Genomic DNA, 53891 nt, shown 5'->3' with positions numbered 1-53891 from the left:
GTTAGGTTTTGTTCTGAATGTTCTCATTCATGGTCTAAACCAAAGACCATTTTTATAAGAATTTTCAGGGTTTTACATACTGTTCAGTTTTCAAGGAACTTTGTTTCGTTGTCGCTTTCGTTCTCAGCGGCAACTCGTTTATTCTATCATACCGTTTCCAGTTTGTCAAGAACTTTTTAAAACTTTTTTTGAGAGATTAAGAAGTTTTCTTAATGACTCTTAATAAGTTTTGCCCTGTCGCTCAAGGCGAGTATTATAATATCAAATCCCCGGACAAAAGTCAACCGTTTTTTTCATTTTTTTAATTTTGGATCATTCCGGCATCATATCAACGTAACCTTCCTGATCTGTCTGCCTCATAAAGTAATCCTTATCATTATAACGTCCTGCACCGCTGCCCCTATTTTTTGGGGGGCATCCTCACCCATGCTTGCACATCCAAATTCGGGACTATCTTCCACTCGTCAGATCGGCATCGGCGTCTGTGCCAAAATTGAAATAATCGCAACTGCTGCCAAAATACCTGCGATGACTGCCATCGCAATGATGATTTTTTTTCATAGATGTTCTTTTCCTCACTTTCCACCCCTTATACATGCTCTTTGCAATCGTAGCGAAACGCATCTGCCATCACTTTATGCCCGCCAGTGCCAGAAACTTTTTATCTGACTGAATGCCCTGGGTCAAAAACTTTCCATCCCGGAACAGGGCATAGGTGGTGACCGGTGCAGGTACATTCTGTGCGGCTTCTTTGTTAATAATGTGAAATGCCTGAAATGGAATGCTGTGTTCCTTTGCCGCTTCCAGTACCTTCGGCACCCAATAATAGGTGAAAGGACACTGGTCGGTGTAGTAGAGGACAAAACCCGTTTCACTGACTTTTGGATGTCTGGCACAATCTTTGAATCTCGGCTGATCCGCATTCTCTGCAAAGAGCAGGTACATGAGGTTGATCCCACAGTCAGATATATCCGCGACTTTGAAGCCTTTATACTTCAGAAATTTCGGATCAGCTAAAAATTCCCGTTTCCGTCCCTCGGCGCACAGAATGCAAATACCTTTCTTTCCCTGTTCTTTCGCGTCCCGGATACACTCGGAAAGCAATTCTGAGGAATAGCCGTGTCCCTTCATGGAGCCGGAAACCCAAAGGCAGTTGATATAAAGCCAGCCTCCTGCTTCAATGGGCACCCATGCGTTTTCCGCTGGAATATATTCGATAAAGCACTTTCCACGCTCCTCACTTCGATAAAAGACAAGTCCCTCATCAAAGCGCTGCTTCAGCCACTCCTTTTTTGCAAGAGCCTGCTTGCCGGACATGGCGCAGCAGATATGCTCCCTGTCGATGTTTTCTTTTGTTATATGGATATATTTCATCTATCATCACCTGACTTTCTCCATGTTTATTGCATAATTTTAGTGCTTCCGCAAAGCCGTCCGGTTCCGTTTCCGGCATTTCATATTCCGCGGCACGCTCATAGTCCATCCTGTTCATCTGTTCCACAATCTTCTCAAGAATTTCCTGTTTACTGGAATGGTACTTATACAGGGCCGCTTTTGTAAATCCCAACTGCCCCACAATATCATTCATAGATGTCCCTAAGTAACCGTTCTGTGCAAAAACCTCCAGAGCAATTCTCAAAATCCGTTCCTTCAGTCATAATGTTCTCCTCAGCAAAGTAACCGTTCGGTTACTCCAACATAGTTATCGATCGATTACTTATCAAGAGCCAATGTAGACATTGTACTTTTCGATCACGGTTGGGCAAAAGAAAACTGGAAACAAATTGAACCCGAAACAGTGTTTTATTATTTTTACACTGATAAGATACAAAAAACAAAATAGTTCCCAAAAATCCTATTCCATGTATCAATAAAAAGCGCATTTACATTATTCCCCCTCACAATCTGATTCCCAATTCATTACATATTCCGTTTCGCCGGTGAATTCATCCATCCTTTCCGACTGGATCGTAAATCCTTCTCTTTGGTAGAAAGACATTGCCCTGACATTCTTCTGATATACGTTTAACTGCAATCTGACTTTTTTATCCTTGATATAATCCAGCAAACTTTTGCCTATACCATGTGACTGCATTTTATCCGAAACAAAAATACCTTCAATAGTATTCATCCCTTACGCCTAAAAATCCATGAATCATTTTATCATCTTCATACATGTATACTTCTGCCTGTGGCAGCATTTCTTTCACTCGTTCATAATTACTTGTCCAGTATTGTTCTGAAATAAAAGAATGTGCTTTCAGATTGGTCTTTAACCATATGTCAGCGACTCTATTTATATCTGTCTTCCGTAACTTTCTAATCATAGCAATCCTTCATTTCCTACATATTCAAAAATCTTGAGGTATCTTCGGTTACACCCGTGATCTTTATACTGTCAGCTTCCACATGGCAACTGTAACAGACGATCTGAACACCTGCCTTTGCAGCCTCCACAAGCGCCTTCTTAAACTCCGGCTGTGCCGCCTCATTCGGCAGCACCCGATGAATTCCATTCATCTGAATTACGAAGGCGATTGCTGTATGGCAGCCTTCCTTTGCAGCCTTTGTCAGCTCGTGTAAATGTTTTACCCCCCGCTCCGTTGGTGCGTCCGGAAACAATCCGATGCCCGGATGCAGATCATCCGCCAGCGTACAGCCCTTCACTTCCGTCAGAAATTTTTCTCCATTTTTTTCCATGTAAAAATCAATTCTGGAGTCTCCGTAAGTATATTCTGCCTTCACAAGATCATAATTCAGGCTCATGTACAGCTGCTTCATCAGAGCATTCGGTGCCAGACTGTCAATATTCACCCATTTTAGCTTTGGCTTGTATACAGAAATCAGATCGTATGCCGTTTTTCGGTTCATATTCAATGACTTCTGCAGCGTCACCTTCGCTTTCGGCACCAGAAGCTCCCGCAAACGCCCCGTATTTTTCACATGAACCAGCTCTGTCTCCCCATCGATCAAAACCTCCGCTGTGAAACGGTTGATCCTGCGGACGAAGCTGCCTGCAACGGTATTCTCATAAATGCAAGAAAGCGGCAATGCTTTCTGAACTGTCCTCATTTTCCATACTGTTCGTTCCAACCTTTTCAATGTTCTGCATTATCTGATTCGTTCAAAAAACACCCCCGTTAATTTTCCAACAAAGCATGTGATCGTTGCAGATCGACAAATCATTGTTTAATTATATCTTCATCATACTTAGTTAAACTGACTTCGTCAACGCTTTGGAAGCACACTGCCATTTGGATAAAATGTCCTGCTGCTTGGGAAATATAGCCTTTATCGGCACATTCCAGTGCCTTGATAAGGGCAACCGGAACACTTTCCGCGATTTTCTTTTGTCACTAAGAATGAACTGCCGGGAGACTGTTTCCTCCATGGTGTAAGAAGTCAGGATAAGAAAACTTCTGAATAGGTATACATTGCATTCATAAAAAAAGGTTCTGACATTGAAGCACAGCTCCATGTCAGAACCCATTTATTTCACAAATTATTTTTTGGGGTTGCGTCGCCCGGTGTTTTCCGAGCCACGCACTTCCTCATGGTAAAAGTAATCCACAATGACCGGGTGCCCAGGCTCTGCTCGTCCGTAGGGCAGCTCGTTGTCCACGAAGGGACAGCTGTTTTCTTTCGCCAGCCGTTCCGCTTGATCCTCCAAACCACGGAAGTAGCTTCTGTCTCTCTTGTTGTAGATAGCGTCGTACAGCGGAACCAAGTCAGGATATTTTTTACGTATATAGTCAAGGATGTCTTTTTTGAATCCGCCTCGCAGGTTTAGATTTTCCAGCCATACCAGGTCGCACTGATTTCTGACCTGATGGAAGATAGCCTCAAAATCCGTGATACCGGGAAAACCGGAGCAATAAAGCATACGGTGCGGATACCTGCGTCATAAACCTGCTTCATGGCATCCAGCCGTCGCTTAATGCTGACGGCATTGTCCATATCGTTTTTGAAATCCTCGTCCAGCGTATTGATCGACCAGGAAACCGTGACCTTTCCCAGTTCTTTCAGGAGGTCGATGTCACGGATTACCAAGTCTGACTTGGTACAGATGAGAATTTCTGCCTCGCTGCCCCGGAGCTGCTCAAGAAGTTTTCGGGTGTTCTGAAACTGAGCCTCCTGGGGCAGATAGCCATCGGTCACTGAACCGATGACTACGCGCTGCCCTTTGTACTTTTGCGGATTTTTGATTGCCGGCCAATGTTTCACATCCAGGAATGTACCCCACGGTTCGGTGTGCCCGGTAAATCGCTTCATAAACGAGGCGTAGCAGTATTTGCAGCCATGGGTACAGCCCACATAAGGATTGACGGAATAGCCTCCCACCGGCAGGGTGGATTTTGTCATAATATTTTTGGTTTCTACATCCTGAATCAGAATACTGCTCTCTCTCACTTCTGCCATGTCTTCTGTTCCTCCAATACCCGGTAAAAAGCCGGGGGAAATTCTTGTACCATCTGTGCCTCTCCCATGATAGGAAGCAGATCTTCCTTCATGAATACAAGGATGCAGTCTTTAATACAAACAGCCACCGCTGACGCCTCCTTACCGTTTTAAAATTTAGCCTTCTACCGCAGGCGCAACTTTCCCGAAGCCGTTCCAGGCATACAGCCCCTTCTTGTCCTCATCGCCCAGGAACTTGTCCACCTGACAGATGTGCAGGATATGGTCGCCAACTTCCACCGACTGCTGCAGGGTGGCCACCATCGCCAGACGGGTATCCACCGGAATCTGGATGTCACTGCCCTCCACAGCCATCATCTCGATGTTGTTGTCGGCCACCTTGTCGGTCTCGGCACCGGTAGATGCTCCGCAGGCCATTACTGCGCCTGCCAGACTCTCACCGGGAACAGTGACAATGACTTTGCCGGTCTCACGCACACGCTTGCCGGTGTGGGACTGTTTGCCAGTGGCGAAGCCCACCATAGGCGGATTGAAGGAGAGGTAAGACACAAAGCAAATGGGAGCCAGGTTCGTAGAACCATCCTCCTTTTTAGAGCAGATCAGTGTCAGCGGATTGGGGGAGGTCAGAACAGTAGTCTCCATAATGTTCAGTTCTTTCATAAAATTCAGACCTTTCTAAGAAATTTCAGTCGTTGACTGCATGGTCAACCAGTGATATATTTATTATATCTGATAGCAATTTTTGTTCAAGTACGCAAATTATTTATACCTGGTATCAAAAAATATACTGCAAAAGACGAGGAAAGATCCAATTATGACTTATGAAGAATTCAAAGAAAAGGTTGGCAGTGTCATTCTAACCGGAGAGGGAAACTGCCCGGTCACGCCGGTGGTTCAAATGCTGCAGGGCAAATGGAAACTCCAAATTCTTTATGAACTGTGCATCAAGTGCCCCATGCGGTTTGGGGAACTAAAAAAAGTTCTCAAACCCATTACCAACACAGCTCTGACCAACGCCCTGAAGGAGCTGGATGCGGACGAATTGGTTCAGCGTATCCAATATAATGAAATGCCTCTGCGAGTGGAGTACTCCCTCACCGAGAAAGGACGGGATCTCCTGCCTGTTTTTTATGCTATCTCTCAGTGGGGTATGAAGTATATCCCTTGAATAAATTATCCTTGAGGATTCCATCCAAATATAAGAGTTGCCGGAATGGTTTGATGATCTGTCAAATAATTCCGGCTTTTTTTAAGAAACCGTACTCAAATCTATCTTATCGGCTTCCTTAACAGGTCTTAATGGGCGGCAAGGTGTTCCCGCGGCAACACCCCCCGATTAGGAATTGCATACTGTTCTGCCAGTTCCTGATAGTATTCCGTCCGCAGCACGGTGATTTTAACCTTTTTATGCATTCGTATAGTCATTTTGAACCTGCTCCGAAATCGTCATGCCTCGCACGCCTCCCGGAGAGCAGGCAGCAGCTCATCCAGCCGCCCGTCCAGTCCGAAGGACTTCTCTTTGATATTGTCCGCAATGTAGATCTCACCCAGATTGATGGTCACATAAGTGGCGTTTGGCTCGCTGGCCACCAGGCGCATCATCGGAGCCTTGATCAGCTGATTGCGCCAGCCAATGCCCAGCTCCAGAACCACCAGTTTCTTCCCGTGGCAGATTTTCAGAAAGTTTTGGAACCGTGCCTGGGCTGCGGTATCCGGAATCATTCTCTGACCCGCGCCCATGTGGATGTCCATGGGACCGCCGCACTTGGGACAGCGCGGCACCAACTCTGTAGGCACATGGCCGCCCTGTTCGGCAGCCGATAATTTTTCGACCACCTCTAAACTTGAATAGAGGGTGTCGTGGCAGGGGCGGGCACACTGCATCGTAAACCAGTTGCCCTCGATCTCATAGATTTTCGTCGGATCGAAGCCACACAGTTCAAAGTGACCTTCTCCGTTTGATGTGACAACAAAGTAATCTTTCTCTCCCACAATGGCCTTCAAATCGTTCATCACCGGCGTAGGCTGGTACTGCCCGCAGTAATGATGGATGAGCCGGGCCCAGAAGGCCCATTTTTCCTCCTCGCTGGGCCATCCTGCCATCATGCCCTGCAAAATATACCCAAGGCCGTATTTCCGTTTAAAATCCCCAAACAGTCTTTCAAAGGCCGCATTGTCCGCAAACAAATGCAGTCCTTCGGTGATGGACAGGCCGTTACTGGCTCCGATCAGGATAGCGTCCGCTTCTCTGAATTTTTTTGCAATAGGGTTCCAATCAATCATGTTCGTTCGCTCCTTTCTATTTTATGGTTGCTGCGATGGATCGCGTCTGCCGGAGGGCAGATAGAGTTTCCGTGCATCCCGTAGCACTTGAGCAATGTCGGCCACAATGGTCATGCCCTTGTCCTCCAACTGCTTGGGCAGGAAGTCATACTTGTCGTTGACGCCGATATATCGGGCATGGGGAAAGCTGAGTGTCAGGTTCCAGAAAGGCTCCTGGATAAACATGGGAGTCATTCGGCCAACGCCCAGCTCCAGGAACAGAATTTTGCTGTCTTTGTGTTCCAGTACGTAGCGAGAAATTTTTTCGTACTGTTGTTCATATTTCTTTCCTTGCAGGAAATTCCCATATCCTCGCACCCATGGGAATGCCTCACCGCCGCAGTGGGGGCACCGGGGAATGAGATCCGTAGGAATCTTCGTGCCATCCCCCATAGCGGCTACCATATCAGCCACAGGCTTTACCGCATCCCAGGTGTCATCGGTACAGCAGGCGGCACACTGGAAGAAGCGGTGATCCCCCTGGATTTCCGCCACCTTCTCCTCCGGGTAGAGTTTGACAAACTGGGTATCCTGGTTAGTGGTGAGGATGAAGAAGTCCTTGCCTTTCAGCAAAGCGTCTAAATCCAGATAGGGATGACGCACAGGTGCGGTCTGGGTGGTGTGAAGGAAGGTGGCGAGATACCCCCAATACTCTTCCCTTGTCTTCCAGGGGTGCATCATCCCTGCAAAAGCACCTTTGAAGTGGTACTTCTCAGCAAAAGGCCGGAAGTATTTCCGGTAGGAGTCGTTGTCCTCGTAGTAAAAATTTCCGCCACCGGCAGCGGACAGGCCGGAGGCCCCGCCCACTACCACACAGTCAGCTTCCTTTACCTCCTGTACCAACCGATCGATCTGTTCGCCATACGGAAGCGGCTTTTTGTCAGTCAACTGATAAGGCGTACTGCCGGAAGCATAGATATGATAGTGCCTGGAATAATTCATCTGGGTCTGCATGACCAAATCATCATAGAAGTTCATTGTCACCATTCCTTTCGAGTTGGTGTTATTTTTATTCTTACTTCAAACCATCTTAGCATCCTCTTGCATTACTGTCAATATGCTGTTATAATAAAAATAACATCAAAGCAAAAAAGGAGATCCGTCCATGAAATATCCCACCCGCCTTAGCGATGCTGTTCATATTCTGGCTTTTATCGCTCTGTACCCAGACTGCGACCTGACCAGTAACAAGCTGGCAGAGAGCATTCAGACGAATCCTGCCTATGTGCGTCAGCTCATGTCCGCCCTGCGGAAGGGTGGACTACTGGTCAGCGTGAAGGGACATCCCCGACCTGCTCTGGCTCGTGAGCCGGAGAAAATCACTCTGCTGGATGCCTATCGGGCCGTAGAGGGCAACAAGCCCCTACTCCATCAGGACATCCACACCAATCCTGCCTGTGGCGTGGGTGTAAATATCCAACTGGTGCTGCGGGATTTTTATTTGGACATTCAAAAAACAGCGGAACAAAGAATGCAAGAAATTACGCTGAAAGATGTGCTGGAACAATATCACATGAAACTCTTCCATTTGGGACAAAAATTCTTCTGAACGGGAAATACAGAACCTCCTTGCGGGACTATACTGAGAACCGGAGAGGCCTATACCCCGTATTTTGCAAATGATTGAAGAGGATCGCTACTGCAAGAAGCCATCCGCAATCCCATCCTGTTCCGATTTAGAGCATATTTTTGCCCCACTCTTTTCTGCTCCTGTGTCCGTTCGAATCCCCCTCTTGAAATTGAAGGTGCTGGAAATTTTGATTTATTTGAGCAACATGAAATCGGAGCATAAAGAACTGACTCAATACTTCTCCCAGCAAACCGAATTGATAAAAGAAATTCATCAACAGTTGACAGAGCACTTGGATCAACGATTTACGATTGCAGAACTTTCCAAACAGTATTTGATAAACACCTCTACTCTAAAGGAGATATTCAAGGCAGTCTACGGCCAGCCTATCGCCACCTATATGAAGGAATTTCGGGTGCATCAGGCTATGAAATTATTACGGGAAACAAATGCCACTATTGCGGATATTGCTTCCCAGGCAGGCTACCAAACCCAGGGAAAGTTTTCAAGCGCTTTTCAGTCTATAGTCAAAATGTCACCCAGAGAATACAGGAAAATCCAGAGTATGGCTCCATCTGATTCCTTTAGCAAAACACTGTAATGAGAAATTCTGGTAGACTACTGCCAGCAAAGCCTAACACAAACATAAAAAGCAGAACATTGCAGCATTAGCAATGCTCTGCCTTTTTATGTTCCCTTTTTCTTGATGTTGGCTGCCCTAATGGTCTCAATTCCTTCTGCTGTACCACTGGACAGTATCTCCCGATTCAGCAGTTTACCTTCCTGTATGATGATTTCCGTTCCACCGCGCCGAATAATAAAGGTATCCTTCAATTGAGTCTTTTATTTGACTCAGTTTTTCATAGATTATTTGACACTACCATCACACACGCTCAAATGATAGATATCTCGTCCCCTGAAAAGTAAGTTTTCCAATGTCTCCTTCTGCCAGCATTCCATATTCCCTACCGGAAACCTGCAATTCCATCCGATCACCGCTCTCCACCTGAAATGTTACATAGTAACTGGTACTCGAGATCGTATGATACCCATGCGCACCAGATGGATCACCTCCATTTGGGTGGCTGTGATGCGATACGTTTTCTCGCTTTGCAACTACAGTTGCGCTCACCGACAAACGCGGTGACTGATTGTTTTTATGCCATGTTCCGATTCCTGTCACAAACTGGAAGATGATCATGCCGAAAACCATTACGAAGATAATTGGAAACATAAACTCAAACAGCATAAACATATGACTCACCCCTTCTTCATCTTTCGCTTTATGATTACTTTAAGCGCGAAACATACGATGATCACCGCAAAAGAAGCGGCGCAATACAGTAACGCTTCCGTATACCACGGTGCAGAATTCGGTTCGTATAGTTTCGGAAAGCGCTTATACTCATAGAAATCCATACCCGTTTTAATCACAATCACGTAGAAACTCGCATAGATAATATATTTTAATAAATCGTAGAATTTATTCATGCCATCGCCTCCGCGATATACTGTTTTGTCCTTTTGGCATCGACAAATCGGAATTTGTGGAGAGATTTCCTGAACTTTCATTATTTTACAGGTTTTTCAGCCAATTAGATAGTGAAATGATATGTATTTTCCCTTATTTTTGCCCTTGTGAGGAATCCGCAAGGGAAATAAGGGGATTTTTTATTAAGCGTTGCTCGCTACTTTATCAAGAAGTCTTGCGGAATCCCGCTTTGCTTTTCTTGTTGAGTGAGCGTAAATGTTCATTGTGGTACTGACATCGGAATGTCCTAACAGTTCCTGTACATCTTTTGGAGCTGCCCCGTTTGAGAGCAGGTTGCTGGTGTAGGTGTGCCATAACTGGTGAAAGTGAAAATCTTCAAATCTTTCCAGCTTCTTTGACACTGACCTACATACAATGCCGAGTGTACTCGGCAGTTCCAGACTGTCATCCGGTCTGAGGCAGACAAAGGATATTTCTTTATAATCTGCTGGGACTTCCTGCGTTCCGTCAAGGTGATAGTATTCATAATACACCCTGTTTTTTACATGAACTTCTTTGTAGTAGTTGCGGTGGTAAAGTTCTCCGTACTGCATCCGGCTTTTCAGTTGTTCCCGTCTGGCTGTTTTCAATATTTCAGTCAGCGTATCTCCAAAATCAACAATCCTTACTTTTTTTCGCTTGGTTGTTCCAATCACATTTTTATGCTTTGCACCGTCGTAACGGATACTGCGTTTTATGGTCAGACATTGTTCTTCAAGGTTGATGTCCTGCCATGTAAGACCACAGGTTTCCCCGATACGAAGTCCTGCATAGTATGCAATCTGGATTGGAAGGATCGCAGGTGGATTTTTCTTTTCCAGGTACTTGATAAGCCGTTCATAATCTTCGTGTGAGATCGGCTGTGTGCCTTCTTCGACTTCATCATCGGAAAAGAGATCAACTTCCTCTGCCTGCCTTTTCAGCTTAATATACTGCATCGGATTGAAACTGATTAACTGTTTTGGAAGGCCTCCTATGATTTATATTTTACCATAGAAGACCTTGCTGTTATTAGCTATTTACAGAAAAAGTTCTACTCAAATAACAAATTATTCTATTTTTCTCATTTAGCAAATCTGTTTTAATAGCGTTGACAAATGTGTAAAATGGAACGCTACATTGAATACTGTGCAAAAGTCACCTCGAAAATCGTTCCCCCTGTCTTGCCTGATTTGATACAAATACTGCCATCATGTACTCTAACGATTTCACGGACAAAAGCAAGACCTAGCCCTACGCCACCCAGCTCCCGGCTTCTGGATTTATCCACACGGAAGAATGGCTCGAACACTCTCTCCCTAAGCTCCTTTGGTATTCCGCTTCCCGTATCTTCTACAGACAGATAAACATGCTTGTTTCTCTGATATGCGGTTACTGTAACCTGTCCGAGCGGATGATTATATTTGATGGCATTCTCAACCAGATTGTATACAAGCCTGTAAATAAGGATATCACTGCCTATCATAGTGGCATCCTCACATTTTCCAATCAGCTTTATATTCTTTTCCACGGCAAGAGGCTCAAGGTCTGCCAAAACCTCTTCAACAATAGCATCCAATATAATTTTATCATCCCTCCCCACCGTCTGAAGCTCACTCATGTCAAGAAGAGTCTTTACCATCCTGTTTAATTTATCAGTTTGTTCCGTAACCATTTTTATGGTCTGCAAAGTGTCTGCATCATTTCCCGGGTGAGAGGCAGAATTATATAAATCAAGCTGTACCTGCATTAACGCTAATGGAGTACGCAGCTCATGTGCTGCATTTGCAGTAAACTGTCTCTGTATCTCAAATGCTTCCGACAGACGCTCAAGCATCTTATTATAAGAAATACCCAGCTGGTTCAGTTCCTTAACATTGTTTTCCTCTATTCTTGAATCAGACAGATTCTGAGCCTGTACCTCTTCAATTTTATCTGAAAACTCCCTGATTGGTCTGAGTGCATGCCCGCTTATAAAATAAGTGACGACACCTCCCAAAAGCGCCAGCAAAACCGTGATTATCAGACTGTTTCTTTTATAGTCGGCCTTATTATTGTACACCTGAACCGAAAATTTATCCGCAAACTCATCCCACTTATCGTCCGGTATGCTGATATATATTTCATCTGATTTGTTTCCTTTTTCATCCCCCTGTGACTCTACCGCATCCTGCAGAGAATCGATGTAATGCACACCATTTTTATAGACAAACATAGTCAGGCAGCCACATATAATAGCAATACACAATGTAGTAATGCACGTAAGTCTCCACTGTAGCGACATTCTTTTCATCTATCAGACTTCTCCCGTATTTTATAGCCTTCACCTACCTTGTTCTGAATGGGATCATATCCCAGCTTCGCCTTAAGCTTTTTTCTAAGTGAAGACATATGTACCCTGATTGCTCCGCTAAAGCTGTCTGCCGCGGCATCCCACACATGCTCTATCAGCTCCTCCTGACTCACCGGTCTGCCTATATTGATAAGTAAATATTCCAAAATACCATTCTCTTTTCTTGTCAGTGGAACCGGCTCTTCCTTTGCATATGCCTCGCGTTTAATCGTATCAAACTTTATTTCTCCGCATTTAAGACATATATCATTCTGTACAAATTTCCTTCTTGTCAGGCTTCTGATACGTGCCTCAAGCTCCTGCAGATGGAATGGTTTTTCCATGTAATCATTTGCTCCTGCATCCAGTCCCTCTACCTTATCAGCAATTTGACCTCTTGCAGATAATATCAAAACCTTAGTTTCATCATTGTATTTTCTAAGCTCCTTAAGAAGCTCCATGCCATCCATCCCCGGCAGATTCAAATCCAAAACTATCAGATCATAATTCTCCGACAGTATACATTCAAGAGCCTCTTTCCCATCATAACAGGTATCCACCTCATAACCGGCAGCATACAGACTCTTTGCAACCATATCACATATTTGTTTCTCATCCTCAACAATTAATAATCTCAAAATGTTCTCCTGCTTCTTAACAATAATTTTACAACCTATATTGTATAATACCAAAGTCAGCTGGTCAACAATACAACAAAAAGGAGCAACATTATGTTGAAATACCAAAAAACATGTCAAATCATTCTGCTTATCCTTGGTGTATCCATGATAAGCTATGGTGCAGTCAGAGGTGAGGCGGCTACAGTGCTTGGTAAAGCAATAAAACTATGTCTGGAGTGTGTCGGAATTGGATAAGGAAAAGAAATTACTATCAAGAAAACTGGCAAAAATACGTGGCTGGATACAGGCCGCAGCAACGCTGCTGACCAATATTCATATTCCAAATTTATTTAAGGGTAAAATATATCAGGGCAATGCAAAAACAGTATGCGTACCCGGATTAAACTGCTACTCCTGCCCTGCCGCGACAGGAGCCTGTCCAATAGGGGCATTTCAGGCAGTTGTCGGATCATCAAAATTTAAGTTTTCATACTACATAACCGGATTTTTTATTTTACTCGGTGTAACTCTCGGCAGATTTATATGTGGTTTTTTGTGCCCATTTGGATGGTTTCAGGATTTACTTCATAAAATCCCCGGAAAGAAATTATCCACAGCCAAACTAAAGCCTCTTAGGTACCTAAAATATGTCATTCTTATTGTTTTCGTTATACTTCTTCCGATGCTTGTAACGAACTCTATAGGAATGGGAGACCCGTTCTTCTGCAAATATATCTGTCCTCAGGGTGTTTTAGAGGGTGCTATACCGTTATCTATTGGAAATGCTGCTATCCGTTCTGCGCTGGGAAAGCTTTTTTCTTTCAAGTGTATGATTTTAATTGCAGTGATTGTACTAAGTATCTTATTTTACAGGCCCTTCTGTAAATGGATTTGTCCGCTTGGAGCAATCTACTCATTATTTAATAAGGTCAGCCTGCTCAAAATCACCGTTGATAGCAGCAAATGTGTCGGATGCGGTCAATGCTCAAAGGCATGTAAGATGGATGTGGATGTGTGTAAGACACCGGATCACCCCGAGTGCATACGCTGCGGTGCCTGCATAAAGGCCTGTCCGAAGGACGCCATCTGCTACTGGTTTATGGGAAAATCATGTCAAAAAAATGACAACAGATAGCTATTAAACATTTTACGTAACTATTCAGTACCTTCATAGTTACGAGCAAAAATCCATTCCAGATCAGCTTCGCTGATGGGATTTTTGCTTCCTAGCCTATGTGTTCTTACGGTCAGCGCAGCATGTGCGCAGACCTACTGAAAAGTTACCATTTTACTATTATTTTAAAGGAGAAATTACTCATGAAAAACAAATTATCATTTATTTCTATTTTTACACTCTGCATAGCATTATCACTTACAGCATGTGGCATAAAGCAAGCTTCCACAACAGATTCTAAGAACACTCAGACTGAAGCCGGCTCAGAAGCATCTGGCAAATCAGATTCCAGGCTTGATGATTTATATCAGCAGGAAAATCAACTTTTTGCAGATCACGCTGATGTGTGGAACAAGGCATTTGGCATGATGAACAAAAGTGACGCCGATCCAAACGGAAATTATGCTGATTATCTTGTCGGTACCGTAGAATCAAACAAGAATTCATTCACAGACGATGAGCTTAAAACACTTAATGAGGATATTGAAACCATACGAAAAATCGAGGAACAGATAGCAGAGCTTGAAAACAAAAATACATCATCAGACGATAACAAGAAGGACAGCTCTAAAGCCTCATCTGTATTCAGTGATTTTTCCGGTGAGGATTTTGATGGCAATAAGGTTGATGACAGCCTGTTTTCCGGTAATGCAGTAACAGTCGTCAATTTCTGGTTTACCGGCTGCAAACCATGTGTCGCTGAATTATCCAAGCTTAACGAATTAAATGATGCTATCAAATCAATGGGCGGAGAAGTTGTTGGCATCAACACTGAGACCTTCGATGGCAATAAAACAGCTATCAAAGAGGCTGCCTCTGTTCTTGAAAGCCAGGGTGTCAAATATCGTAATCTGTCAATTGACTCCTCTAGTGCTGCCGGTAAATATGCCTCAGAAATCATGGCCTTTCCAACAACTATACTTGTTGACAGAAATGGCAATATTGTAGGCGAACCAATGCTCGGCGGAATTGATAACAAGGACAACTATGATGCCCTTATGAAGCAGATTCAGTCTGTAATTGATGCAGACAGCACAAATAAATAGAGGTCTACATATAAAAAGCTCCTGTGCATTGCACAGAGAGCTTTTTCTGAACATTACTATAATGTCAAGGAATCTTCTGCATCTACCCACATCTGTAAATTCCCATCAAGATACAGTCTCGCATATTCTAGTGGTTCATCAATGGCAAGTGTGTTTAATGCACAATCTGATCCGGGTGTGGTTCTCAAATTCTTTTATTTGCTACAAAAATCAGAAGCATTTCAATCAGTTCACCATGTCACTTTTATTTTGTGTTATACTGTTTTATATAATTTTTTTGGTCTCCGCTGCCGCTTCGGTCGGCACAGAGCAGAGGTCCACCGGACCTCTTGTGCCCTTGTATTTTCCCTTATCAGAGTTCGTAAACACTGGTGGGACGATATAACGCAAGGGAAACAATAAGGGAAAGCTCACCTGCGACAAATCCAGTGTTTTCAATGGTTTGCGGAGAATTTAATAACAAAATATAACAGTTATTAAATTTCTTAAAACAGGTGAAATCTCAATCGGAATTTGTCTCACATCAACAGTTTGTCTAGTTCGCAAAGAAGCTTACTTTTCAGTTCTTCAAGTTCCTCAGCGCTAGGTCTGTTATCATCAGCGTACATCTTATCCCTCGGGTACCACCAAACAGGTCCTCTGCCGTTGTTTCCATAGTTCTCTATATCGCCGGTCATCCTCGGAAATAAATGCCAGTGAATATGTGCTCCGCCATCCCCGTTTCCCAAACATTCATAATTCATTTTTTGTGCTCCGAAAGCTTTTTTTACGGCTTCAGAAACAAGTGTCATTTCATATAAATGCTTTGCTCTCACTTCTGCATCAAGATCAAATAATTCAACAACATGGGTCTTATATAGAAACAAAGTATACCCTTTAAAATGCTGATAATCCCCAATCACCACATATCCTGTTTCAAGTTCCTTTACAAAAAATGGGTTGTTGCCAACTCTAGTTTCTTTAATCCTGTCACATACAAAACACATAAATATTCTCCTCCACAAATTCCGAATTGTCGTTCCCAGTATGCCATGCCTTCTCCCCGCAGAAAAGCATGGCGAAAAACAAAAATGTCCCCGGAGAGCTTGTGCGTATGTTTTTTCAGCGTTTTCGATCTGAATTTCTCAGAACAGAATATCCTCCGGCTTGAACTTATCTTTTTCGGTAATGGGGCGGATCACCTTGCAGGGCACCCCTGCAGCGATGACACCGGCGGGAATGTCATGGGTGACGACGCTTCCCGCCCCGATAACCGAGCCTGCCCCGATGGTAACGCCGCCGCAGACGGTGGAATTTGCACCGATCCAGACGTTTTCCTCCAGCGTAATAGGTGCTGAGGTGCCAATGCCGTGGCTGCGCTGCTCCGGGTCGATGGCATGACCGGAGCAGGCAAGGCATACACCGGGGGCAATAAAGGCACCTGCTCCGATGTTTACCGGAGAGGTATCCAGAATGACACAGTTATAGTTGATGACCGCCAAGCCGTGAGTATGGATGTTGAAGCCATAGTCACAGTGGAAGTCCGGCTGAATGCCGGTCATGGGAGAGCATGTGCCCAGCAGGGTCTGCAGGATGCTGCGCCGCTTTTCCTGTTCGTTGGGAGCGGTGCGGTTGTACTCCCAGCACAGTTGCTTTGCACGGTTCTGTTCCTCCGTGGGGGTGTTTTCATAGCCGCTGACGTAGGCGGCAGGGCGTTTCATAATATCCAGAGCGTTCATCGTGTTTGTCCTTTCCATACAGTGTTTTCTCAAGGATTATACCACATTCTCTGTCGGTGTGTAATAGGCTGCTCTTCCCGCCCTCATTTGTTTGTCCGCTTGCAGGACTACCTACTGTTCGTTTTGGTTTTTTCAGTGCTCTGTGCAGCCGGATTGAGGCAAAAAAATACCCCGTTGGTTTCCCAACGAGGCATCAAAGACGATTCTATTCTGTGTTCTGTAAACTGTTATCCGTTTATCTCCTGGTGACCATTTGAGTCACGGCCAATGCATCAAAGTCTTTGTGCTGTGATGCAGAGTATTTTCATGGGGTTCCATCATCTAAAAACAGTTTTTCCGTTTTTATTCTCTGATTGTTATTGGGTCAAGTCAATCGAATCCTTGCTGACATGCCCTTGTCTGTTCAAATATCTATATTAAGGTGTCTCGTACATTGCTTTTAATTCTTCCAGAATCTTTTCCTTTGTTCTGCCAACCAGCCCCAACTGTTTAATATCCACGTTTTCATTTTTCATACGCTGGACAAACTCTTGAATATCGGCATAAACTCCTTGGGGAGCCACTACCTTGGCGGTGGGATCAATCAACTCCGTCAGACGGAAAACATCATTCTTATGTTTCTTGATATTTTTGCTATCAACGTGTTCTCCTGCGGCCTTACGATCTGTCAAATCCATCCACGCTTTTGCCTTAAACGGAATCAAATATGCCGCATCCAAGACAGTCACTCCATCAACGGTGACTTTCCCCTGCTTCAAAAATTCATAGTAATCATCATCCAAAAGAATAGCAGACAGACTCGAAATATCTTCATCCATCGGTAACGGTGTTAGCACTGCATCTTCTGGAAGTTGGATGGCATCCAGCTTTCGCGTGAAAAGTTCAATCATTGCAGGATACTGATTTGTAATCGGGTGACTAAACCGATAAAACTGCGGCACACCCGAACTTTTGTTGCAATGCTCATATCCCGCCTGTTTTACATATTCCCAAAATTTCTTTCCGAAATTTGCGTCAACTGCTTCTATAATCAAAACAAGGTCAATATCCTTTGTCGCACGGAAGTCCAGTCCCTCCTCCGTCATCAGAATGTCACACGCAGTTCCACCAATGATAGCATATTGTTCTTCACTGCCCTTGAACCATTCCTTAAAGCTATCAATTCCTGTAACCATCTATCTTTCTCCACAGTTCATTCAACATTTCTTCTACTGCTTCTTCAACCCGTTCATCTGCATCTTCTCTCAATGCCAATGCCAGCGAAAGCTCATCTACAATGTTTCGCGTGGACAATTTTCGTGGATTGTATCTCCACATCTCTACGGCCACTTGCACCAACGAATTCTGCAAGCTATTGGTCATAACATCTTTCCATTGAGAGATTCTTTCTGCCGCATAACATCTGACATTCGGTGTGTTCAACATGGAATACTCTGCCAACGCCGAATATCCACTTTCCAACAGCTCTGTTCCCACCAATTCTTTCGGAATGTAAACCGTTCGTTTTATTGGATTCAGCAACATATCTCCTGCTTTTTGGAACAGTGTTTTCGGAGAATCCTCAGATTGCATGATCCTCTGCACACCGACTTTTCTGATATGCAGCAATCCCATTTCTTCAAGCTGTCTTGATGCCCTTGATATAGAAGTAGGTGTCAGTTCCAAGTCCTTCGCAGCTTGACTTGTAGATAGTTCCTGTGCGCCTCCATAAATGAAATGCAGTAGAAGCATCTGCGCCGATGGAAGCATTTCTTCCCTTGTCTTTTTTTCGGCGCTGCACCGTTCCTGCAAATACACTGCCATAAAGGGCAAATAAATTTGCTTTCCATCTACAATAAATGGAATCTTCTCACGAATCAAATATTCTTTCTGGCGAAAGCTAAGTTCTTTTAGCACCAGCACAACAGGCAAGTTCTCATTTTTCTGTATCCGAGCAATATGTTTTTTCAGTACTTCAATCTGCTCCAGTTCTGTCTTAGGATAAAGAAAAATCATTTTCTGTTCATTCATTGACACCATCTGTAAACGGTACCTTGTGGCTATAAAATTGGGCAAATGCTTAAACTCTACATCATCATAGGTAACCTTGACTCCCAGAACTTTATCGAGATATTCCATGTCATCACCTGCAATCTTAACTCTTTTTCTGTATTATAACTCTTTTTGAGTTAAAATGCAATATTTGAGTTAAGAGCAGTTAAAAATCAACATTATTAAAAATTATTTTTACAAAAAACCGATGCAACATGAGCATTACACCCACACTGCACCGGACATTCCATCATCAACTGCTCTGTCTATTTTCTTCTTCCTTCTGCACTTCCTGCTCATGCAGCTGCTCTTTTTTCTACTCGTCCCCTTTCAGGATTTCCTGCACAGTCTCCTGTGCTCCAGGCCAATCCTGCATACAGGACAGTTCGATCAGCAAATCACTCATGATCACTCTATCATGGGCACAGCCAATGATAAGTCCTATGACACAACCCATGGTAACTTAGAGGATGACACCCATCAAGATATCCACCAAGTTAGCCACCAAGATTCAACGCCATCAGCAGTTATATTGCACCCAATCCCCCATTTCCAACTCGTTCAAAAGCGAATCCTGCGGAAGCGAGGCAAACACATCATTCTCGACCGCACAGCGTAAAGAGTCTGTATTTCGTTTCAGTACATCCGATGCAGAAACAGCAGAAACCTGATATACGCCTTCCTCCAGATGTTTAAAAACACATAATATGCCGCTTTATCTCAAATACTCCGTAAAGAATGAGTTAAGCTTTTCAAACGGAATGATCTCCATCTGATCATAAAGGTCGGTGTGGTTTGCACCGGGTATGATGAGCAATTCCTTGTTATCGCCGGTCAGCTTGCTGTATGCAGTACATTCATTTGCCCTCTGGTCTAACTGGATTTCATAACTCCATGACCACCATAGAGATGGCCCAGACAGGCCGGAAGGTCTACTTGCTGCACGGAGAACTGGAACAGGCGAGGTTCCTTTCTGCCCTGCGTGCGGTCAGAAAATGCACATCCATCTCCCGTGGTGGAGAACTATTCCCTCAGCCTGTTGTTGTCCGCAAATCCGGCTATGTCCAGCGATACGAGGAACTTATCCGGCAAAACCAGCTTTTCTTTACTCTGGACATCATCAAGGACAAATTGGCAAATGCCTACAAGCAGACGGACGAGGTGGTCATGGCGGAGGAAATATCCAACATCATGGACATCTGCACCGTTAAAAGTATCGTTCATCATTTCTCCTCATTGGAACACGTTATGAGATATTTTTGCGGCGATGCCATGCCATCATCACAAGAGCAACGAGCAAAGTGGCAGTTTCGGCAACCGGAAATGCAAGCCAGATTCCGTTCAGATGGAACAATTTGTCCAGACACCATAAGGCGGGAACAAGGAAAAGCATCTGCCTGCATAATTGGATTGCCATGCTGGAACCTACTTTTTCCGTAGCCTGAAAATAGGTGGAAATCATAGTAGAGAGACCGCAAAACAGATAGCTTGCCGCCATGATTCGCATAGCGGATATTCCAAAGGAGCGCATGGCTTCCGACGCTGTAAATAATTCCAAAAGCTGCGCCGGAAAGAAGTTGACGGTCAATGTTCCCAGTATCATCATACCGGAGACCAAAGCGGTTCCGTATCGGAAAGCGGAGTGCAGCCTATCTCTGTTTCCCGCACCGTAGTTAAACCGCATAATAGGCAAACAGCCCTGAATCAAGCCGTTTACCGTCATAACGATCAACTGCTGCACCTTAAAATACGCACCGAAGAATGCAATCGCCGTATCGGAATACGCTACCAGAAACAGATTGACGAATGTCACCATAAACGAACTGAGGGCATTCATAATGAAAGATGGTAAGCCAAGGGCGAATATACGGGCAATCATCCTCTTTTGTATATGAAATTCTTTGATCTTTATCCGCACTTTTTGCTTTTTGCCCAGCAGCAAGGCAAATGCCAAAATCATGGATAACAAATAGCCCGTAACAGTAGCCACCGCAGCGCCACGGATTCCCATAGCTGGAAAAACACCAATACCAAAAATTAGGAGTGGGTCAAATACAAAATTAACGACCACTCCTGCAATCTGGAACCACATAGGAGCAACCATGTTCCCAGTAGCCTGTATCATCTTCTGGATTGCGATATGCACCATGTTGGGAATTTGCATGAAGGAGCACACACTCATATAGGCGATGCTCAGCTGATAAATTTCTTCATTATTGGTGAATGCCCGAAAATAGGGTTTCATAATCAGTAATGCCAGAAGATTGAGCAAAGCACCAATTCCAAAGGCCAGCAACAATCCATGTGTGACGGTTGTATTTGCATCATCCTGCTTTTTCTGTCCAAGATATCCTGCTATCAGCACATTCACGCCGACACCGATCCAGATAGATGTCGCATTCATCAAAGTTGTAATGGGAAACGACAGGGAAACCGCCGTCAAAGCATTTTCACTCAGCCGCGCTACAAACGCGCTGTCTATCAGATTATAGGAATATTGCAGAAACATGGAAATCAGCGGCGGTATCGACATTTGCCAGATGAGTTTTCCAACGGGCGCAACCGCCATTTTGTTATTGGTCTGCATACTTTCCCTCTTCTCCACAAATTGTCCGAACAATATAGTTTTGTTTGCGTGCTGCGGGCTGACCGGCTTCCTGAGCCGGATAAGTCCCTGCTTCCAGTACAGCGTCCAAAGCCTTGGAAGGGACAGATTCCGATTTATAGGTCCGTACACTACGGCACGTCTTGATAAGAGACAAAAAATTTTTTTCCATACAGATATAGTCCTCCATTCTGCTAATACTTCCGAGATACAGGCAACAAAAAAGCCACACAACTATCACAAGATAGCTGTGTGGCAAAAAGATGACCGAATCCGGAAAAGTCCACTAAAATTTTGCGTTTATTATTATAGCGAGCTTGAAGGAGTCTGTCAAGCATCAATCATTACGGAATTGTGGCGGCTGTCTGTTGTTTTTTGTGTTACTTTATGGCACATGAGAAATTCTGTCTGGTTTTGTACTCGTAGTGAGTGGGCATGTTCTCCCATTGGGAGGCCACCCACCAGTCCAATTCATTCAGTACGATATTAGATAGGATATTCAAGGCTCGGAATGCTTCTCGATATGGTAAAATATCCGGATCTTCCTTGACTTTTCTTCCCTCAAAACGCAGCATTGCAGCTTGGATACTTTCATCTAAAAATTGTTCAATCTCTGGGTATGCGTTATTATTATCAATGCCTTTTGCCATAACAACACCAAAACAGGCACTCGGCAGTTCTTCAAAAATTTCTTTTTTAACAACGAATCTCATTTTATGCCCTTCTTATCTGCACTTGACCGGAATACATATTTCAGTCACAAATTTTTCACTGTCATTAGTAATGCCATAGTCTATGAGCGTGATTTCTCGCGAAAAACCAACAATCTGTATCTGTTCTTTTGTGATGTAGTCAAGGAGCTTTTCATAGTGCGCTGGAGCTTCTATATGACTGCCTCGAAAACGCAGCCGTACACAAAGTGCTTTGGGAAGAGTAATGGTTTCACCTGTATAAATGTCCTCTTGATCCAGTATTAGAAAAATGCTGTCATATCGATTTACTTTTGATTGCTGCAAATGTTCCGCGGAAATGCCAAGTCCGACCTTTCCAAGAAATACAACGGCTTCGGCATCAGATTGATCCAGCTTTCTAATCGGCACTTCCATATCATGAGAGCCATCTATTTTCAGTGGAGCGTCTACCCAAACAATGCGACAGGACGGAAGCTCTATTAAGGAAACGGTATCCAAAGGCACACTTTGTGCGTCTCGCAGCCAATTTAAGCGGTGGTTAATCTTTTGTTCTATACGTTGTAATTCTTGTTGCTTTTTCAGGACTGCATGCTTTTGCTGTAACAACTTTTCCTCAATACGGCTGATATCCTTATTTTTGAGAAAGTCCTCAATCTCGGCCAAAGGCATATCCAATGCCCGCAAATACCTGATTGTGTTGAGTACTTCAAATTGTTCGGTGCCATAGTAACGATAGCCAGAATCTGAGGAAATGTATTCTGGTGTAAGCAAACCGATATGTTCATAGTGCCGCAAACTACTAACACTGATATGAAACAATTTTGACACTTCACCTATTGGGAAGATATTTTTCCGATCCATATCTTACTCCTCCACCAGAACAAGCGTTGATTTGCGCCGTATGACTCCAAAGGCGATTAGGCAGATCACGACCGATAGCAGTGAGCCTGCCGCGGTAGCCAGTCCCATCGGGAGAAGCGTTGCCGGGAATAATTTTGAGGTCACATAAACGCCAGGCACACGCATCAATACAATGGCGAGAATATTGTGTAAAAACGACAGGCCGGATTTCCTGCATGCGCAAAAAAAGCCGCTAAAACTAAAATGAATGCCAGCAAAAATACAGTCAAAAATGTAACCACGCAGATACTGGCCGCCGAAACGGACCACCGCCGCTCCGTTCGCAGTGCTGGGATCAGTGAACAGCGAAACGATGCCTTCCGCTGTAAACTGGATCGCGATAGAAGCAAGCACGCCAAAGCCTGCGGCGAGCATCACCGCATAGCGCAGCGTTTGAATGGCCCGCTCCGGTTTGCCCGCACCGATATTTTGCGCTCCCAAGGCAGAAACGGTAGACAGCATAGAGGAGGGGACCAAAAAGAGAAAACTGATCACTTTCTCCACAATCCCGACTGCCGCTGCGTCATTCAGTCCACGCTGATTGGCAATAATCGTGATAATAATAAAAGCAACTTGAATCAGGCCGTCCTGAAACGCAATCGGGATGCCGATCCCCAAAATTTTCCCCATGACCGCACGGCAAGGCTTGAAGTCGCTTTTTTTCAGAACAATGCTCCTGCGTTTCAAAATAACGGTAAGGGAAACAACTACACTGATTGCCTGAGAGAGAGTTGTACCAAGGGCTGCGCCCGCAGGCCCAAGGTGCAGCACACCCATAAAAAGATAGTCTAAAGCGATGTTGGCAGCACAGGCTGTGGCAATAAAGCACATCGGGCTTTTGCTGTCGCCCAACCCTCGAAAAATAGAACTGATGATGTTGTAGGATGTAATAAACGGAATCCCGATAAAGCAGATGGTCAAATAGGTGACCGTACCGCTCACTGCATCCGCTGGCGTAGATATGGCAACGACAATGGGATGAACAAGGGATAACAGGATGGCCGTGAGTGCAATGGAAACCACCAGAAACAATATTACCGTATTCCCGATGTTATGCGCTGCCTGTTTTCGATCTCCTGCCCCCACTGCCTGACCGACGCTGACGGTTGTTCCCATCGATAACCCTACAATCATAACCGTAAACATGTGCATCACTTGTGAGCCGATAGAAACAGCGGTAGTACTGGCTACACCCTCGAACTGTCCGATGATAAATAGGTCAGCCATGCCATAGAGCGTTTGAAGAAAATACGAGAGCAGATACGGCAATGAGAATAATACAACATTTTTGAACACACTGCCGGTAGTAAGGTTCTTTTCCATATTGCCTAATCCTTCTTTTTTGTTAAACTACCAATATTATAATATCTACAACAGATGTAGAGTCAAGCGCTTTTTCTCATTTTGTAGTACCGTTCAAATGACTTTTTGTAAGTTTATTTTTTTCACGCAAATTCTTGAGAATATCTCGTGTTGTGCACAGGACTCAGACCGTTTCGCTATCCTTCTCTGTTATGCCTTGGTCAACGACCAGCCTTGACTCTTAGTCTAGAGCTGTACCATATGGTCAAAGATGCCGCCATCATGCAGTAACTGTGCCGGCGATCCCTGTTCGGTTACCGTTCCATCTTTGAGCACCACAATCTTATCCGAACTGGAAACCGTACGCATCCGGTGAACGATAATGAGAACTGTTTTATCCTTGATAAGACGTGACAGTGCTTCCTGAATGGCAGTTTCGTTCTCCACATCCAGACGACTGGAGGTTGCTTCGTCCAGCAGGATGATAGGCGCATCCTTCAGGAAAGCGCGGGCGATGGAAATACGCTGGAGCTCACCGCCGGAAAGGGCACAGCCGTTCTCGCCGATGGTGGTGTGCAGAAAGCCGCTCCGCAGCACTCCGCGCACATAAGCGCAGATATAGTTTGCCGTGGCATCTTTCCCGGAAAAGGCAGCAGACATTCCCGTTTCCTGTCCGTAGTCATAATAGCCGAAAGCGTGGCCGATATCGTAGATTTCTTTCTCTGTTATCGACTTGACAAGCATCGTGCGCTCCTCCTATTTGTTTTTCTTCTTTTTGTATCCGCAGTCGCAGTAGGGCCCGCCGGAAGCAAGGGTGTACTGCCGCACAAAATTTGTCACACCGCCCGCTTCGCTCATGGTGTAGTCCAGATGGCACAAAGCAGGGGTCAGGTCGTACAGTCCCAGCTCCTTCATCAGCACACAGATGCCGCACTTGGTAAAGCGTCCCACGTAGCCGCTGCCATCCGGGTATTCGTAAAACTCCATGTTCCACGAGTAGGGGTTGCGGTCGGCGGCTTTCAGAGCGGCGGTGGCTTTCATTGCGGCGATATCCTTTGGGGTATACTTACTTTTTCCGCTCTTGCGGCAGAACCACTGCATGGGCGCAGTCATCATGGATCTTGCATAGTAATCCGTCAGCCTGTCCACCTCCGGGCGCTGCGGCATGGAAAGAATGAACGCCCCGATCATGGCGCAGTTGACCAGATTCATTTTGAAGCGGTCGGCCTTTTCAAATTCCGGCAGCCTGCAGATGATCTGCCGGTATTGCGGCTTTGCCTTTTTCGCGATGGCTCTTGCGGTGTCTGCATCATAGCCCAGCACCGCGATCAGCTGCTTTTGAAAGGAGCCAGCAAACAGCACCCACATCCCAAAGGGCATTCCGGCATACTTCATCGCAGATACCTCCCGGCTTCCGCTTCCAGCGCCTGCCACACTGGGTAGGCTGCACCATGCTCATCGAAAAACTTTTTGAGATCCCTGTTCAGCGCACTCATTTCGTCGATGGCGTTCATAGCATGATCGGAGGCGCAGAGTTTCCCCAGCGAGGTGGTGCACATCAGCTTGAAAAAGCGCAGGCAGGTCTTGCGGTACTTTTCCCCTTCAAAGTCTGCATCCTCCTTGGGCAGAATGGTGTGCCCGGCATCTCGGATAGCGTGGTATCCTCGATGTTGGCATCCAGCACACGGTTCAGGTACGCGGTATCTCCCCTGAGCTTTTTCAGGTCGCCGTCTGTCTTATAGCAGGCGAAGGCCGCAGGCATCACAAACGCGGCATGGCAGAGCAGATAGTCCTCCATGTTCGGCTCGTAAACAACCTTATATTTTGTGCCGTGGAAGATGCGCCCGATCAACTGTTTATTGGAGGTTGCACCCGTCAGTTGCCCGATGGTGATCTTTTTCAGGTCGATGGAGACCACCCGGTCAGCCTCCCGATGCCCGGCAGAAAGCGCAAAGGCAAACAGGACGTTCTTTTCCGGCAGTGCCGCCGCCAGCGCCCTCGCCTGCACATTGTTCCCCACAAAAACGATGTTCCTTGTCCGGTTCGCCCGCAGCGTGTCCAGAACGGAATCCAGCTGTGTATAGCGCAGGATCACAAAGATCACATCGTACATTGCATCCGGTGCAAGTTCAGTCACCACCGGAATGCGACTGACCGAGGTGTAAAGCGAAAACTTATCCATGATCCGCAGGCCGTTCTGCTTGATCTCCGCAGCCCAGTTTCCCCGCGCAAGCAGAGTGACATCCTTTCCGGCGCGCAGCAGATTTCTTGCCAGATTGCACCCCAGAACGCCTGCACCATATACCAGAATTTTCATAGCTTGCCTCCAAATCTGATCTTCACGATCTGCATTTTCATCCCGTTGTCCCCGACCTTGGCGAGAAATCGGAAAAAGCCGCTGACGGAAGGGTCTTTCAGGTCGTTGTAACCCATCATATAGCCCCTGCTGGATACTTGCAAACGGCTGTCCCATGGGGAAAGCTCGCTTTTCGCATCCGAAACCGCGAAATATGCTCCCACATCCTTGATTTTCGCCGTCCTGAGCCACGTTTTGGCGATCATCTTCACCGCCGTACGGTTGGCAGCATCAAAGACCAGCACTCCGCCGGGGAAAGCGTCCGCCATCCCCTGCACCAGTTCCCGAACCTGCTCCGTCAAGAAGTAATAGAACACCCCGGAGGCAAAAAACACCGCCCCGCCGGAGGCCTCGATCTTGTCAAACCATGCGGGGTCTTTCAGGTCGCAGGGGATGTTTTGCTCCCGCTCCCCGGCGGGCAGCTGCTGCTGCCGCAAGGCGATCACATCCGGGAAGTCCAGATTGTAGATCTTGCATCTGCCATTGTCGCAGGCTCTACCGGTGTTATCCAGCCCGCAGCCCAGATTGACCACTGCCGCGCAGGGGTGATTTTTCAGGTACGCCTGCACTTCAAAGGCAAGGTCATTCTGCCGCATGGCGACCTCCAGCGCACCGAAACGCTGCATCAGGCTGCGGGAATTTTTCTCTGCCTCTGAAAAGTCGTAGTCAATTTCATCGATCAGGCGCACCGCTATTTCGTCCCGGTAAAGGTTCGGATACAGCTCTGTACACAGCTTCCGTGAATACAGCGGGAGGATCAACGTCTCCTGCACGGTGTTTTTCTCGATTTTGTATTTCATAGGTTCCTCCCTCAGTGAGTAAAAATAGTCATCATTGCCGCCAGCGCCATCGCTATGACTGCCATGCCCGCCGGGCTGTAAAGATGCACCATCCCAACAGCCCCTTTGCAGATGCCCACAGCACAGACAATAAGCAGCAGTGCCCCCAGCCCAAAACCTTCCAGAATCACCTGTAAAAGCATTACTTATTCCTCCTGTATCCGTTTTCATCCCGGTATTCGGAATGTTCCTTTACGTATGGATCCTTATCGCCGCAGATGGTGTAGTCGCACTTACAGCCATTCGCGCAAGTGGTCGTCCGCACCAGCCTTGCGTGAAGCAGCTCCATCGCTGCAAAATCCACATTGCACAGGGCGGGCATGATCTCTGTAAGGCCGTTTCTGATAGCAAATTCCGCTGCGGGACAGGCGGTAAATTCATAATAGATCGGCTTGTTCTTTTCGTAAGGAGCCACCGTCATTTCATAATCGTGCCACTTGTCACAGCCCGCTTTTGCCCGTAGAAACGCCATGTGCATCAGTTTTTTCCAGAACGGCTTATTACAGTTCACGAATTTCAGTTTGCGGAAGGACGGCAGGATCAGATTTTCCTCAATTTCCTCGATCTCACGGAAGGATGTAACCGGTTTACAGACTACATAGTAGCTCATGATAGCGATACAGTCATAGGTGCCGCCTGCGCCGTTGTGAAAGTTCCGTTTCCCGCCCAGATCTTTGCGCCAGTCCGAAAGGAAATCTACATACTGCCGCTGCACCTTTTCCCATATCATCTCCCGCTCCGCTTCCGGGTAATGCAGGGCGATTTTCGACTGTATCTCCTTCTTGCAGGTTTTGGAGTATAGCACATGGCAGCTACGGTCAATTTGTAATTCGCTGTCCTTCATCTTCCCACACCTTTCAGAAAACCGCTCTTTGCATTTTCTTCGGTGTCGTCCGATTCGTCGTAGGCATCATAGGGCGCCGATGGGTCGTGTACTCGTTTTTTGAATGGTGAACAGCGCTTGTCCTTGTGGGCAAACGCAAAGGCAAAATTGTCCGTCCATCCCGTGTGACCGGTGATGAAATATGGATGCAGCCCACGTGCGCGCAGTTTCCGCTCTAGCTCCGCCAGTGACTGCACAGCCAGCTTATTGTCCTCCGCCAGCGAGGAAATGAAGCTGTAGCCGCCGTCCGCGCCAAACCACAGCGTGTCACCGGTAAAAAGGTACTTATCGTCAATGAGGTAGACCATATGTCCCCAGGTATGACCGGGAACGAGAAAACACTCGATTTTGATGCCGTCAATGTCAAGTACCTGCCCATCGTGCAGCAGTACCTTTTCGCTGTTGATCGTGACCTGCGGCAATTTATAGAGATGATAGATGACTTTTCGCCGCACCTCGCCGGTGAGATACCGGTTCTCAACCTCGCCTATGTACAGCTTTGCATCCCGAAACAATCCCGGACTGTCAGCCTCCACCGCACCCACATGGTCGGTGTCCTGATGGGTGATGAGGATGTGCCGGATAGAATGCGGGTCGATCCCCAGCCAGTGCATCTTCTCTGCCAACCGGTCATAGTTGTATCCGGCATCGATCATAATGGTGGTATCGCCCTTGTGGTAAAAGAAGATATTTGCCACCCACTCCCGCACGCAGGCGACATCCTCATCGATCCAGCCGGTGTTCAAAGGCTTGAAGATCTCCCTGCCCCGGTACATCCGGCTCATTGCTTTTCTTTGAAATTCCGTTGCTTTTTTCGACATGATTACACCTCATTTCTGTGCTGCGATGCACAGCCAGCCCTTTTTGTTTTTGTGGCTCTGAATCTGACAAAATCCTGCCTGCTCCAGATATACTTTCAGGGCAGCTTCGGCATACTGTCATGCTCGGCGATATATGTCAGCATTTCAGCAAAGCCTTTCGGCTCACGAATCTGATATTGCATATGATCGTATCCTTCAAACACGGGATAATTGCCGCAGGGATAGGCTTTCATCACCGCCTGACGGTATTTGAAATGATCTTCTATGCTGCCAAACTCGAAATAGATATGCTTTTGCAGTTCTTCGGGAAGGGACGGAAAGGTTTTATCCTCCAAGCTGTCCAAAATATGCCGCCGCAAATTTGTATAGGTCAGATTTTTCCCTGCGGCTATAAAATACGACTTTATGGAATCATCATCACACCACAGGATCTTTTTCAGTGTGCCGCCTTTCGACCAATACAGGCTCTTGATAGCCAGATACAAAAACGGCGTCATCATGCGGCGCGTGCCTTTTCCGATTTGTGCAAACTGCCCGCCGTCGAAAAAAACGTGTCCAATAGGCAGCTTCGTGCTTGTCAAAAACGCCATGGCAAGATCGGCACCGATCGAAGAAGCCACAACCAGTTCAAGGTATTCCACTCCCTGCAATTTCAGATATGCTTCCACCTGACGAGCCTCGTCCGCCTTGCTGACATATTTCTGCCCTTTGCAGTACACGGTGGAGGTGGGTAAAATGCAGAAATACCGATCCTGTAAATAGTTCGCGACCGGTTCGCTGCTCTCCCCCGTCACGCCCATTGCATGAAAAAACAAAACAGCGGGATCATTCCGATTTCCAAATGTCTTAAATTTCATCGTAGTCCTTTCCGACAGGCAAACCATGCCATGCTCTTCACTGTTCCCAGTGTTACGGTTGCGTACCGTTTTTTCAACCGTTTTTTCAAGCTGGCGGTCGTTTCATAGGGCGGTGTAAAGAACCCCGTCTTTTCGTAGACGTGCCGGACGAACCAGTCCGTCCGCTTGCACTCTCCCGCCACATAGAAGCAGCCGCAGAAGGTTCCGCCGGGCTTCAGCACCCGAAAAACCTCCCGATAAGCGGCCTCTTTATCCGGGAACGCATGAAAGCCATTCAGCGACAAAACAATATCAAACGCACCGTCCGAAAAAGGCAGTGTGCCCACATCCCCCTGCTGAAAGGTCACATTTTTTAGGTGCAGGCGGTCTGCCTTTTCCTGCGCCTGTCCCATCATATCTGCTGAGTAATCCAGACAGGTGATGTCCGCATTGGGCAGCGTCTTGTAAAGCGGCATGGTCAGAATACCGGTTCCCACCGGCACCTCCAGCAGCTTGCCAGAAAAATGCTCCGGGATGCCGGACAGTGCCTTTTCCAGATAGGCATCGTTTTCCACCTTGTTCATGTCCCACACCAGACGGCACACCGCTTTCCCGCTCAGGGTGGAGCAGGTGATCATACCATCATAAAAATTGTTGCCGCCTGTCAGCCGATAGGCACCGCGGATTGCTTCTTTTCGTTCCATGCTCCGTCCTCCTTACACTATTTCACCGCTTTTGCGCTGTGACGCACAGCCAGCCCTTTTTATTTTTGTGACTCTGAACCCTGCCAAAGCCCGCTTGCTCCAGATACACTTTCAGATCAGCATCCGTATAGATGGTCATACCGTTAATGATTCGCGTCCATTTGTCGTCTTTTGCTGTTTCGCCGTTTGCTTCGTTACAGATGAAAAAAGTCCCGCCGGGCTTCAGCACCCGATAGACCTCTCTGAAATTTTGCGCAAGCTCCGGCCAGAAATAGACCGTTTCAAAGGCGGTCACCACATCAAACTGCTCCGCTTCAAACGGCAGCTCTGCCACGCTTGCCTGCTGCACGGTACACCGTCCTGCCGCAATGGCTCTGGCATTGACTTTTCGCGCTTTTTCCACGCTGACAGCCGAGTAGTCGATGCCCTGCACCCTGCCTTTGGGACACAGTTTCAGCAACGTTTTGATGTTCGCCCCACCGCCGCAGCCGCAGTCCAGCACCATGGCATCCTGGGCAGGCTGTAAAAAGCGCAGCCCCCATTCTGCCATTGCGCTGTGCCCAAAGTTCATCATAGCAACCATGATCTTCCCTCCAAAGCCTACGGGCTTTCGGGTGTTTTTAAAGAAGGACATATCACACCTCCGATTTCACACATTCCGTATAGGTCAGCGGAAAAGAGGCCTTTAGAACAACACTTTTTCGCACTGTCCAATCATTCTGTTGCAGAAATTTTAGGTATTCTTCACTCGTCCACTTGCTGTGGAGAGGAAAGCCTGCCAGATTCATGAAAAAGGCTTTGACCTTGCCGGGAAATGAGTTTTCTGCGTGCGTAAAGGTAGGCGCGATCAGCACACCGTCATCCTTCAGCACCCGTTTGATCTCTCGCAGTGATTTTTCTGGTTGAGGCACAATGTGCAGTGCGTTTGATACGATTACAACATCGAATGATTTGCTCGCGTATGGCAGAGAAAACATATCCTGCACGGAAAAACGCAGCTTCGCAGAGTAATTCCCCCGTTTGGCCTCTGTAATCATTTCCGGAGAGGCATCCGTCGCCTCGATGTGTGCCGCTGCTTTTACGATGTGCTTGGCGATCAGTCCCGTTCCGGTAGCCACCTCCAGCACTGTTTTGTCTTTCACGACCGGACGGATCAGCTCATACATTTTCTCGTATACTGCCCTGTCTTTTCGCATAAAGCAGTCATACAGACCTGCATTTCTGTCCCAGAAATTCTTGTGTTCTCGCATTGCTGTCTCTCCTTTTATAGTTAGATTTATCTAACAAGCACGCGCACATTGGTAAGTTAGGTTCGACTAACTCATGTATTTAGGAAAAGCCGCATTTCTGCGGCCTTTCGGCTTATACAAATAGCTTGCTGCAAGCATCACACATCTGTGTTTTCAGCCACTGAGGATAACGCCTCTCGATCTATTCCTTATGGAAACAGCCAAAATCTATTTTCACACCATTGCGGTGACTTTTGCCTTCTTATCCATATTATATCGTTCTCACTTCTTTTTTGCAATGGTATAGTATCTCTATTTTGTCATTTCCAAACGCAGAGCACGATTAGATTTTCTTCGCAATCGTAGACAGCTCCGAAATAATGCTCAGAAGATCATTTTTGGCTTCCTCTTTGCTTGGCTCGCTGCCCATCAGAAGATAATCCGTGCTGACATGAAGGATGCAGGACAATTCGAGATTGAATTGTGTCGGCAATAAGGGCACCTGACAGTCCTGGGCTTTTGCGAAGCGATTGCATCCTTTGCCCGGATGATTTTAATCTGCATTTCCGCAGATGGTTCCGATACTCTGATATTCCTACTCATGGCCACACCTCCAATGGATCACGATATTCATAATCCTTTTTCCGGTTCAGATAGCCCAGTTGTTCCAAGCGGATAGCTGCTGCTGATCTCGAAACATCAAAGACACCACAGAAAGTATCTATTTTTACCTGATCCTTGTCATAAAAACGCCATTCGTAACAGGTCAGAGGCTCCGAGTACCTGCTGGGAAGCAGCGGCACCTATGTCGTAGAAGCTCATGAAAAAGGCGGCGCAAAAGCAGCGAAAGATATTGAAGAACTGGTCAGCGAAGTGACCGGTATGTTCGCTGGCGGCGAATTAAGCGAAGATGCCATCGAAGGAGCTTATAAAGCTCTGACCGATGCCTACTGGATTGCCAAAAAGAACAATAAAAAATACGCTCCGAAAACGAGGCGTAAAAAATCCGATCAGTGATATTTATCGTACACACTTTTCGCTATACTGTAAACTGGATGTGGTATGATGAATGCGGAACAGCTTTCACGGGTCGGTGAGAAACTGGTAAAACGCTGCGGTTCCAGAGACCCTTTTGATATTGCAAGGCAGCTTGGTATCAATGTCATGCTTTGCGAAAATTTTGGTTTCCCGAAGGGAATGTACCGGGTGATTAAGCGAAATCGCTTTATTTTCCTGAATAATTCATGCTCTACGATATGAAATCCAAACCGGAATATGAAGCCAACATCGTAGCAGCGGAGATCTTGATGGACAGCGATGAAGTCCTTCGCTACATCTATGAATATGGATACACCGCCGAGCAGATTGCCAGTGCGATGTCCACCGACATCAATCTGGTTGCGCTGAAGGTAGCGCACCTGGCTACACTTGGCTATAATCTGCATGCACTGGAACATAAGAGCAACTTTTTGAAATAACGTATCTTCGAGGAGCCTTGACCGGCTCCTCTTTTTTGTTGCAAATTGTGCAGATGCCGTCTGCACAATTATTTCCAGAGCTGCTCCTGTGTATAATTGACCCCAGCTCCTGCAAATCTTTAGCGGCAGTCACGGCATCCACATGAAAGCGTTCCCGGTAATGCTTGTTCATCTTTTTCGGTGATCCGGTATAGGTGAGCAGCCACTGCTTGCCTTTTCGGAGGCATGTTTCCTTTCGCTCAACCTTCGTCAGTTTCTTTTTCTTTGCCATTTGCGGAATCTCCCGGATTTTTTGCTGATGATTTTGGTTTAAGCTTTTTCGGTGCTGTCAGCTCATAGCTCAAAGAAAGCAGGTCTTTGATGGCATCATCCAGCTCCGGTTTGCCGAGCTGAATACTGAGCCATTTTTCCTTGTTCATGTGATAGGCCGGAAAATAGCCGTCCTGCCCGCGAAGAGAGCCGATCAGCAATGGGTCACTTTTCACATTGAGAACATCAATGATGCCTGCCTCCGGCAGTCCCAACTTATCAGCCGATACCTCCAGAACTACACCATACCATTTATTATTGTCGTTGTGCCGCAGCACAGCATTCCAGTCATGCCAGGGGTACTCCGGTTCTGTGCCGTACTGCTGGCGTATCCACGTAAATAATTCTTGTCGTGTCATTCCATCGCTTCCCCGCTGTTTTATGTGTGACTTTGTGCAACAACCTGTTGCACAAAGTTTTCCCTCAGATACCGCTACGCACTGCATTGATATCAGAAATCATCGAGCGCAGCATCTATCTCTTCCAGCTGATCAATCCAGCCCAGATCAGATTTCTTTTTGGTTGCTAGTCTTTTCTTATCATCGCCAACCACTTCAAACCGTTTCTCTTCCGTTCCGAACAAACCTTTCACCTGAATTCTGAAATCCGGCTTGTTGTTAGTCAGTCCCTGAAGCAGCTTCACGTTTTTATAGCGAGGAAGCAGAATCTGGCAGATTGCAGCAATGTCCCGTCCATGAACCGTCGATTGTGCCATATTCTTCTCCTATCACACGTTATTGCAGCACCTTATTCATCAACTCCTGATAGCTGTCTACATGGTCATATGTCACAAGACCATCCGACAATTTTGCGAAGAGCTTCTTGGCGCAGTCGATCTTGGACTTCTCGATTGGGCGCAGGTTCAGGGTCTCCATCGTACCTTTTGTTTCTGCTACAAAATAGATGTGCTTTACCCTACCCTCATGGAACACGATTGCCCAGTCCGGGGAGTAGTGTCCTACCGGAGTCGGAATAAAGAAGCCTTTCGGCAGCTTTGCATAGATAAAGACCTCTTCCGCACCATCCAGATTCTCCGCAAACTTACGCTCCACGCTCTTTTCTGCCGTGCCATCGGTGAAAACATAATCCTGTATCGCTTTTTGCGCCTTATAAGCCTTGTCCATCGTCAGAGCATGCTTTTCTGCCGTGAAGATACTGCTGTCATAGCTGCCTTCAATGGTATCGTAGGTAATATGCTCCACGATCATCGTAGCTTTCTGTTCTTTGATCAGACGAATTGTCTTGGTAATAAACTCTTCCGGGTTGTTCTGATACATGGCAAAGGTAGTCGGCTTGATACCCTGCAAAATTCGGGCTGTTGTGCGGCGGGTCAATGTTGTGCCCTCTGCGATTTTTCCGATCAGGTCATATGCCACCTGGCTGGTATGCGCATTTTTCAATACAGCTGTCTTGCTTTTTGCGCCATAAAAGCTGCTGCCCTCACGTATCATATCAGCATTCAAGGTGTCTTTCTGCCCGGCATAGGTAACGGTATATTGCAGGCGGCTGACATACAATTCGCTGTCGATGTGCGCAATCGACTTCCGAATCAGCTCTTCAGAATCAAAATCCACCGTATAGGCGTATTTGTGGTTGATGGTCTGCCAGAGCTTCTGGAATTCTGCTTTTTCAAATCGGTCGTTCAGAGGATTTTCCAGTACTTTCGGCTTGTTGCCATCCTCGAACATAGATTTGAGCACACTATCGTCATAAATCGCCTGAACCAGCGAATGCACGCCCTCTTCGATAGGTTTCAGCGTCTCCGGCACAGGTACAAGCGTTCCGGCCTGCACATCGTCCCGGTAGTCCTGCGTGACGTTATCCTGCTCATCTACATAGTTGTTGCGGACAAGATACTGATAGATAGCCCGTGCCTGACGGTCATCCACCTTAACCGTTTTGCCATCGAGCTTGATGGTCTTTCCAACAAAGTAGTCGATGTCTGCCTTGCGTGGGCGGTCATACAGCACAGCTTCGGTCTGCTTTTGCAGCCCGTCCACAAATCCGGCGTAGCTCTCGCTTGCAATAACGGTCAGGACGTTGATATCCTGAACCTTCTCCCCCAGAGCCTCGGCATCCATGCGGTTTCCGTCCTTATTTACGCACAGACGCAGACCACGGCCTACTTCCTGCCGCTTCTGCGTGGTGCTGTCGCTGTGTTTTAACGTGCAGATCTGGAACACATTCGGGTTATCCCAGCCCTCACGCAGAGCGGAATGGGAAAAGATAAACCGGGTTGGCTCTTCAAAGGACAGCAGTCGCTCCTTATTTTTCAGAATCAGATCGTAGGCCGAAATGTCATCGGACATATCCGTGCCACGCTTAACCGAACTGTTGACGCTGTGCCCTTTCTTATCAATGCTGAAATAGCCCTTATGCACATCATGTACATCGGTGGCATCCAGATAGGCAGTATACTCCGGCTCAAGAATAGAACGATATTCGTTCATTACAGCCATGTATTCCTGCTCAAAAATCTTGCCATACTCGCCCAGAAGTTCATTTCCGTCTTCATCGTACTGACGGTATTTAGCCACTTCATCAATGAAGAACAGGGAAAGAGTCTTGATACCCATTTTGAACAGCTCCTGTTCTTTTTCAAAGTGGGAAATGATCGTCTCCCGAATCTGCACCCGGCGCATATCATCCTCAGAGACATCGCCGGTTACATCACCTTTGCGGATGGTATCTCCATTGGTAAATGTCACAACGCCAGTGATCGGGTCAATTTCAGAAACGACAAAGCCCTTATACTGCTCCATCTCGCCGGAGATATAGTAGAGATTATCACTCACATCCAATGTACGGAATTCCCGCTTTGTGCCGCTCTGGTGTTTGACCTCCAACTCCACCTTTGCCCGTGGCGGATTCTTGGAGGAGATAATGATGCTTTCCAGATACAGATATTTGTCTGTACCACGCAGGTTCTTGACTTCAAAGCCCTTGACCTCGATCTTTTTGACCAGCCGCTTATTGTAAGCATCCAACGCATCCAGCACGTAAATCAGGTTGTGCTGCTTGGCGTGGGTAGCGGAGTAGTTCAGCGTGAACAGAGGATTGAATTTCTTCAACGCTTTTTGGGTAGCAGAATCCTCTTTACCCATCTTCTGCGGTTCATCCAGAATCAGAATCGGACGGTTGGCTGCGATGACGTCAATCGGGCGGCGGGAACCGAACTCGTCCCGCTTGGTGTAAATAATTCTCGCAGCGGCATCACCCTTGCGGCCTTCCACGTTCTTGTCCTCGTTCATGGAGGCAGCAAAGGCCTGTGTATTGATAATCATGACGTTGATGCCGGAATTGCTGGAGAACGAGTCCAACTGGTTCAGGTTGCTGCTATTGTAGATAAAGAACCGTGCTTTTTTGCCGTAGCACTCCATGAAATGATCGGCAGTGATCTCAAAGGACTTCTTTACACCCTCACGGATGGCAATGCTCGGAACAACAACGATGAATTTGCTCCAACCATACCGCTTGTTCAGCTCGAACATGGTCTTGATGTAAACATAGGTCTTGCCTGTACCGGTCTCCATCTCAATGTCCAGAGAGCATCTACCCAGCGGGGCAACCAGCTTGTCTGACTGATGAATATTGCTTTCCGCCTGTAATGCACGGATATTCTGCACCAAATCCGCATCGGTTAATTGCAGAGCTTCATTCTTGAATCCGGAATCGTTGATCAAATCCTGCAATTCCAACTGTGCTGCGTCCTCTGCCATCGGCACAAGGCTCAACTGCTGAGGCTTTGCAGACAAGCTTCCCATATCACGCAGATAGGACACTCCTGCACTATAAGGTTGTCCCTGAAAGACACGAGCCACGGCATCAACGGCATCGGTCTGATACTGCTGAATCTTAAAACTAAACTTCATCTTTGTGGTTCACCTCCTGCTCCAGCATCAGGAAACGGTCAAAGTCGCTCTCATACAGACGATCCTGAATGATACGATATTTTTCATATTCCGTTTCCGCATGGAGTTTTGCCTGCTCTGCGCTGATTTTACCCGGCCCGGTTAGCAGCTCGTTGCCGTTGAACTCCAGAAAACCATCCAGCCGCTTTGCCCAATCTTCCATGCTCATTGGGATTTTGCGCTCAGCCTGCAACTCGGCATAATCCAGATAGAGCGACACAATGCGCTCCAGATAATTCATTTCTTCTTTGCTCAGATAGTTCTTGGCAATCGTCACATCTGCTTTCAGAATTTTCCCATCCGGAGCATTCTCCCATGTGGTCAGTCCCATGTGTTCCTTGTTGGCATCCGCCCGCTCCACGATCAGCTCCGACGCCGTGTGACGGTGGACGGCATAGTGCATTTTGTTCTGGACGGTCTGGAAAAACAAGCGAGTTGTCTTTGCGTTTTTGTCATAGTCAAACGCAGTAGCGTACAAGTCTGTCACTTTCTGATAGAATTTTCGCTCAGACAGGCGAATCTCCCGAATCTGCTGCAACTGCCGCTCAAAGTATTCGTCGGTGAACATATGGCCTTTTTTCAGCCGCTCCACATCCATCGTCCAACCCTGAATAGTATGGTCTTTGACGATCTGTCCCGCCCATTTGCGGAACTGCACAGCCCGCTGGTTATTCACCTTGAAGCCTACGGCAATAATGAGCTGTAAGTTGTAGTGCGTCACTTCACGGTTGACCTGCCTTACGCCCTCTGTCTGAACTATTCGGAATTTCCGAATAGTTGCCTCCTCTGTCAGCTCTCCGTCAGCATAAATCTTTTTGATATGCTCATTAATAGTGGGAAGCCCAACATCATATAACGCTGCCATCATCTTCTGCGTCAGCCAGATATTCTCATCCTCATAACGCATTTCAAAGCTGGCATCACTCTCACCGGTAGAGGCAACAAAGGTCAGGTATTCTGCTGCGGAGCTGCGAATGGCAAGTTCTTTTTTCTTCTTATCAGCCATATCACAGCACCTTCCTTACAGTATCAGGGCTATATGTCTCGAAAATCTGCTCGAAGTTTGTGGCTACGCTGTCGTTTGCCATACTGCTGTCACGGAACACGGCATAGTAAGACTTCATCTGTGCAATAGCCTTGACGGTCTCCTCGGTCACATCACGGTCGAAGCAGGCCAGCAGGAACCCATCTGCCACATTGAACACCTTTTTGCCTGCGATCTCTTTCACCTCAATGGAGCTGGACAGCAGCACACCCAAATCCAGCATCACCTGGAACAGCAAGTCCTCCGGGGTACGGTCTTCCTTCACGTTGTCCACCAACGAGAACAGATCCTGCTGACCGACTTCATCCGGCGTGTAGTATACAGGCTTCATATTGCTTTCATCCAGACGCAGGCAGCGGAAGCCGATGTCCAAATCAGCCGGAGCCGTCAAACCGGCATCCTCTTTGATTTTCCGGCCCGCACGACGGATACGCTCCTTGCCGATTTCGCAGATGTTCTTGTAGCCTGCCTTGTAGGCTTCGCTCTTTTCATCTGTTTTTTCCGGCAGCTGTACCATGATAAATTTGCGATGTCCGCCGTCCTCAGCGTTGAGCTGCATGACTGCATGGGCAGTGGTAGCAGACCCAGAGAAGAAGTCGAGAATAATATCATCGTCTTTGGTATTCAACTGGCATAACAATTTCAGTAGTGTCGATGGTTTTGAGTAATCAAATATAGTTTTTCCAAACAAATCCATCAATTCAAGTCCCGAACTTCTATTGTTTCCGTATTCTGTCAAAATTGATCTTAATACCTGACCATTTTTCATATAGACCTTATGATGCAGACTCCATCCATTTGCTGTTTTTGTAAATCTTACCGTGCCTTCTTTCAACCCTTTAATAACAGTTTCCCTTGATTTTTGTGAGTTTATAGTCACGCTCGTTCCGTCCGGAGCTATGAGTGTAATGACGATAGGATTTTGTAGTCCATTTCTGACTAATGTATCCCAATAATATCTCCTTCCATCATTTTCTATTTCTTTATATCGTTTTAGATATTCTTCCGTCTGCGAGATATACCATCTATCCGATGAGTTATTTATATTTTTAGAATAGATTAGAATATATTCATGATCAACTGCAATATATCTCGAATCATTTCCACCTCCTTTACGTTGTTGCCAAATCAAGTTTGCAATAAAGTTGTCTGCTCCTAAAATCTCATCACATATTTTTCTTATATTTACTACCTCCTGGTCATTTATACTGATAAAGATAACACCATCATCTGCCAGCAAGTCCTTTGCAATTTTCAGACGTGAATAAATCATATTGAGCCAATCTGTATGAAAACGACCATTGCTTTCGGTATTGGTCACGAGGCGGTTGCCTTCTTCGTCATACTGGCCACTATTATCCATATAGTCCGCCGCACTCTGTGCAAAATCGTCCTCATAGACAAAATCGTTACCGGTATTGTACGGCGGATCAATGTAGATCATCTTGACCTTGCCCAGATAGGTTTCCTGCAAGAGCTTCAGCACTTCCAGATTATCGCCCTCGATGTAGAGGTTCTCACTGTCAAAACCGCCGGGTGTGCCATCTTTGCCCACACTATCAGCTGCCACCGGACGCAGCGTTGCCGTAATGGGCGCATTAGCCGCCAGCATTGCCTTTTTCTTGTCCGGCCAAGTAAACTGATAGCGTTCCTCCCGACCTTCTACGATGGAATCGGAAAGCTCCTGCCGCAGAACGTCAAAATCAATGGCGTGTTCTACCTTGCCGTCACGCATCACTTCGGTGATGGCATTGGGGAACAGCTTGCCGATCAGTTCTATATTTCTCTCCACACCGTCAAGGCTGTGCATTTTCAGTTTTTCCATCCTGAACCCTCCTATTTTACTTGTGCTTGTAGCGGAACTACGGAATTTGCAATTCTTTTTTCACCGCCAACTAAGGTAGTATAAAATCTTTGCTCTATACCAAATAAGACCATCTTCAAATTTTCTTCTGATCCAACTTTAAATTTTTGCTCCGGTGTTACTATATCTGGACAATAATCACATATATATGCGAAAATCTGCTTTTTATCATCATCATGCATCTTGGACAGAGTATCCATCGCCATAGCAATCCTTTTACGATTCGCCACTTTGACTTTGCTGGACTCAAACCCATCAGTAAGATCTATAAAATCATTTTGAAGGAACTCCTCTACCTCATGCTCTGTCGCTTCACGATATAGTTCGGAAATACCGCCAAAAATACTGGCTATTGGTTCCAATCGCTGAAAATATAAAGCATCCTCTGCTGGAATGTAAATGGCATCTGGATATTCGTTTATAAAGAGAATCGCTGTTTCTCTCTCGTATCGATATCCTTCACCAAATCCAAGAATTCCCTTTTTCTTCACCAGCTTTGATTTGCTAATATTCTGGAAGAATAGATTGTCATCTATTTTGGCAAATAAGTAATCTACCTGCGAATATTCCGCTTTTTGAAGAGAATCGTAATCTACCGTCTCGTAATCTTTTTGTGTAATCTCAATGGAAAAATCTTTTTCAGAAAATTCTGAGATTTTGAACCACTCCCCCGTTTCCAACGTTGCACCAGGTGTATACGGACAAGATGATTCAATTAACTCATCAGGTGAACAATACAAGTTCTCGTCTGTAGAAAGCAATTTTCGGTACTTATTCGCTTTGCCACGCAATCTGATTTTAACATATACTTGATTCATACTTTCTTACCTTTCATCGCTAAGTAGGTGGTATCATTTATCCTTTTTAATGAATCAAAAGATACATCCCTGCTATTTCTAATAATTGATCCATGTGCTATCACAAAAATACTTGTTCCTTGTTCTGTAAGAATATGATAATAGTGGTATCCGAACAACAAATACAATGGATTAAAATACTGTGTCTGTGATAGCCACGTAAACGCAAAAACAATAGCATATATAAATACCATTGTTACATTATCTGCAACTGATAGTGAAACAAAGAAGTATCCCAAATATGTTGGTATAAATTCATTATCCGCCAAACTGCTTTCTCGACATCCACTTAACGAATCATTTCCTAAGCCTTTTGCCACGATTAGTGAAATTAAAGAAAGTAAAATCGGTATTAACAACAAAATAATTCCTGTTATCCAGCATGGTAACTCTATAATTGTCCATTGCTTACTAATACCGTAAATAACTGTCATCCAAGATGTTGCATTTAATGTTAAGACAAACTTATATAGGCAATTCACACTTTTTCTCCTACTTTCTTTTTCGTTTTAAATTTTTCAGTTCTTGTACCAATTCAAATTTCTTCTTCGGCTGTTTTTCCTTACGGATTTTGGATTCCAAAGCTGCAATCTGCTTCTGCTGCTCTACACTTTCTTTCAGAGTAGCGAATTCATCCGAACCGAGAGCCGTCCCCGCAATCTGCCGCACAAAATTCTCATACACGGCATCCAGCGAAAGCCCATCCAGATGCACCGGAAGTTCATCCGCTTCGAGCCATTCTGTGTAATAATAACGATCAACCTTAAAAGCCGTCTTCCCCTCCGCAGCTTCCTTGTAACCGATAGCAGCCCGAAGCCTGCCCTCGTATTCCAGTAAAAAGAGAATGTGATACGGAATCTCCCGGTCAATCTGGCGCAACACACTTTCGTCCAAATCCGGGGCAGATAACCGAACCTCGAACACCTCAATCTCTGTCACCTGTTCGCCAGCAGCCAGATTCAGGGTGGTGGCCGCAATCTTATTGCGCCAGTAGATGATCCTTATCTGCTCCACGAACGCTTTTTTCATGGCCGGTGTCACAGCAATGTTTTCATAAAACTTCTGCTTGGGGATACGCTTGTTAAACTCCGTGGATTTCGGCAATCCCAGCACGGCATCTCACCTCCAGACAATCATTTCACAACAAGGAAGCAAATCAGTTCAAAATCATCCAGCCCGGATATATTGCTCATCAAAGCGGATGTTCCCCCGGCAGAAAACAGACTGTCAATGTCGCTTTCCTCTTTCACATCAATGATGGAATTGATTGCTTCGCTCAGCAGCTCGGACATCTCTGCCATATTCCGCCCATCATCTGTTTCGCGGTTAAAGCGTTCGTATGCCTCTTTGATCGGTGCGGATTTTCCGCGGCAGAGTAAGCGAATATCATCCAGCATCTTTTTCGGATTCAGGTAATCGCAGATAATCTGACCGTCCACTCCGATATAAACCATGTAGAACGGATGAATGCGGTTCCAGTTATCCACATTGACACTGTTGTTGATGTTTTTCAGCACAAAGATCACACCATCCGGCAGTTCATCCGTGGCAGGCACCACAGCATGAAGTCCACGCGGCTTTTTGTCCATGTCTCCGTTCCGTTTTATGTAGTCCAATAAGTCGAGTCGGAATTCGTTCAGCCCCAGATCCATAATGGAGATTCCATCGGACATATCCTCAATATCAACCACTTCTTCCTGTAAGCGTTTGAGCTGCGCCTTGCGGTATTCCAAATCACCTTTTTCTTCCGGATTGATCAGGTCATCATCACCGGTAGATGTCATAACAGTGATTTTCATGCGGGTCTCCACACGGGATTTCAAATTGATGTACTCATCCAGCGTCAAGTCCGGCCAGAAATTTACAAGCTGAATGTACTGGTTGCGACTGCCGATACGATCAACACGGCCAAACCGCTGAATAATGCGAACCGGATTCCAGTGGATATCGTAGTTGATCAGATAATCGCAGTCCTGCAAGTTCTGACCTTCTGAGATACAGTCCGTTGCAATCAGCACATCAATTTCGGTGGTGCTGCCCGGCATCAGAACATCCCGACCTTTGGAAACAGGGGAAAAGCAGGTCAACACATTATTCAGTGTTGCCTGAAATCCTTTGATCGTTGTTTTTCCATCAATGGAGCCGGTGATGACCGCTGTATTCAATCCATAGTTCTTCTTGATATACTCGCTGACATGGTCGTACAGATACTCGGCCGTATCAGAAAACGCCGAGAAGATCAGGACTTTCTTATTTTGATTATTGATGGGATGCTCGATTTTATCAGACGCCAGCTTTAACAGTTCCTGCAACTTGGTATCATGTTCCGGGGTAATGTCCGCAACCATAAAGGTCAGCAGTTCCAGAACCTCCGCATCTCGTTTGAGCTCCGTGCGCCAACTCTTCCAGTCCATATCCGCAAGGTCGATTTTTACCTTTTTGCCAACGGTGAAGAAATCCGAATTTTCATCATCTATATCAAAGTCATCGCCACCAGCATCGTACATGTCCAAATCCGCCCGACCGTATGCCTCAAACTGATTGATGGACTGAATCGTACCATTGATCAGTTCCTTGATTCGGGTCAGTGTCAGTTGGAAAGAATGTACGGAGCTTTCCAGACGCTTCAAGAGGTTGATGCTCATCAAGCGGCGGATACCTTGCTCACGTCCTGTCTGGGTCAGGTTCTCACCCTTATTGTGGGTCAGCTCTTTATATTTCTGGAGCTTGCTGGGGAAAATGTAATTGGAGGGCGCATACACACACAAAGAGAGCTGCATGAGTTGCTCATAAATCTCGTTATAGTTGATGGCGTTGTTCAAATCCGTCAGGCAGGGACGTTTGGAAATTGGCTTGAGCCGTTCGGGAAATTTTCCAATTTCGTTAGTGTCATAATATTTTTCAATATGTTTACGGGAGCGGGCAATGGTCACGCTGTCCAACAGCTCAAAAAAGTCAAAATCCAATGTGCGCAGCAGCGCATCTGTGGTTCGTTCCTCCTGAGGCAGTTTGCTCCATGCATTGAACGCCTTTTGCACCTGCTTGAAAATATCCTCCACATTTTTGGATGTATTCAGCCGCTCGTCAAGGAATTCCGAATTCCCCTCATAGGCAAGGGCAAGTTGGTTCTTCAAATCAACAAAACGGTTGTTGACCGGCGTTGCCGAGAGCATCAAAACTTTGGTTTTTACTCCGGTACGGATCACCTTATCCATCAGACGCTGATAACGGTTATCCTGCGTCTTGCTGTGCGTACCAATACCGTTGCGGAAGTTGTGCGACTCATCAATCACCACAAGATCATAGTTGCCCCAGTTCAGGCGATTCAGGTCAAGGCCATTGGACTGTCCGCCATTGCGGGAAAGGTCCGTATGGAACAAAACATCGTAGTTCAACCTGTCCGATGCAATCGGGTTATTGACATAGTTGTCCTTGTATGTATTCCAGTTTTCAGCCAGCTTTTTCGGGCAAAGCACCAGCACCGACTTGTTTCTATTTTCGTAATACTTTACAACTGCCAACGCAGTGAATGTTTTACCAAGACCGACGCTATCAGCAAGGATGCAGCCGTTGTACTTTTCCAATTTGTTGATGATGGCAAGCACGGCATCCCGCTGGAAATCGTACAGCATACTCCAGATTTTGCTCTGCTTGAAACCAGTAGCCTCGTTCGGCAGTTCATCTTCAGAGATATCATCCAGAAATTCACTGAACACATGATACAAGGTCATAAAATAGATGAACTCCGGAGAATTTTCTGCATAGGCTGTGCTGATGTTTTCCAAAACCACGTCCGTGACATCCTGCATCTTTTCACGATCATTCCACAATCCATCAAAAAGCTGCATATATTGCTGGGCGAACGGAGCTTCCATGCAGTTGACTATGTTGTAGCTGTTATTGCCACGCTCACAGCCGATGTCCACCGTCGTAAACCCATTGATTGGCACATAGGCCGTTTGTGCTGTTTTAGAATCCACAGTCATAAAGCCAGTCATGTTTTCGCCGGTTGTGTTTGATTTGAATTTCGCTTTCTTTCTGATCCAGTCAGCACACTCTTTTGCGATAGCTCGCTGGGTCATCTCATTGCGCAGCTTGATTTCAAACTCTGTACCGTATAGGCTGGTCTCACGGGAAAGACGGGGAATATAGAATTCTCGTTTCTGCTTTTCCGCTTTCTCTTTGACAAAGGTGGGCGATGTGAAGATAAAACGAAACTCGTCCACAGATTCCAACTGCTTCTTCAGCTCTTTATACGCATACATCGAAAAGCAGGCTGCCGCTATTGACACCTTGCTTCCCTTTTTGATTTCCACTCGCAGATCATCCCTAACCGTACTGGTAATATTGTCAAGAATCTTCAAATTGCTCACCCGCCTTTGTTCTCAGTCTTTATTTTACATTTTTTGATGTCCCGTTATCAGGACTATCAGGCAGAATTTCAAGAACATCCTCGACATTACAATTCAATTTCTGACAAATTCGATCAATGACTTCCAGCGAAACGATCTCATCCCGCCCCATCTTGCTCATAGTGCTTGTGCTCACACCAGCAAGCTCACACAAATCTTTTTTACGCATTTTTCTGTCGATCATGAGTTTGAATAGTCTGTTGTACGATACTGCCATTTTTTCCTCGCCTTCTATCTTTCTAAGTGGTTTCCAAGCCATCAAAAAACTCTATTGACATTATAGCGCAACACGCTTTAAGAGTAAACAAAAAATGCCGACTTCTCATAAGCCGCAAGTCTTCTGCAAGCAGGGCTTTCGTGACACGAAAGCCCTGCTTGTTGGGGAAGTCTCCACTCCGTTCCGGTCCGCGCAAAACCGAGGTTCACCGAACCTCGTGCGCCCCCAATCCCCATAAAACGCTGCCTGCGGCATCGGGCTGCTGCGTCTCCGTTCCACTCCGGTCCGCGCAAAGCAGATGTCCACCGGACATCTTGCGCCCGTTTCGGATGCTTTAACGGCAGTTCCTGCCAAAGAAAACGCCGGAGTGAATCATCACCCCGGCTTCAAAAAACATTTACTTGTGCTTGCGGCCTCCACGCTTTTTGTAGTCCTCGTCTATACGCTTTTTCCAGTCTGCGCTCAGCGGGGCACTGCACCGGACAGAGCTGATTGCTTCGCTGACCACTTCATAATTCAACGCGGTTCCTTCGCTGTCGCACTGATAGTTGACTGCACGGTCTGCGCCGATTCCGAACTGACTTGCAGTCTCTACTGCATCAATATTGGCACCGAGGAACAAAAACTCCCAACCGTATTTCGTTTTCTGCCGCTCGATCATCAGCTTCACTTTTTCGCTGTTGTAGCGGTGGCTGGCATTTTCCATTCCGTCCGTAGTGATTACAAACATGGTGTGTTCCGGCACATCCTCCGGTCTTGCGTACTTGTGAACATTTCCAATGTGATGAATCGCACCGCCGATGGCATCTAAGAGTGCTGTGCATCCGCGAACCGTGTAATCACGGTCAGTCATTGGTCGGACGTCCATTACATTTACACGGTCGTGCAGGACTTCGCTCACATTGTCAAACAATACCGTTGAGACCAGTGCTTCGCCCTCTGCTTTTTTCTGCTGCTCAATCATAGAATTGAATCCGCCGATGGTATCCCGTTCTAATCCGCTCATGGAACCGCTGCGGTCTAAGATAAAAACGATCTCTGTTAAATTCTTTCTCATATGCTTGTCCTCCCAAAATCTCGCCCTTGCGGGCTCGCTGTCGCGGTATTCGCCAAGGTTTCGAGCAAGCTCGAACTTTGGCTCATTACACGCGCATATGGCTGCTCGGTTTCGTACCTTACAGCCATAGTATAGCGATTTTCTTTTGTGGAGTGGTCGCATGGAAAGCGACATTTCTTTGTCCTTATGCTCCGATCAAACTCTGGTCAAAAGCAAACAGTGCCTCGTTGATTTCATACACATTGTAGTTTCCCTGTTCGACAAAATATTCTACAATGATGTCGAATTTGCTCGAATGGGAAAGGGTAAAGCCTGCCTTACCCAGCATCTCCTGCATCTGGGCAAGCGGCAGTTCCAAAGCCAGGGCAAATGCCAGCACCGTAGGTTTGGATGGCTTATAGAATTTATCCGAACGGATCTTCGAGAAGAGCTTCCGGTCAATGTTTGCCTTCTTGTAGCACTGGGCATCCGTCATGCCGCTTTCGTCAATCTTCCGCAGCAGCATTTCTGAAAAACTCTCATCAATCTGTCCCAGTGCCTCTTCCAAGGATTGACTGCTGCAAGATTTACAGATTGCTTCGGACGGCAGCGGGGCAGGTGCAGCTTCAAAGCAAGATTCCTCTGACAATGCTTCGAGCCGCCGCCTCTGTTCTGCCCGTCTGTCGGTATGTTCCTCCACATACCGGTCATCTATGTACGCCGCGATATCAGCAAACAGTTTTCCGCCAATCTGATATGCCTTTCGGTCAAAGATAACGATGTAGACCATCATCTCATTTTCCAGCAGGAATGTACTGATGGTATCGACTGCAACCTTCAGAGCCTGGTCTTTAGGATAGCCGTAAATGCCAGAGGAAATCAGCGGGAAGGCCACCGACTGACAACCATTTTCTTTTGCCAGGTTCAAAGATGTCCGATAGCAGGATTCCAGAAGCTCCTGCTCCCGATGCTTGCCATCCCGCCAGCGCGGGCCGACTGCATGGATCACATATTTGCAGGGCAGTCGATATCCCTTTGTGATTTTTGCGCTGCCGGTTTCGCAGCCATGCAGCGTACTGCATTCTGCAAGCAGCTCCGGTCCGGCGGCACGATGAATGCAGCCGTCCACACCGCCGCCGCCCAAAAGAGACGTGTTAGCCGCATTGACGATTGCGTCAACGCTCATTTTTGTAATATCGTTTCTGATAATCTGTAAGGGCATTGCTTATTTCTCCCCCTTCTGCCACCTCGTTAGATATGCTTCTTTTTCAGTTCACGAATCAACATCTCAACCTGTACTCCTGTAAGGAATGGTGTTTTGATTGTCGATGCCCAATAAAAATTCCGCTTCAAAATTGTTTTAATCTCATTCGGAGAAAGAGCAGGCAATGCTTTAACATCTCCATTGAAATTTTCCGGCACAATCATTCTGACACTATGATATTTTTCATCAGCCACTTCCGTTGGCATGTCTGTGATAATCTGTCCGACCGCAATAATCCCTCTTCCTTTAGAATAAAAAAGAGCATAGTCATCTTTGCGAAAGCTGTCGATATACCGTTTGGCATCTCCATATGCCGCTATTTTGTTTCCGAGAATCATCTCGGATTCATTTGTATCTGAATACGATATATTCGTATCAAACATGATTCCTTTACACGCAGAAAACTTCAACCGATTATTTTCTATTTCTGTCAGAAACTTCACCCAGTATAAAACATTCTCCGGAATGATATGAGACTTATCCGGATTGATCGCAAATTCATAGATAACCGTTGGATCTGCTGCTTTCACATTTGAATATTTCTGTGCATTCTGAACGTTTCCTTCTGTTGTAAGCAAATACACCTCACCATTCAGGCTGGAATAGTCATCTGTATTGAGATCAACATCACCCTTCTTTACCTGAATGTAAATATGCTTTCGGTTCAGGTCATTTGGATCAACTAAAACGCACTCATACTTTGGCGTAGCAATTTTATTTGTCGATGGGATGCAGACATAGCCTTTCGTATCATACAGCCACAGTGCAAGTAAATCCTCAACATCTTCCGGCTGGAGCAGGCTGTAAAAATGCTTTTCACATAATGAAAGAGCCGGATCGGGATAATTGAATAGATCCAGAGCTGAATCGTGGACACGGTTATACAACATCTGACTGTATTCTTCCACTCCATTTTTCTTAATTCTCTGGATGGTTGAACCCATAATAAATGATGTTGCCACAGCACCAGGAACGGATTCTTCATCTGCCTTATCTGTAGCTGGATACCAATCTATATTGGTCAACTGATTTGCTGCATCCATCTGTACTGCATCTTCGCGAAACACCCAGGTACTGTTCGCCTTAACTCTCGCAATATAGTACTTCCCTTCATTTCTTGAGCGCATCCATAGGATGTCTCCTTCTTTCACATCCTCTACCATGCGGCATACACTGTCGAATGATTTGTACTGAGTTCTTGCCAGATTACAGTAATCCAAAAATGTATGTATCCCAGAACGTTCTACCTGGGTTAATTCACGAAGACTCCATCCCATTGCTGCGACATGATTTTTCAAGCAATAGTCGGCAACATTTGTGCCTCCTGTATTCACCTGTAATCTCCATACTGCCATCTTGTCTTCCTCTTTCTTTTTGCATTTAGAACTTTCTCATCATTCGCTTCGATATTATTATATATCTTCCACACATAGAGTGACAGATGCAATGTACATTATTTTGCACATTTCCGATTTGGTCTTGCGGTACTCTGCATAGGAGCTTTTCTTTCGTTCCAGGAGCATCGCATACTCTGCGTTCAGCTCGCTGATGCGTAGAAGCTTTTTGTCAGAGCCGTTCTCTTTCTTATAAGCATCGAACGCCTTTTTCGCTGCGCTGTTGAAAAATGCCATAAATGTGTACCGCGGCAAAGGAAGGCTACCATTGCACAATTGCCTTTGTGATTCAGATGAATGGAATTCATCGGGTGTTTCCAAATGAGGCGACTGTCGGCAAGGAGGATCTGGAAGAGATGGGAACTGCCATGACTCTGGATCTCCTGGAGGACGGTACCGGAACCATGGATTATGACGGGACGGTCTATGATCTGACCTGGGATGACAGCAGTATTACCATGGAGGATGCGGCAGATTTCTATACGCTGGAGGATGGTGTGCTGATGCTGGCAAATGCCGATACAGAGATGGTATTTGAACGGCCAGGAAGCGTAGCAGCTGTGACTGCACCGGATGAAGAAGAGGGTGAGCAAACAGCCTCCAGCACAGCAGCATCGGTAGAGGACAGCTGGACAGTCGTTCCGCTGGCGTCTGCTCAGGAGCTGGTGCCTTATAGCTGTACAGAATTCAGTATGAATATTCCGGAAGGCTGGAGCGTGAAATCTTCTGCCATGTACACCGGTATGTTTCATGCAATTCATGTTTTTGATCCGGAGAATCCGGTAAATCAGATTTTCTTTATGCTAAAAATGGAACCATTATTTTCAGATGAAAATTCCCGGGCGATGATGGCGCTTTCCAGTGATTTGTTTGGAAAATGTCCCATTCTTACGAATGTATCGACACAGGGAGTCTTTGAAATATTCCCACAGTTTGCAGACGCAATGAATGCAACTGCTGACTATGCGGATATTCAGACACCGTACATTGCAGATTTTTCTGTGACAAAGAGCTTTGAAAGTACTCAGGGAATGAGCAGCGTTGCTATTTCCCCCTCCATTCTTCGGGCGGATTTTACACAGAATGGCACAACGGGAGAAGGAATGTTCACGGCGGATGTGGTTCCCTTTGCCATGGGTACGGGAATGGGATATTATTCTGTCTATAATCTGACAGTCCTCAGTGCAGAAAAGGGAACCTTTCAGGACTGGCAGCCTACTTTGAATAAAGTTCTCAGCAGTCTTAATTATACGCCGGAGTTCCAGAGCTTTGCCATGTCCCAGAGCAATCAGGCGGCCTCTACCTCCCAGTCTCTCAGCCAGTCAGCCAGTGAGATGTCCGACAGCATCATGTCTTCCTGGGAAAACCGGAACCGGAGCCAGGATATCATGAGCCAGAAGCAGAGTGATGCCACCCTGGGTTACGAGCGCATCGTGGACACTGAAACTGGAAATATTTACAAAATTGACAACGGTTTCACCGACTGGTATGACGGCTCCCGTTACAAGTCCATCACTGATGATCAGTATACGGATTCGGTGGAAGCAGTGATTCACTGGAAATAGGGTCATTGATTTTTTAAGGCATTTGCGGTATCATGGCATGGTATAGTTTGGGATAAATAAAAGGGGTAGAGAGGGATTAAGAAATGGAAAAAAGAAACGCAAAAGCCTTATTGCCTATCGCGGTGTTTGTGGTTTTATATCTGGGACTGGGGATTCTGTTTGAATATGGCCTGAATATCGAGATGGGATTTTACAAAATTCCTGTTGTGATTATATTTTTGCTTGCACTGCTTGTTGCATGTCTGCAAAACCGGAAATTAAGCCTGAATGATAAGCTGAAAATAATGGGAGTTGGAATCAGCGATCCGAACATTATTACCATGATCATTATATTTATGCTGGCTGGAATTTTTGTGGGTGTTGTTGGAAGAACATCAGCAAACAGTGTGGCATATTTTATTCTGTCACTGATACCGCCTCAGTTTGCGGTTGTGGTGCTTTTTGTAGTAAGTTGTTTTGTATCACTTGCAATGGGGACTTCCGTAGGAACCATTACTTTAATTACTCCGATTGGAATAGCCGTATCGCGAGCATCGGGGTTTGACCTGCCACTTTGTATTGCGACAGTCATGGGTGGTGCAATGTTTGGGGATAATCTGTCCTTTATCTCTGATACGACAATTGCCGCATGTAATGGACAGGGTTGTAAGATGACAGATAAATTTAAGGAAAACTTTTTCATTGCACTTCCGGCAGCAATTGTCAGTCTGGTGATTATTTACAGTCTGTCTGTGAAAAATTACAGTGGCGGAGTTGTGCAGGAAGAATATCATCTGATACAGGCCATTCCTTATATACTGGTACTGGCGGGAGGCATTCTTGGCTTAAATGTGTTCCTGGTACTGATTACAGGAATCATAAGTGGCTCCATCATCATGATTGCGACAGGGATGATCGTGCCGACGGATTTGCTTGGAAATATGGGAGACGGGGCAGCAGGCATGTTTGAAACCAGCATGGTTGCCATTCTGGTAGCGTCTATCTGTGCACTGATCAAAGAATATGGTGGATTTGCTGCTCTGCTATATTGGATAAAAAAAGTGTTTAAAGGGAGAAAAGGCGGACTCCTTGGCATGGGTCTGTTGGTAGGTCTGATGGATATTGCAACGGCGAATAATACAGTCGCAATTGTTATGGCAAATCCAATTGCAAAAGAAATGTCAGGAAACTACGGAATCAGCAATAAGAAAGCAGCATCTATTCTGGATACATTTTCCTGTATCTTTCAGGGAATTCTTCCTTATGGAGCACAGATGCTGGTTGCCATCTCAGCGGCTTCCGGCCTGGGTGAGACAGTCAGTGCATTTGATATTCTGCCAAGGTTGTTTTACCCGTATATGTTGTTCATCAGTTCCCTTGTCTTTATTTCTTTTGAAAAAAATGCATAACTGGAAAAACAGATAGAAAAAGAAGGCGAAAGCAATGTTCGGAGAATGTCATGCCCATGTAATCATGGACGGAATCAATTATAAAGCAGCAGTGGCCGCTTCGATCTGCTTCTTATCGGCACCATGATGGAGTTGGACAGATTCTCAATCATATTGAAAATACTGCCATTCCATCCCTGTGGGGTCTGTCCTACCTGTACGGATATATCCGCGACCTGTTGGTTTACGCTGTCAAACATCCCCGAAAGGTTGCTCATAATACCGCCCACCAGCATTTCTTTCATCCAATTCGTCAGGGCTTCAAGTAAGAAATCCATACGGTGTCAACCTCCTTTCCGCCGCCCCCGCAAAGCTGCGGGAGCGGCAAGGATTTCATACGGAGACGCTTAGACAGAGAAAAGCCCGGAGAGCAGAGGTACAAGGACCATGCCGACTACGGCTACACCAGCGCCGGCCATGAGCTGTTTTATCCCCAATTAGGTGTAAAACTCTGCTCGATGGCGGGCGGCGGCGTACAAAAAATCTATATGGTGTTTTTTAAGAGAACCGTCCCGGCGGGACAGGTCAGGCAGTGACCTGTTCCACCTCCGGGATGGGTTTGAGATTAAAATGAATTTCGATAGAAATGTGTCTTGTTTTATCTTCGTCAATGCGCTCATGCACGACGATTTCTTTGATTAAACGGTTGAGGGTGGCTGCGTCCAACTCTGTGATGTTGGCGTATTCCTGAATGGCTTCCACCCATTGTTTTGCGTCATTGGCAAGCTGGACTTCATCGGACAGCCGCTTTCTGCCCTCGGACACTTTTGTTTTAAGCTCCGTCTGCTCGGTCTGTGTCTTTTCCAGCATGGTGTTGAAATTCTGCTCACTGATACGCCCTGCAATCATATCCTCATAAAGCCGCATTACCATTTTGTCCAGAACCTCAATCCGTTCCTCGTCCCTTGTAAGGGAGCGTTCCATTGCTTCCCGCTGTTCCTGCTGCTCGGCTTCACAGGTATTGGTCAGGCGGTCGGCAACCGCTTCCCCGTCCATCAGGGCAGCTCTGGCACATTCCCGGATTTTCCGCAGCACATGGCTGTAAAGGGTGTCATAATCAATCCGGTGCTGGGTGCAGTGGTTCTTTCCAAAGGCATTGTAGGTCTTGCAGGAATAAATCCGCTGGGGATGTTTTGCGTTTGTGTAGCGTACCGTCAGCGACTTCCCACACTCGCCGCATTTTATCAATCCGGCAAACAGGCT

Annotated in this window: 55 protein-coding genes and 6 pseudogenes (1 of these 61 cut by a window edge); 9 read left to right on the top strand and 52 right to left on the bottom strand. The window is 46.1% G+C overall.

What is annotated here, in order from left to right; all coding sequences use genetic code 11:
- Nucleotides 1-630: 630 nt before the first annotated feature.
- The 8 genes and pseudogenes from V2546_RS06505 to V2546_RS06470 all read right to left on the bottom strand — a co-directional run bounded on the left by V2546_RS06505 (nucleotide 631) and on the right by V2546_RS06470 (nucleotide 5079).
- Entirely contained in the window at nucleotides 631-1374 is a 744-nt protein-coding gene (locus V2546_RS06505) for a GNAT family N-acetyltransferase (RefSeq protein ID WP_329751877.1), read from the bottom strand.
- A complete protein-coding gene (locus V2546_RS06500; RefSeq protein WP_329751876.1) occupies nucleotides 1265-1639 on the bottom strand; it encodes a helix-turn-helix domain-containing protein in 375 nt (124 codons plus the stop codon). Before V2546_RS06500 ends, V2546_RS06505 begins: the two co-directional genes overlap by 110 nt.
- Before the next feature lie 249 nt (nucleotides 1640-1888).
- Nucleotides 1889-2131 carry a GNAT family N-acetyltransferase gene (locus V2546_RS15685; protein WP_486463568.1) on the bottom strand — a complete coding sequence of 81 codons (243 nt, stop codon included), beginning with the start codon at nucleotides 2129-2131 and terminating at the stop codon, nucleotides 1889-1891.
- Complete coding sequence (locus V2546_RS15680; RefSeq protein ID WP_486463567.1) at nucleotides 2118-2327, bottom strand: GNAT family protein; 210 nt, start codon at nucleotides 2325-2327, stop codon at nucleotides 2118-2120. Before V2546_RS15680 ends, V2546_RS15685 begins: the two co-directional genes overlap by 14 nt.
- A 16-nt stretch (nucleotides 2328-2343) precedes the next feature.
- Nucleotides 2344-3072, bottom strand: coding sequence for a DNA/RNA nuclease SfsA (sfsA, locus tag V2546_RS06485; protein ID WP_329751875.1), 729 nt, complete (start codon nucleotides 3070-3072; stop codon nucleotides 2344-2346).
- A 430-nt stretch (nucleotides 3073-3502) separates the two neighbouring features.
- Nucleotides 3503-4419 (bottom strand): annotated as a pseudogene (locus V2546_RS06480) (radical SAM mobile pair protein B).
- Nucleotides 4407-4547: a hypothetical protein gene (locus V2546_RS06475; RefSeq protein ID WP_486463566.1), complete on the bottom strand. Its 141-nt coding sequence runs from the start codon at nucleotides 4545-4547 to the stop codon at nucleotides 4407-4409. Before V2546_RS06475 ends, V2546_RS06480 begins: the two are co-directional and overlap by 13 nt.
- A gap of 28 nt (nucleotides 4548-4575) precedes the next feature.
- Complete coding sequence (locus tag V2546_RS06470) at nucleotides 4576-5079, bottom strand: flavin reductase family protein (protein ID WP_329751874.1); 504 nt, start codon at nucleotides 5077-5079, stop codon at nucleotides 4576-4578.
- Nucleotides 5080-5233: 154 nt separating this feature from the next.
- On the opposite strand from V2546_RS06470, the gene V2546_RS06465 reads away from it, so the two are divergent.
- Entirely contained in the window at nucleotides 5234-5587 is a 354-nt protein-coding gene (locus tag V2546_RS06465) for a helix-turn-helix domain-containing protein (protein WP_329751873.1), read from the top strand.
- Between the two features lie 278 nt (nucleotides 5588-5865).
- On the opposite strand, the gene V2546_RS06460 is transcribed toward V2546_RS06465, so the two are convergent.
- Both V2546_RS06460 and V2546_RS06455 read right to left on the bottom strand, forming a co-directional pair.
- Nucleotides 5866-6702, bottom strand: a complete 837-nt coding sequence (locus tag V2546_RS06460) for an NAD-dependent protein deacetylase, SIR2 family (protein ID WP_329751871.1) — start codon at nucleotides 6700-6702, stop codon at nucleotides 5866-5868.
- A 21-nt stretch (nucleotides 6703-6723) separates the two neighbouring features.
- Nucleotides 6724-7719 carry an NAD-dependent protein deacetylase gene (locus V2546_RS06455; protein ID WP_329751870.1) on the bottom strand — a complete coding sequence of 332 codons (996 nt, stop codon included), beginning with the start codon at nucleotides 7717-7719 and terminating at the stop codon, nucleotides 6724-6726.
- A gap of 127 nt (nucleotides 7720-7846) precedes the next feature.
- Here V2546_RS06455 and V2546_RS06450 point away from each other — a divergent pair, with 127 nt between their 5' ends.
- Both V2546_RS06450 and V2546_RS06445 read left to right on the top strand, forming a co-directional pair.
- Nucleotides 7847-8290, top strand: a complete 444-nt coding sequence (locus V2546_RS06450; RefSeq protein WP_118533510.1) for an Rrf2 family transcriptional regulator — start codon at nucleotides 7847-7849, stop codon at nucleotides 8288-8290.
- A gap of 70 nt (nucleotides 8291-8360) precedes the next feature.
- Nucleotides 8361-8912: an AraC family transcriptional regulator gene (locus V2546_RS06445; protein WP_329751869.1), complete on the top strand. Its 552-nt coding sequence runs from the start codon at nucleotides 8361-8363 to the stop codon at nucleotides 8910-8912.
- Nucleotides 8913-9194: 282 nt separating this feature from the next.
- Here V2546_RS06445 and V2546_RS06440 read toward each other — a convergent pair whose 3' ends face one another.
- The 4 genes and pseudogenes from V2546_RS06440 to V2546_RS06425 all read right to left on the bottom strand — a co-directional run bounded on the left by V2546_RS06440 (nucleotide 9195) and on the right by V2546_RS06425 (nucleotide 12791).
- On the bottom strand, nucleotides 9195-9566 hold the full coding sequence (locus V2546_RS06440) for a DUF2500 domain-containing protein (RefSeq protein WP_329751879.1): 372 nt from the start codon (nucleotides 9564-9566) through the stop codon (nucleotides 9195-9197).
- Between the two features lie 419 nt (nucleotides 9567-9985).
- Nucleotides 9986-10807 (bottom strand): annotated as a pseudogene (locus V2546_RS06435) (site-specific integrase); the annotation flags it as partial.
- Nucleotides 10808-10956: 149 nt separating this feature from the next.
- Nucleotides 10957-12036: a sensor histidine kinase gene (locus V2546_RS06430; RefSeq protein ID WP_486463565.1), complete on the bottom strand. Its 1080-nt coding sequence runs from the start codon at nucleotides 12034-12036 to the stop codon at nucleotides 10957-10959.
- Between the two features lie 74 nt (nucleotides 12037-12110).
- Complete coding sequence (locus tag V2546_RS06425) at nucleotides 12111-12791, bottom strand: response regulator transcription factor (RefSeq protein ID WP_182426874.1); 681 nt, start codon at nucleotides 12789-12791, stop codon at nucleotides 12111-12113.
- A 93-nt stretch (nucleotides 12792-12884) separates the two neighbouring features.
- Between V2546_RS06425 and V2546_RS06420 the strand changes: the two genes are divergently transcribed.
- The 3 genes from V2546_RS06420 to V2546_RS06410 all read left to right on the top strand — a co-directional run bounded on the left by V2546_RS06420 (nucleotide 12885) and on the right by V2546_RS06410 (nucleotide 14993).
- Nucleotides 12885-13028, top strand: a complete 144-nt coding sequence (locus V2546_RS06420; RefSeq protein WP_009263530.1) for a CD1871A family CXXC motif-containing protein — start codon at nucleotides 12885-12887, stop codon at nucleotides 13026-13028.
- Complete coding sequence (locus V2546_RS06415; protein ID WP_329751864.1) at nucleotides 13021-13908, top strand: 4Fe-4S binding protein; 888 nt, start codon at nucleotides 13021-13023, stop codon at nucleotides 13906-13908. Before V2546_RS06420 ends, V2546_RS06415 begins: the two co-directional genes overlap by 8 nt.
- A 182-nt stretch (nucleotides 13909-14090) precedes the next feature.
- Complete coding sequence (locus V2546_RS06410) at nucleotides 14091-14993, top strand: TlpA disulfide reductase family protein (RefSeq protein ID WP_215703394.1); 903 nt, start codon at nucleotides 14091-14093, stop codon at nucleotides 14991-14993.
- A gap of 56 nt (nucleotides 14994-15049) precedes the next feature.
- On the opposite strand, the pseudogene V2546_RS06405 reads toward V2546_RS06410, so the two are convergent.
- From V2546_RS06405 to V2546_RS06300, 21 genes and pseudogenes are all read right to left on the bottom strand, one after another.
- Nucleotides 15050-15187, bottom strand: a pseudogene (locus V2546_RS06405) (DUF6061 family protein); the annotation flags it as partial.
- A gap of 324 nt (nucleotides 15188-15511) precedes the next feature.
- Nucleotides 15512-15979 carry an HIT family protein gene (locus tag V2546_RS06400; protein ID WP_117471164.1) on the bottom strand — a complete coding sequence of 156 codons (468 nt, stop codon included), beginning with the start codon at nucleotides 15977-15979 and terminating at the stop codon, nucleotides 15512-15514.
- Nucleotides 15980-16117: 138 nt separating this feature from the next.
- On the bottom strand, nucleotides 16118-16711 hold the full coding sequence (locus tag V2546_RS06395) for a sugar O-acetyltransferase (protein ID WP_117472610.1): 594 nt from the start codon (nucleotides 16709-16711) through the stop codon (nucleotides 16118-16120).
- A 416-nt stretch (nucleotides 16712-17127) separates the two neighbouring features.
- Nucleotides 17128-17886: a hypothetical protein gene (locus tag V2546_RS06390; protein ID WP_329751862.1), complete on the bottom strand. Its 759-nt coding sequence runs from the start codon at nucleotides 17884-17886 to the stop codon at nucleotides 17128-17130.
- Nucleotides 17870-18829: a MarR family transcriptional regulator gene (locus tag V2546_RS06385; protein WP_329751861.1), complete on the bottom strand. Its 960-nt coding sequence runs from the start codon at nucleotides 18827-18829 to the stop codon at nucleotides 17870-17872. Before V2546_RS06385 ends, V2546_RS06390 begins: the two co-directional genes overlap by 17 nt.
- Nucleotides 18830-19765: 936 nt before the next feature.
- The gene (locus V2546_RS06375; RefSeq protein ID WP_329751860.1) at nucleotides 19766-19969 is read right to left on the bottom strand and encodes a hypothetical protein; all 204 of its coding nucleotides are present in this window, start codon (nucleotides 19967-19969) and stop codon (nucleotides 19766-19768) included.
- 19 nt (nucleotides 19970-19988) lie between these two features.
- Nucleotides 19989-21329 carry an MATE family efflux transporter gene (locus V2546_RS06370; protein WP_329751859.1) on the bottom strand — a complete coding sequence of 447 codons (1341 nt, stop codon included), beginning with the start codon at nucleotides 21327-21329 and terminating at the stop codon, nucleotides 19989-19991.
- Nucleotides 21330-21727: 398 nt separating this feature from the next.
- Complete coding sequence (locus V2546_RS06365; RefSeq protein WP_329751880.1) at nucleotides 21728-22060, bottom strand: hypothetical protein; 333 nt, start codon at nucleotides 22058-22060, stop codon at nucleotides 21728-21730.
- A gap of 12 nt (nucleotides 22061-22072) precedes the next feature.
- Nucleotides 22073-22900, bottom strand: a complete 828-nt coding sequence (locus V2546_RS06360; RefSeq protein ID WP_329751858.1) for a MerR family transcriptional regulator — start codon at nucleotides 22898-22900, stop codon at nucleotides 22073-22075.
- A gap of 3 nt (nucleotides 22901-22903) precedes the next feature.
- Entirely contained in the window at nucleotides 22904-24262 is a 1359-nt protein-coding gene (locus V2546_RS06355) for an MATE family efflux transporter (protein WP_329751857.1), read from the bottom strand.
- 225 nt (nucleotides 24263-24487) lie between these two features.
- Nucleotides 24488-24877, bottom strand: a pseudogene (locus V2546_RS06350) (ATP-binding cassette domain-containing protein); the annotation flags it as partial.
- Between the two features lie 120 nt (nucleotides 24878-24997).
- Entirely contained in the window at nucleotides 24998-25636 is a 639-nt protein-coding gene (locus tag V2546_RS06345) for an L-2-amino-thiazoline-4-carboxylic acid hydrolase (RefSeq protein WP_329751856.1), read from the bottom strand.
- Between the two features lie 163 nt (nucleotides 25637-25799).
- Nucleotides 25800-26558 carry a 2-dehydropantoate 2-reductase N-terminal domain-containing protein gene (locus V2546_RS06340; RefSeq protein WP_329751855.1) on the bottom strand — a complete coding sequence of 253 codons (759 nt, stop codon included), beginning with the start codon at nucleotides 26556-26558 and terminating at the stop codon, nucleotides 25800-25802.
- Entirely contained in the window at nucleotides 26555-27397 is an 843-nt protein-coding gene (locus V2546_RS06335) for a class I SAM-dependent methyltransferase (RefSeq protein WP_329751854.1), read from the bottom strand. Before V2546_RS06335 ends, V2546_RS06340 begins: the two co-directional genes overlap by 4 nt.
- 11 nt (nucleotides 27398-27408) lie before the next feature.
- On the bottom strand, nucleotides 27409-27579 hold the full coding sequence (locus V2546_RS06330) for a hypothetical protein (RefSeq protein ID WP_329751853.1): 171 nt from the start codon (nucleotides 27577-27579) through the stop codon (nucleotides 27409-27411).
- The gene (locus V2546_RS06325; RefSeq protein WP_329751852.1) at nucleotides 27579-28280 is read right to left on the bottom strand and encodes an L-2-amino-thiazoline-4-carboxylic acid hydrolase; all 702 of its coding nucleotides are present in this window, start codon (nucleotides 28278-28280) and stop codon (nucleotides 27579-27581) included. The genes V2546_RS06330 and V2546_RS06325 overlap by 1 nt, the downstream gene beginning before the upstream one ends.
- A complete protein-coding gene (locus tag V2546_RS06320) occupies nucleotides 28277-29140 on the bottom strand; it encodes an MBL fold metallo-hydrolase (RefSeq protein WP_329751851.1) in 864 nt (287 codons plus the stop codon). The genes V2546_RS06325 and V2546_RS06320 overlap by 4 nt, the downstream gene beginning before the upstream one ends.
- A gap of 95 nt (nucleotides 29141-29235) precedes the next feature.
- On the bottom strand, nucleotides 29236-29997 hold the full coding sequence (locus V2546_RS06315) for a hypothetical protein (protein WP_329751850.1): 762 nt from the start codon (nucleotides 29995-29997) through the stop codon (nucleotides 29236-29238).
- The gene (locus V2546_RS06310) at nucleotides 29994-30680 is read right to left on the bottom strand and encodes a class I SAM-dependent methyltransferase (protein WP_329751849.1); all 687 of its coding nucleotides are present in this window, start codon (nucleotides 30678-30680) and stop codon (nucleotides 29994-29996) included. The genes V2546_RS06315 and V2546_RS06310 overlap by 4 nt, the downstream gene beginning before the upstream one ends.
- A 22-nt stretch (nucleotides 30681-30702) precedes the next feature.
- On the bottom strand, nucleotides 30703-31314 hold the full coding sequence (locus V2546_RS06305) for a class I SAM-dependent methyltransferase (RefSeq protein WP_329751848.1): 612 nt from the start codon (nucleotides 31312-31314) through the stop codon (nucleotides 30703-30705).
- Between the two features lies 1 nt (nucleotide 31315).
- Nucleotides 31316-31930, bottom strand: a complete 615-nt coding sequence (locus V2546_RS06300) for a class I SAM-dependent methyltransferase (RefSeq protein ID WP_117760435.1) — start codon at nucleotides 31928-31930, stop codon at nucleotides 31316-31318.
- A gap of 1235 nt (nucleotides 31931-33165) precedes the next feature.
- Between V2546_RS06300 and V2546_RS15675 the strand changes: the two genes are divergently transcribed.
- The gene (locus V2546_RS15675; protein WP_331465280.1) at nucleotides 33166-33387 is read left to right on the top strand and encodes an ImmA/IrrE family metallo-endopeptidase; all 222 of its coding nucleotides are present in this window, start codon (nucleotides 33166-33168) and stop codon (nucleotides 33385-33387) included.
- A gap of 239 nt (nucleotides 33388-33626) precedes the next feature.
- Here V2546_RS15675 and V2546_RS06285 read toward each other — a convergent pair whose 3' ends face one another.
- The 14 genes from V2546_RS06285 to V2546_RS06220 form a co-directional block, all read right to left on the bottom strand.
- Complete coding sequence (locus V2546_RS06285; protein WP_329751847.1) at nucleotides 33627-34055, bottom strand: MmcQ/YjbR family DNA-binding protein; 429 nt, start codon at nucleotides 34053-34055, stop codon at nucleotides 33627-33629.
- Nucleotides 34056-34147: 92 nt separating this feature from the next.
- Complete coding sequence (locus V2546_RS06280) at nucleotides 34148-34411, bottom strand: hypothetical protein (protein WP_329751846.1); 264 nt, start codon at nucleotides 34409-34411, stop codon at nucleotides 34148-34150.
- Nucleotides 34412-34430: 19 nt separating this feature from the next.
- Nucleotides 34431-37568, bottom strand: a complete 3138-nt coding sequence (locus tag V2546_RS06275; protein WP_329751845.1) for a restriction endonuclease — start codon at nucleotides 37566-37568, stop codon at nucleotides 34431-34433.
- Nucleotides 37558-38613 carry a virulence RhuM family protein gene (locus V2546_RS06270; RefSeq protein WP_329751844.1) on the bottom strand — a complete coding sequence of 352 codons (1056 nt, stop codon included), beginning with the start codon at nucleotides 38611-38613 and terminating at the stop codon, nucleotides 37558-37560. Before V2546_RS06270 ends, V2546_RS06275 begins: the two co-directional genes overlap by 11 nt.
- 1 nt (nucleotide 38614) lies before the next feature.
- Nucleotides 38615-40477, bottom strand: coding sequence for a site-specific DNA-methyltransferase (locus V2546_RS06265; RefSeq protein WP_329751843.1), 1863 nt, complete (start codon nucleotides 40475-40477; stop codon nucleotides 38615-38617).
- Nucleotides 40478-40488: 11 nt separating this feature from the next.
- Entirely contained in the window at nucleotides 40489-41334 is an 846-nt protein-coding gene (locus V2546_RS06260; protein WP_173728879.1) for an ATP F0F1 synthase synthase, read from the bottom strand.
- Entirely contained in the window at nucleotides 41331-41855 is a 525-nt protein-coding gene (locus V2546_RS06255) for a hypothetical protein (RefSeq protein ID WP_329751842.1), read from the bottom strand. Before V2546_RS06255 ends, V2546_RS06260 begins: the two co-directional genes overlap by 4 nt.
- A gap of 10 nt (nucleotides 41856-41865) precedes the next feature.
- Entirely contained in the window at nucleotides 41866-42486 is a 621-nt protein-coding gene (locus V2546_RS06250) for a DUF4391 domain-containing protein (RefSeq protein ID WP_329751841.1), read from the bottom strand.
- A gap of 20 nt (nucleotides 42487-42506) precedes the next feature.
- Nucleotides 42507-45689, bottom strand: coding sequence for a helicase-related protein (locus tag V2546_RS06245; RefSeq protein ID WP_486463564.1), 3183 nt, complete (start codon nucleotides 45687-45689; stop codon nucleotides 42507-42509).
- A gap of 76 nt (nucleotides 45690-45765) precedes the next feature.
- On the bottom strand, nucleotides 45766-46002 hold the full coding sequence (locus tag V2546_RS06240) for a helix-turn-helix domain-containing protein (RefSeq protein WP_118532790.1): 237 nt from the start codon (nucleotides 46000-46002) through the stop codon (nucleotides 45766-45768).
- Between the two features lie 397 nt (nucleotides 46003-46399).
- Nucleotides 46400-47059 (bottom strand): hypothetical protein, encoded by a 660-nt coding sequence (locus tag V2546_RS06235; protein ID WP_329751839.1) that lies wholly within the window; start codon nucleotides 47057-47059, stop codon nucleotides 46400-46402.
- 184 nt (nucleotides 47060-47243) lie between these two features.
- Nucleotides 47244-48260, bottom strand: a complete 1017-nt coding sequence (locus V2546_RS06230) for an O-acetyl-ADP-ribose deacetylase (protein ID WP_329751838.1) — start codon at nucleotides 48258-48260, stop codon at nucleotides 47244-47246.
- A gap of 29 nt (nucleotides 48261-48289) precedes the next feature.
- Nucleotides 48290-49657, bottom strand: coding sequence for a hypothetical protein (locus tag V2546_RS06225; RefSeq protein ID WP_329751837.1), 1368 nt, complete (start codon nucleotides 49655-49657; stop codon nucleotides 48290-48292).
- A 57-nt stretch (nucleotides 49658-49714) separates the two neighbouring features.
- A complete protein-coding gene (locus V2546_RS06220; RefSeq protein WP_329751835.1) occupies nucleotides 49715-49933 on the bottom strand; it encodes a hypothetical protein in 219 nt (72 codons plus the stop codon).
- A 56-nt stretch (nucleotides 49934-49989) separates the two neighbouring features.
- On the opposite strand from V2546_RS06220, the gene V2546_RS06215 reads away from it, so the two are divergent.
- Together V2546_RS06215 and V2546_RS06210 are read left to right on the top strand one after the other, a co-directional pair.
- The gene (locus V2546_RS06215) at nucleotides 49990-51261 is read left to right on the top strand and encodes a hypothetical protein (protein WP_329751834.1); all 1272 of its coding nucleotides are present in this window, start codon (nucleotides 49990-49992) and stop codon (nucleotides 51259-51261) included.
- 83 nt (nucleotides 51262-51344) lie between these two features.
- Entirely contained in the window at nucleotides 51345-52649 is a 1305-nt protein-coding gene (locus tag V2546_RS06210) for a Na+/H+ antiporter NhaC family protein (RefSeq protein WP_015553395.1), read from the top strand.
- 113 nt (nucleotides 52650-52762) lie between these two features.
- On the opposite strand, the pseudogene V2546_RS06205 reads toward V2546_RS06210, so the two are convergent.
- The 3 genes and pseudogenes from V2546_RS06205 to V2546_RS06195 form a co-directional block, all read right to left on the bottom strand.
- Nucleotides 52763-52966 (bottom strand): annotated as a pseudogene (locus V2546_RS06205) (VirB6/TrbL-like conjugal transfer protein, CD1112 family); the annotation flags it as partial.
- Between the two features lie 69 nt (nucleotides 52967-53035).
- Nucleotides 53036-53122: pseudogene (locus tag V2546_RS06200) on the bottom strand (Maff2 family mobile element protein); the annotation flags it as partial.
- 91 nt (nucleotides 53123-53213) lie between these two features.
- Nucleotides 53214-53891 carry the 3' end of a recombinase family protein gene (locus V2546_RS06195; protein WP_329751833.1) on the bottom strand. The gene runs 993 nt beyond the window's last position, so only the last 678 of its 1671 coding nucleotides appear in the window; its start codon lies beyond the right edge, outside the window; its stop codon occupies nucleotides 53214-53216.

It is taken from the genome of Clostridium sp. CM74B_53, assembly GCF_036318045.1.
Taxonomy (GTDB): Bacteria; Bacillota; Clostridia; order Lachnospirales; family Lachnospiraceae; genus Pilosibacter.
The sequence above is the reverse complement of the archived record's forward strand: the minus strand, read 5'-3'. Positions and strand labels throughout refer to the sequence as shown.

Bases quoted from the DNA above. Each gene is read 5' to 3' on its own strand.
- V2546_RS15675 (WP_331465280.1), top strand. From the start codon at position 33,166: ATGAAATCCAAACCGGAATATGAAGCCAACATCGTAGCAGCGGAGATC.
- V2546_RS06285 (WP_329751847.1), bottom strand. From the start codon at position 34,055: ATGACACGACAAGAATTATTTACGTGGATACGCCAGCAGTACGGCACA.
- V2546_RS06470 (WP_329751874.1), bottom strand. From the start codon at position 5,079: ATGAAAGAACTGAACATTATGGAGACTACTGTTCTGACCTCCCCCAAT.
- V2546_RS06315 (WP_329751850.1), bottom strand. From the start codon at position 29,997: ATGAAATTTAAGACATTTGGAAATCGGAATGATCCCGCTGTTTTGTTT.
- V2546_RS06430 (WP_486463565.1), bottom strand. From the start codon at position 12,036: ATGTTTGTCTATAAAAATGGTGTGCATTACATCGATTCTCTGCAGGAT.
- V2546_RS06260 (WP_173728879.1), bottom strand. From the start codon at position 41,334: ATGAATCAAGTATATGTTAAAATCAGATTGCGTGGCAAAGCGAATAAG.
- V2546_RS15680 (WP_486463567.1), bottom strand. From the start codon at position 2,327: ATGATTAGAAAGTTACGGAAGACAGATATAAATAGAGTCGCTGACATA.
- V2546_RS06360 (WP_329751858.1), bottom strand. From the start codon at position 22,900: ATGGATCGGAAAAATATCTTCCCAATAGGTGAAGTGTCAAAATTGTTT.
- V2546_RS06280 (WP_329751846.1), bottom strand. From the start codon at position 34,411: ATGGCACAATCGACGGTTCATGGACGGGACATTGCTGCAATCTGCCAG.
- V2546_RS06355 (WP_329751857.1), bottom strand. From the start codon at position 24,262: ATGGAAAAGAACCTTACTACCGGCAGTGTGTTCAAAAATGTTGTATTA.
- V2546_RS15685 (WP_486463568.1), bottom strand. From the start codon at position 2,131: ATGAATACTATTGAAGGTATTTTTGTTTCGGATAAAATGCAGTCACAT.
- V2546_RS06345 (WP_329751856.1), bottom strand. From the start codon at position 25,636: ATGAAGTATGCCGGAATGCCCTTTGGGATGTGGGTGCTGTTTGCTGGC.
- V2546_RS06220 (WP_329751835.1), bottom strand. From the start codon at position 49,933: ATGGCATTTTTCAACAGCGCAGCGAAAAAGGCGTTCGATGCTTATAAG.
- sfsA (WP_329751875.1), bottom strand. From the start codon at position 3,072: ATGAGGACAGTTCAGAAAGCATTGCCGCTTTCTTGCATTTATGAGAAT.
- V2546_RS06365 (WP_329751880.1), bottom strand. From the start codon at position 22,060: ATGAGATTCGTTGTTAAAAAAGAAATTTTTGAAGAACTGCCGAGTGCC.
- V2546_RS06505 (WP_329751877.1), bottom strand. From the start codon at position 1,374: ATGAAATATATCCATATAACAAAAGAAAACATCGACAGGGAGCATATC.
- V2546_RS06320 (WP_329751851.1), bottom strand. From the start codon at position 29,140: ATGTCGAAAAAAGCAACGGAATTTCAAAGAAAAGCAATGAGCCGGATG.
- V2546_RS06325 (WP_329751852.1), bottom strand. From the start codon at position 28,280: ATGAAGGACAGCGAATTACAAATTGACCGTAGCTGCCATGTGCTATAC.
- V2546_RS06370 (WP_329751859.1), bottom strand. From the start codon at position 21,329: ATGCAGACCAATAACAAAATGGCGGTTGCGCCCGTTGGAAAACTCATC.
- V2546_RS06335 (WP_329751854.1), bottom strand. From the start codon at position 27,397: ATGAAATACAAAATCGAGAAAAACACCGTGCAGGAGACGTTGATCCTC.
- V2546_RS06390 (WP_329751862.1), bottom strand. From the start codon at position 17,886: ATGGTTACAGGAATTGATAGCTTTAAGGAATGGTTCAAGGGCAGTGAA.
- V2546_RS06455 (WP_329751870.1), bottom strand. From the start codon at position 7,719: ATGAACTTCTATGATGATTTGGTCATGCAGACCCAGATGAATTATTCC.
- V2546_RS06410 (WP_215703394.1), top strand. From the start codon at position 14,091: ATGAAAAACAAATTATCATTTATTTCTATTTTTACACTCTGCATAGCA.
- V2546_RS06440 (WP_329751879.1), bottom strand. From the start codon at position 9,566: ATGTTTATGCTGTTTGAGTTTATGTTTCCAATTATCTTCGTAATGGTT.
- V2546_RS06230 (WP_329751838.1), bottom strand. From the start codon at position 48,260: ATGCCCTTACAGATTATCAGAAACGATATTACAAAAATGAGCGTTGAC.
- V2546_RS06465 (WP_329751873.1), top strand. From the start codon at position 5,234: ATGACTTATGAAGAATTCAAAGAAAAGGTTGGCAGTGTCATTCTAACC.
- V2546_RS06395 (WP_117472610.1), bottom strand. From the start codon at position 16,711: ATGAACGCTCTGGATATTATGAAACGCCCTGCCGCCTACGTCAGCGGC.
- V2546_RS06225 (WP_329751837.1), bottom strand. From the start codon at position 49,657: ATGGCAGTATGGAGATTACAGGTGAATACAGGAGGCACAAATGTTGCC.
- V2546_RS06235 (WP_329751839.1), bottom strand. From the start codon at position 47,059: ATGAGAAAGAATTTAACAGAGATCGTTTTTATCTTAGACCGCAGCGGT.
- V2546_RS06375 (WP_329751860.1), bottom strand. From the start codon at position 19,969: ATGATGAACGATACTTTTAACGGTGCAGATGTCCATGATGTTGGATAT.
- V2546_RS06450 (WP_118533510.1), top strand. From the start codon at position 7,847: ATGAAATATCCCACCCGCCTTAGCGATGCTGTTCATATTCTGGCTTTT.
- V2546_RS06330 (WP_329751853.1), bottom strand. From the start codon at position 27,579: ATGCTTTTACAGGTGATTCTGGAAGGTTTTGGGCTGGGGGCACTGCTG.
- V2546_RS06275 (WP_329751845.1), bottom strand. From the start codon at position 37,568: ATGAAGTTTAGTTTTAAGATTCAGCAGTATCAGACCGATGCCGTTGAT.
- V2546_RS06340 (WP_329751855.1), bottom strand. From the start codon at position 26,558: ATGAAAATTCTGGTATATGGTGCAGGCGTTCTGGGGTGCAATCTGGCA.
- V2546_RS06305 (WP_329751848.1), bottom strand. From the start codon at position 31,314: ATGTCCTTCTTTAAAAACACCCGAAAGCCCGTAGGCTTTGGAGGGAAG.
- V2546_RS06400 (WP_117471164.1), bottom strand. From the start codon at position 15,979: ATGTGTTTTGTATGTGACAGGATTAAAGAAACTAGAGTTGGCAACAAC.
- V2546_RS06215 (WP_329751834.1), top strand. From the start codon at position 49,990: ATGAATGGAATTCATCGGGTGTTTCCAAATGAGGCGACTGTCGGCAAG.
- V2546_RS06420 (WP_009263530.1), top strand. From the start codon at position 12,885: ATGTTGAAATACCAAAAAACATGTCAAATCATTCTGCTTATCCTTGGT.
- V2546_RS06300 (WP_117760435.1), bottom strand. From the start codon at position 31,930: ATGCGAGAACACAAGAATTTCTGGGACAGAAATGCAGGTCTGTATGAC.
- V2546_RS06385 (WP_329751861.1), bottom strand. From the start codon at position 18,829: ATGGAATATCTCGATAAAGTTCTGGGAGTCAAGGTTACCTATGATGAT.
- V2546_RS06210 (WP_015553395.1), top strand. From the start codon at position 51,345: ATGGAAAAAAGAAACGCAAAAGCCTTATTGCCTATCGCGGTGTTTGTG.
- V2546_RS06445 (WP_329751869.1), top strand. From the start codon at position 8,361: ATGATTGAAGAGGATCGCTACTGCAAGAAGCCATCCGCAATCCCATCC.
- V2546_RS06265 (WP_329751843.1), bottom strand. From the start codon at position 40,477: ATGGAAAAACTGAAAATGCACAGCCTTGACGGTGTGGAGAGAAATATA.
- V2546_RS06240 (WP_118532790.1), bottom strand. From the start codon at position 46,002: ATGGCAGTATCGTACAACAGACTATTCAAACTCATGATCGACAGAAAA.
- V2546_RS06310 (WP_329751849.1), bottom strand. From the start codon at position 30,680: ATGGAACGAAAAGAAGCAATCCGCGGTGCCTATCGGCTGACAGGCGGC.
- V2546_RS06270 (WP_329751844.1), bottom strand. From the start codon at position 38,613: ATGGCTGATAAGAAGAAAAAAGAACTTGCCATTCGCAGCTCCGCAGCA.
- V2546_RS06460 (WP_329751871.1), bottom strand. From the start codon at position 6,702: ATGATTGATTGGAACCCTATTGCAAAAAAATTCAGAGAAGCGGACGCT.